Below are 56,777 nucleotides of genomic sequence, written 5' to 3'. Positions count from 1 at the left end.
TGGGAGCATGCCCTCGAAGACGTTTCGCTATGGCGGTTCAACCCGTGCGTTGTCCACGGCGACCTGCACGAGGACAACCTGCTCGTGGAAAGCGGCCGCGTCACGGCCGTTGCGGGTTGGACGGACCTTCGGATCGGGGATCCCGCCGACGACTTTGCCTGGCTGGTTGCCTCGAATGAACAGGATTTCGTGGACGCCGTTCTGGCAAGTTACACCGGCAGCCGCCGCGACGCCCCGGACCCGCATCTGATCCGGCGGGCCGCCTTGTCTGCCGAGTTCGCGTTGGCACAATACCTGGTCAAGGGCATAGCGGCCGGCGACGACGGGATGGTTGCCGAAGCCGAAGGCATGCTGGAAACGCTCGCGGCCGATGTCGAAGAGCACGGCGGCCAGGCCATCAGTGTCGAACCGCTCCGCGCACCGAACGCCGCGGCCGACGACGCCGCCCAGTCCCCTGCTGCCCACACCGCGGCAGCGGGCAGGTCCCAGCAGGTTGGTCTGGCCGCTGCTCCGGCTGTGACCGTCGCCCCTGTACCTATCCTGTCCGCGGCGCCCGTTCCGGTGGCGCCCGCAGTGGAAGTCAGCCGAATCCCCGCCGAGCCCATCCCGTCCGACGAAGCAGCGGCGGACGAAGAGCCAGACGACAAGCCGGCAGCTCGCCCGTCCGCCGAGGACACGTCCACCGCGGCCATCAGCATCGTCGAAGTCAGGAAGCACTGACGCCCCGAAGCGCTTCCTGAATTCAGGGGGCACCGGCGTCAGGGAGCACTCGCGTCGAGGGCGGCGGTCACGATCTGTTCAAGCTCCTCGGCAGTGCCCAGATCGTGCGGCCGAACCACTTGGTTGTCCGCAACGTAGAAGAAGGCGGCCCTGACGTCCTCCACCGCCACGCCCTTGAGCCGGGACCAAGCCAGCCGGTACGCGGCGAGCTGCACCGATTTGGCCCTCAGCTGGGCGGCTGAGGGCCTGCGTCCGGTTTTCCAGTCCACCAGGTCCCACCTCCCGTCCCCGTCCTGGAAGACAGCATCTATGCGTCCACGGACCACAACGTCGCCTACACGGGTTTCCACCGGCACTTCGACAAATGCCGGCGACCTGTCGGCCCATTCCGAGGCTTTGAAGGTGGCCACCATGGTGTCGAGGTCGTACGCGGCGTCAATGTGATCGTCAGAGCCGGGGGCCCCGCCAAGATCCAGCATGCCGGCTGCGCCGAAGTACTCTTCAACCCAGGAGTGGAATGCCGTCCCCTTCCGTGCGGACATGCCGGGCTCACGCGGAACAGGCCTTCGCAGCCTGCCCACTACCCCCGCCGGGTCCTCGCCAAGATCCACCAGCGTGGACGCAGAGATGTGACCGGGCAGGTGAACGTCCTGCCCGGAAGCGCGCCGCGAACGCCGTTCCAGCAGCAAAGCCGCTTCCCTCGCCCAGCCAGCCGCATTTCCCCGGAGCCTTGGCCCGGACTCAGTGGCGGATGCATGTTCAAGAACCGGCGCTGGGTCCCCGGGAATCAAGGCCTCCAAGGCGTCCCGGACACGCGCCGCGGCGTTCTCCATGGCCTGCCGCCTGCCGGGAACAACCCGCAGTCGCTCCCCGGTCCGCGCATCCACCGGGCCTTCGAGGGGGTCATAGGGCCATCCGGCGACCTCAGTTTCGGTAGTCAGCGGGCTCTTCTCCGGAAGGGAGGCCTCGTCCACTGACGCCGGGTGCACCACGGCAGGGTTCGTTTCCGTGTCCCTTCCCGGAGCGCTGTCAGGGCCGGAGCCGACAAGCTGTTCCAGTTCAGCGAGGAACGGTGACATCTCGGCACGCCCTGCCCTGGAGCCCACCCATGCCGCGCTGGAGACCCAGAGGACGTGCTTTGCCCTGGTGTAGGCCACATAGGCAAGGCGGCGTTCCTCACCCTCACCGTGGACCTGGACCGCTGATTTGAAGTCCTTTTCGGCGTCCAGCCAGCCCTTCTGGTCCGGCTGGTCGGTATCCCATTGGGGCAGGTCCGTTCGGTCCCCGCGCAGCGGCCACGGCAGTGCCGCCGCGCCGCTGCTCCAGCGGGAATCCTTGTTGCTGGGGAAGGCACCGGCGTTGAGGCCCGGAACAAAAACGACATCCCATTCCAGGCCCTTTGACGCATGGACAGTCAGCAGCTGCACAGCCTCGCGGTTGATATCCGGCGGCGGAGCCTCAAGGCCGTTTTCCTCGGCCGCGGCGGCTTCAAGCCAGGCCAGGAACGCCAGGATGTCCACGCGGTGCGAGGTTCGCAGGAAGCCGGCTGCCGCATCCTGAAAGGCATCCAGGTTTCGGCGGGCCTGGTGGATGCTGGTTCCCGGGCGCGCTGCCACTTCGATGTCGAGCAACATGGCTCGTTCCACCTCACCGAGCAGCGTGGTGAGGTCGTCCCCGAGATAGCCGCGCAGCTGCCTGAGTTCCGTAGAGAGCCTGCCGAGGCGGTCGCGGGCCTGGTCCGTCAACGACCGTCCGTGGGAAGAGGTCCAGTCTTCTCGTGGCAGCCAGTCCAGCGCTTCGACCAGGCTGGCGCCGTCAGTCAGGTCGCTTTCGATAACGGTTTCCTCGGACGCGTCTGAGGACCCGTCCTCCGGTGTGGCAGCGCCGGCCGGGCGGCCGCGGCGGCGTGCGAGCTGGCTGGACCAGTCTTGGAAGGCCAGCAGGTCTGCCGGCCCGATCCGCCAGCGCGCGCCAGCGAGGAGGCGCATCAGAGAGTCCGAGCGTCCGGGATCGGCCAGCACCCGGAGCGTGGCCACCAGGTCAACGATTTCAGGGGTATCGAGCAGCCCGCCAAGCCCCACGATTTCGTAGGCAATCCCCCGCGCCTCGAACTCCCGACGGATGGTTTCCATCTGGGCACGTCGCCGGCACAAGACAGCGAGTGCCGGTGGTACCGGCGTGCCGTCAGGCTCCCGCTCAAAGTCCGTGATCCGGTACTTCAGGACGTCCTCGGCAAGGACTGCGGCTTCGTCGAGGTCTGTGCCGAAGCGGCCCAGTACCACCCGCCCCTCCACCGCGAAAGGGCTGGGCTGCAGGGGCGGCACATTCGCTGCAGTGTCAGCCGTGCCCCACGGAATGGTGCGGTCCGCAGCGCTGCCGGCCGGGGCCTTCCGGGCCTCGGCGCGCCCTAGGGCCTCGGACATGATGTTAGCGGCGGACAGGATGGCCCGGCCGTTGCGCCACGCCGTTGTGAGATAGGACGTCGGGGCCGGTACGAAGCCTCCCGGCCTCTCGTTCCCGTCCACGCGGACAGGGAATTCACGGACAAAGTGGAAGAGCTGACCTGCCGAAGCACCACGGAAACCGTAAATCGACTGGTTGGGGTCTCCCACAGCGGTGACCGCGTGGCCCTCGCCGAAAAGCCGCGAAAAAAGAACCAGCTGGGCATACGACGTGTCCTGGAACTCGTCGAGGAGCACCACCTTGTAGCGCTGGCGTTCCATGTCCGCTGCAAGGGGGATCTCACGGGCAACACGGGCCGCAAGTGCCACCAGGTCGCCGAAGTCCAAAGCTCCCCGTGACTTCTTGGCGGTGGCGTAGCGGCCCACCATGTCAGCCACGCTGGCCCTCGTCCGCAGCATCGCAGCGAGTTCACCGGCTGCCTGGGGGGCGTTCTTTTTCGCTCCGGCCACATAGGGACGTTCTTCGAACTCGGCGAGCCGCGCCAGAAGCCAGGCCTCGACGTCGGCCGGTTCCTGCAGGTGCTCTGCGCACTCCCCCGCGAGCTGGATGACAGCCTTGACCAGTGTGGACTTGGCGGCCTTAAAGTGGCTGTAATCGCCGTCGAACGCTTCCACCACTTCGCTGGCGAGCTGCCAGGCCTGGGCCCCGCCGAGCAGCACAACGTCGCGTTCCACGCCCAGCCGCAGCCCATAGTCAGAAACGATGCCGCTGGCAAATGAGTGATAGGTGGACACTTTGGGCTCAAGGGCATCGCTGCTGAGCAGCCCGTCGGGGAACACTTCATGCCGTGTGTCTTGGGCAGCGACCCGCTGCAGTGCCGCCAGCTTGGCCCGGATCCGAGTGGCCAGCTCGCCTGCTGCTTTCCTGGTGAAGGTCACGCCCAAGACTTCCTCTGGCCTGACCCAGCCGTTGGCGACGAGCCAGACCACGCGGTCGGCCATGGTGGCGGTCTTGCCGGAGCCCGCTCCCGCGATCACCAGCCGAGGAGCCAGGGGTGAGGAAATGATGGCGGACTGTTCGGGCGTCGGCGTATTCTTTTCGCCCAGCAGCCTGGAGAGCTGCTCCGGGGTAAACAGTGGCGTTGGCACCTGGGGCTGGCTCATTCAGTGACCTGCTTTCCGCGGATACAGAGCGGACAGACCTCAGGTAGCCTGCAGCCGTGCCCCCCGTGGCTGCTCTTTGCCGGGTCGTGCCTGGCTTCGAAGCTGTTGCCGGACATGACGGCGGCCGCATCCGTGACCATGTCCAGCGCCCAGTTATCCTGGGCCTCTAGGGGATCCTGTTGCTGGACGCCGGGGCTCTTGGTGCTTGTTCCGAGCTGCGCCAGCACGGCGCCGCCCGGCACCGGGGAGCCCTGTGATGAGTCCGGCACTAGCGTGCCGGGTTCGGCTGGGCCGGGCCGACCGTGGACATCCGCGAAACCGCCCGCAAGGACCGCTGCCTGGTAGGCCCCCAACTGTGGATGGCGAGACAACTCTGTCTTGCCAGGCTGCCTTTTACCAGTTTTGAGGTCCACTATGACCAGCCTTCCTTCGCCGTCCATCTCCAGCCGGTCAACCTGGCCGCGGAGCACGGCGGCGCGGGGAAGGCCGGCCCCGACGGCCAAATCTTCGACGGACCGGGCATCGTGCTGCCCGGCGTCCGCCGGGGGAACGTCGGGCAGCCGGACCGCAAAGTCCTTCTCGACGCCCAGCAGGCTCCGGCCCTCGCTCCGCATCACCAGAACGTACTGGGCGAGTTTGCGCACCATTGTTTCGGCACGTTGGAAGTCGAGTTTGCCTTCCCAGTTGTCCTTCATGCCCAGGGTTGGCCACCGGCGGATGAGCTCGGCGACGTACTCGCCCCCGGAGGCCTCCGGCAGGTCCTGCGCGATAGCGTGCACCAGCGTGCCCAGACTCCGGGCGAAGTCGGTGGCGGCTTCTCCCCCCGCCGCCTGCACAAACCAGTCGAGCGGTGATTTCTGCACGGATTCCACCTTCGACGGCGAGACGTAAACCGTCCCTCCGGGCGGGACAACCGGCTCCGACGTCGTCAGGGGCGGCAGGCCCCACCAGCTGTCCGGATGCGCTCCGGGGACGGCCGGTTCCACGGCGGCAAGTCCGGCCAGGACCCTTGCGGCTTCGGCGGCCTCGGGCTCATACCTTCCATCCAGCTGAGCGTATTGGCGCAGTTCTGCCACCAGGGCGCGAAGAGTCATGGGCCGTTCCACCGGGGTGAACCCCCGGCCCTCGGCGCCAGGCTCAAGCGGCGCCACATAGTCAAGGAAAGACGACGGCTGGTCATCCTCGGACGAAACTGCGGTGCAGATCAGGATCTCGCACGCCCTGGAAACGGCCGTGGAGAAGCTTCGGAGTTCGTCGTAACGGATTTCCCGCAGCCGGCTCAGCGGGTCCAGCTGCAATGCATAGCTGACCCCGTGCTCGACGGCGTCAGCGTACAGGCTGCTGCCCAGCAGCTCACCGCGGAGCCGGGTATTGGGCCAGACGCCTTCCTGCAGCCCCGCCACGATGACCACGGGCCACTGCCGCCCGGCAGCACTGGCCGGGGTCATCAGCTCGACGGCGTCGTCCACCTGCGCCCGGGCGGCCAGGGTATCCATCGGCAGCTCTTGGTTCAGGAGGTACTCAAGGAACTGCTCCGGCCCGGCGCCGGGCATCTGGTCCACGTAGCGCTCGGCTGTGTGGAAAAGCGCCATCATGGCATCGAGGTCCCGGTCGGCCCGGGCGCCGTGGGAACCGCCAGCGAGGGCGGATTCGGTCCACGCGTTGGCCAGTCCGGTGGAGTGCCACAGGGCCCAGAGAACGGTCTCGGCGTTGGCGCCGGGCTCGGCCGCGGCGCTCCGCCCGGCCTGGATCATGCGGGCGGTCCGGCGCGCGGAACGGCCTTCCAGGCCCAGGGTCCCCAAGGCCCCTGGTTCCGATAATGCTTCAACCAGCAGTGCGTCGCTGGTCCGTCCGCCGCCGCCCAGCAGTTCTTCGCGCCTGAGCGACTGGCGTAGCCGGCGCAATTCAATTGATGTGGCGCCCCCGATCCGCGACGTCAGCAGCGCGACGGCGGCTTCCGGGGTCAGCAGTTCCGGATCCAGCGCAATGGCGTAGGCGTCCAACAGCGGGCGCACGGCCACCTCATCGCGGACCGCGGACTCGGCTACCGGAACGCGTACCGGGATCCCCTGGCCCGTGAGGTATCGCTGCAGCTCACTGAGCTGGCCGCCGTTACGCACGATCACGGCGATCTCGGCCAGGTCGCGGCCATGGTTGACGTGCTGGTCCAGGATGCGCTGGGCAACGTACCGCAGTTCGTGGACCGGGGACGGCACCTGGTGTGCTTCCACCGTGCCGGCGGACTGCGGCTGGGGTTCGACGACGGCGGTGGGCCCGTGCGCGGTTCCGGCCAGGGGTTCGGGCTGCTTGAGCCGCCTTGCCAGCTGGCCGCCCGCACGTTGTGAGATCCGGCCCGCGACGCCGAGCCAGGCCTCGGCGATGGCGGGGGCGTGCCGATGCGTGTGCCACAGCGGCCGCTCGATGACGCCGGCTTCCGCAGAAAGCAGGCGCGGCAGCTCAGCGACCAGGTCGGGCCTGGCCCCACGGAATCCCTGCACGACAGTATCCGGGGAGAAGGCGACATAGCAGTCCTTGCCGGCGGCGATGTCGGCGAGCAGTTCGAAAACGGCAGGGTTCGCCTCCTGCACATCGTCCACCAGCACCAGCTGGAGACGATCGCGTTCCGCGGCAAGGAAGTCAGGCGCATCCTGGAAGATCTGCCGTGCCGTGGTGATGATGCCGGCGGGGTCGAAGGCCTCCGGCATGCGCAGGTCCAGGACGTCCCGGTACTCGGCGTACAGTGCCGCCGCGGCGATCCAGTCCGGCCGGCCGCACTGGTGGCCCAGCTCCTCCAGGTCACCGGCGGTCCGGCCGGATTCGATGATCCGGTCGAAGAGTTGGCGCACCTCGTGGCGGAATCCCCGCGTCTCCAGTGCCGCTTCCAGGTCGGCAGGCCACGGTAGTTCCAGGCCGGGCATCCGGTGGCCCTCCAGGAGCTCGCGGATGATAAGGTCCTGTTCCGGGCCGGACAGGAGGCGCGGCGCGCGCGGTAGCGGAAGGATTCCCTCTGCCTTTGCCCGGCGGATCAGGTCAAACGCATAGGCTGCCCAGGTCCGGGCCGGCGTGGTGCTCAGGCTCCGGTCCAGCCGTGCGGTGAACCGGTCGCGGAGTGAGTCGGCGGCCAGGCGTCCGGGCGCCAGGATGAGGATCCGTTCCGGGTCCACGTCGTCCTGCAGGGCCCGACGGACGGCGGCTTCGATCAGGACGGTTGATTTTCCGGTTCCCGGTGCGCCGGGAACCAGGACCGGCCCGGAGCCGTGAGGAACGTCGACGGCGTCACGCTGGTCTGCGGACAACGCCGGAACGTCGGCGTGCAGCTGCCGCGGAGGCAGCAGACGCAGGCCCGTACCGTTGGCACGCCGGGCCTCGGACGCGGGCCTGGCTGATGTGCGTGTGGACTTGGTGGGGTCAACTACGGGGATTGTTACGCTCACACAGTCATTTCATCATCAGCCACCGACAATCTATGCAGCCGCCGCTCCAGCTGCTCCGCCATGGCGTCGAGCCGGTCGAAGTCATCCTCACCCGGGGCCCAGCGTGCTGCAGCCAGGTCCACCCGCCATTTGCCTTCGCCGGTACGCAGGAAGGCATCGTAGTTGCCGAGCAGCGGCGTCCCCTCCTGCAGGTAGTGGCGGAGCGCTTCGGCCTCGTGGCCTTCCGGACCCTGGCCTCTTGCTTTGAGAATGCGCCACCACGCAACCTGGCTGCCGTAGTGGCTCATGGCGTGGCCCACCTGCCGGGGACCGCCGGATCCCAGCAGCTCGGCCACATCACCATAGGCCAGTGCGGTTCCGGCTGGAACCAGCTCGACCAGCGAGAGCACCGCCTCGATGAACTCTGTCCGCATACACCAAGGGTACCGGCAGTGGCGTTGTCGGATCCTGTCGGTGCTGGCCGGTAGCGTTGAAGCATGACCTCCTGGAACACCCTTCCCCGCGCAGCCTTCGATCTCGAAACCACCGGACGAAATTCGCGTGCCGCGCGCATCGTCACGGCGTCGGTCACCGTGGTGGACCACAGGGGGGACGTCATCGCCGAACACGAATGGCTGGCCGATCCCGGCGTCGAAATCCCTGCCGAGGCCAGCGATATCCACGGCGTCACCACGGAGCAGGCCCGGCGTGAGGGGCGGCCGGCCCACGAGGTCACCGGCGAGTTGGCCACCGTCCTGCAGGACCTGTTCGACGCCGGGATTCCTGTCATTGCCTTCAACGCCAGCTACGACTTTACCGTCCTGGCCGCGGAGTCCGCCCGCTACGGCGTCCGGCAGTTGAGCCGCTTCCCCGTCCTGGACCCGTTCATCATGAACAAACAGGTGGACCGTTACCGCAAGGGTAAGCGCACGTTGACGGCCTTGTGTGAGGAGTACGGCATCACGCTGGACAACGCCCATACGTCGGCCGCGGATGCTTTGGCCACGCTCCGGATGCTGGATGCCATGGCCATCAAGTTCCCTAAGCTCAAGATGCCGGCCAGCCAGCTTCACGAACTGCAAAAGGACTGGGCTGTTAGCCAAGCCGCAGACTTCCAGAACTACCTGCGCAAGACCAAGCCCGCCGCGGTGATTGAAGGCGAATGGCCTGTCCTTCCCCCGGAAGACGCCAGCGGTGACTTTTAGCTGAGAGCTAACTCACAATTAGGCGGGGAACCGCGGACAGCCCCCATGGGAATCCTTGGATTCGGCTACGAGGGCATCATTCATTCATCAGATGTTTAGAAACAAATACATTGGTTCGTATATTCGGCCAACAGCGCCTTCAAGCATGATTTTATTCTCCTGAAAGCGCCGAAAGCCTAAAATGAGAAGATTAAGTTCAGTGGTAATCCCGCCCCGGCCGGCCACCAGATGGGAACAAGGCGCCCGGCGCCACACGCGCAGCCTTAGGCCCGGTTCAATTTATGACTCTGATGAAAGTGACTTTCTCATGAAGACCAATGCCATGAAATGGCTGACCAGCATTCCCGTCGCCATTGCCCTTGCTGTCTCGCTGGCCGCCTGCGGCTCGGGGACAGCGCAGCGAAGCGGCACGCCAACCGACGCCCTCGCCGGCAGCGACCAGCAGACGCTGGACAAGTACACCACCGCCGACGTCACGCCGTTGGACAAGATCGACAAGACCAAGCTGGGCCTTGTCACCGACGGGACCTTGCGCGTAGGCACGCTTTCTGACGCTCCGCCCAACATCTTTATTGACCCGTCGGGCAACTTCACCGGTTACGACAACGAACTCCTGCGTGCAATGGGCGAAAAGCTGGGGCTCAAGGTCGAGTTTGCCTCCACGAAGTTCCAAGCGCTTCTCAGCCAGGTCAAGAACAAACAGTTTGATGTTGGGTCCTCGTCGATTTCCACCACGGACGCCCGCCGCGAAAGCGTTGCTTTCACTAACGGTTACGATTTCGGCTACATGGCTCTGGTGACCAAAGAAGATGCCAAGGCCCAGACGTTTGCCGATCTCAAGAGCGGGCTGCGCATTGGCGTCGTCAGCGGCAGTGTGCAGGAAGACTACGTCAAGAACACCCTGAACCTTGAGCCGGTTGCATTCCCCGACTACAACACTGTCTTTGCCAGTCTGAAGAGTGGCCAGGTGGATGCCTGGGTGGCTCCCTCGCAGCAGGCCACAGGCCAGGTCAAGGAAGGTGACGGCACGAAGATCGCCGAGAAGAAGCTCAACACGCAAAACTTCACTGCCTACGCGGTGGCCAAAGACAACCCGGCCCTCCTCGAAGCACTGAACTCTGCCCTGGACGCGATCGTTGCCGATGGCACCTGGACCAAGCAGACTTCCCAGTGGTACACGGACCGCAAGACCGCTGCCGAGCAGACCCCCGAGGGATGGAAGCCGGGTAGCAAGGCCGTCCAGGTGGCTGCGAACTAGAAACCGGCAACCCAGAGAAGATAGCGACGCCAATGGATTACCTGACACGACTCGGAGAAACCTTCCTCGACTGGGGGCAGATCGCCGAAGTTCTGCCAAGCATGTTCACCGTGGGCCTGCCCAATACGCTGCTGCTGGCGATCACCTCAGGACTGATCGGGGCATTCTTCGGCCTGGTCCTGGCCCTCATGGGGATCTCCCGGAATCCTGTGGCACGGTGGGCCGCCAGGGCCTACACGGACGTGTTCCGTGGGCTGCCCGCGGTCCTCACTATCTTGGTCATTGGGCTTGGATTCGGGCCTATTTACCGCGAAATCACAGGGAGTAACAGCCCGTACCCGATGGGCATTGCTGCGCTTTCCCTGATGGCAGCCGCGTACGCAGGCGAGATCTTCCGCTCCGGTATCCAGAGCGTGGAGAAGGGGCAGTTGGAAGCTTCCAGGGCCCTGGGCTTCGGCTACGGCCCCTCGATGAGGCTCGTGGTGGTACCGCAAGGAATTCGCCGGGTGCTTCCGGCACTCATGAACCAGTTCATTGCCCTGATCAAGGACTCTTCACTGGTCTTCACCTTGGGCTTGTTGGCCACGGAACGCGAGCTGTTCCAGATCGGCCAGGACGCTGCCGCGCGCAGCGGCAACCTGTCCCCCTATGTAGCTGCGGCCATCTTCTATCTGGCCATGACCATTCCGCTCACGCACCTGGTGAACTACATCGATAACAGACTGCGGACCGGCAAACCGGAAAAGCGTGAACCGGACGAGCTGGCGGCACCTATCGGCAAGGGGGCACAGGCATGACGGAATTTACTTCCGGCACCCTGACCGGCAAGAACCTGCACCTTTCGTTCGGGCACAACCATGTGCTCCGCGGCATCGACCTCCACGTGGAGAAGGGCACCACGGCTTCGGTCATCGGTCCGTCCGGCTCCGGAAAGTCGACGCTCCTGCGCGTCATGAACCGGCTGATCGAACCGGACCAAGGCGACATCCTGCTGGATGGCCGGTCGGTCCTGAAGGACAACCCGGACGAGCTGCGCCAGCGGATCGGCATGGTCTTCCAGCAGTTCAACCTGTTCCCGCACAAGACCGTGCTGGACAACGTCTCGCTCGCGCTGCGCAAGCTCCGGAAGCTCTCCAACGAGCAGGCGCGCGCCGAAGCCCTGGAGCAGCTGGACCTGGTGGGCCTCAAGCACAAAGCTGACGCCCGCCCGGCCAACCTCTCCGGCGGCCAGCAGCAGCGTGTCGCGATCGCCCGTGCGTTGGCCATGAAGCCTGAGGTGATGTTCTTTGACGAGGCCACCTCCGCGCTGGACCCCGAGCTCGTGAAGGGCGTCCTGGCGCTGATGGCCGACCTCGCCAAGGGCGGCATGACCATGGTGGTGGTGACCCACGAAATGGGCTTCTCCCGCAACGTCTCAGACACCGTCACGTTCATGGACGCGGGCGTGGTGGTCGAATCGGGTCCGCCCGAGCAGATCTTCACCTCGCCCGCAACGGACCGGCTGAAGGGCTTCCTTTCGGACGTGCTCTAGTCGCACCAACGGCAAATCCCCGCCTCCCAGACATTTCCCCCCACGCATGGTGCGGGGATTTGCCCGGGAGACGGGGATTTCTTGCTTAAGCCGTGGACTGCATATGAGGGCGCCCGACGCCGGGACTAAACTTTGGCGGCAGCGGCGGCCCTTGCGGCGGCCGGGAGAGCGTCAAAGATCCGGTTCATCGCGGCGTCATCATGGGCGGCCGAGAGGAACCAGGCCTCAAAGACCGACGGCGGCAGGTAAACTCCGGATTCCAGCATGGAGTGGAAGAACGGCGCGTACCGGAAGGTTTCCTGCGCCTGGGCGTCGGCGTAGTTGTGGACGCCGTTGGCGGACGTGCCGAACGCCACCGAGAACAGGTTTCCGGCGAACTGGATCGAGTGGTCCACGCCGGCACCATCCAGGGCCTCGGACAGTGCAGAGGCGAGTTCCAACGAGCGGGCGTCCACAAACGAATACACGTCGCGGGTGGCGTGAGTCAGGGTGGCGACGCCCGCTGCCATGGCCACCGGGTTCCCGGAGAGCGTGCCCGCCTGGTACACCGGGCCCAGGGGCGCGAGGTAGTCCATGACGTCGGCACGCCCGCCGAGGGCCGCCGTCGGCATTCCGCCGCCGATGACCTTCCCGAAGGTCAGCAGGTCAGGGGTCCACGGGTCCGCTGCGTCAGCAGCGCCCCCGGTGAGCCCCCAGTAGCCGGAGTAGCCGGTGCGGAAGCCGGTGAGCACCTCGTCCAGAATCAGCAGGGCGCCGTGCTCGCGGGTGATGCGGGAGAGCCCCAGGTTGAAGCCCTCCCCCGGGGTCACCACGCCCATGTTGGCGGGGGCGGCTTCGGTGATGACGGCCGCGATGTTGGGCCCGTGCGCAGCAAAGGCTGCTTCGACGGCGGCGAGGTCGTTATAGGGCAGAACCAGCGTTTCTGCGGCAGTGGCTTCGGTGACGCCGGCCGAGCCCGGCAGCGCCAGGGTGGCAACGCCCGATCCTGCAGCGGCAAGCAGCCCGTCCAGGTGGCCGTGGTAGCAGCCGGCGAACTTGATGATGAGGTTCCGGCCGGTGAAGCCGCGGGCCAGCCGGACTGCCGTCATCGTGGCCTCGGTGCCAGTGGAAACCATACGGACACGTTCGGCAGCCGGCACGCGCTCCTGGACGATGGCTGCCAGGTTGGCCTCGTCCGGGGTGGACGCGCCGAAGGAGAGGCCTCGGTCTACCGCCGCGTGGACCGCTTCCAGGACAGCAGGGTGGGCGTGTCCCAGCAGCGCCGGCCCCCAGGAGCAGACCAGGTCGACATATTCTTTGCCGTCGGCATCGGTCAGGTACGGGCCTTTGGCCGACACCATAAACCGCGGGGTTCCACCCACCGAGCCGAAGGCCCGGACGGGTGAGTTGACGCCACCAGGCATCAGGGTTTGGGCACGGGCGAAGAGGTCTTCGGAGCGAGTCATGCCCCTATTCTTCCATCCCGTGCGGTGGCATGCGGCGCCACCGCCACCTGCTGGCGCTGGATACAGTGGCCGCCCGATGAAGAAACTGCCCGCCTCAGCGATCCGCGAGCATGTCCGCGAGCATGTCCGCAACGAGAGGCGCCACCTTGGAACCGAACAGCTCGATGGAACGCATCATCTGCTCGTGGGGCAGCGTGCCACTGCTGTACTTCATCTCGAAGCGGTCCGCACCGAGGGTGCTCTTGAGCCGGGCCACCTTCGCCGCCACCGTTTCCGGGGAACCAATAAACAGGGCGCCGTCCTCGTCCGCAGCAGCTTCGTACTCGCCGCGCCCCGCCGGTCCCCAGCCGCGCTCCGCGCCGATCTTATTGCGGGTGGCGAGCCAATGCGGGTAGTACTCCTCGAGGGCCTGCTCGTCAGTCTCGGCCACATAGCCGGGCGAGTGCACGGACAGAGCCTGCGGTTCCTTACCGGCTTCGGCCAGGGTGCGGCGGTAGAGGTCGGCGTAGGGGCGGAAGCGCTCAGGCTCGCCGCCGATGATCGCCAGGACCATCGGGTAGCCGTAGGTGGCCGTGCGGACCACAGACTGGGGTGAGCCGCCCACCCCGATCCAGGTGGGAAGCAGGCGGCCCTCCACGTGCGGATAGACCATCTGGCCCCGAAGCGACGCCCGCGTCCGGCCGTCCCAGTTCACCGGGTTCTGGGACCGTACGCGGTCAAAGATGTCCAGCTTCTCCTCGAACAGGGCGTCGTAGTCGCCAAGGTCGTAGCCAAAGAGCGGGAAGGACTCGGTAAACGAACCCCTGCCCAGGATCACTTCGGCGCGGCCGTTGGAGAGGGCGTCGAGTGTGGCGAAGCGCTGGAAGACGCGGATGGGATCGTCCGAGCTCAGGACCGTGACCGCACTGCCAAGCCGGATGTTTTCCGTGGCCGTGGCGATGGCTGCGAGCACCACGTCCGGCGCGCTGACGGCGAAGTCCTTGCGGTGGTGCTCCCCCACGCCGAAGGAGTGTAGCCCGACGGCGTCGGCCACCTTGGCCTGTTCCACCACCTGCCGCAGCACCTCGGCGTGGTGCTTGGGTGCTCCGTCGGCAGCCAGGTCGACGTCGCCGAAAGTGCTGACGCCAAGCAGGATGGAGTTTGCAGGGACGGGGGCCGTGGGGTTGCCCGGCGCTGACGGAGTGATGACGGAAGGCTCGCTATTTTCATGCATACGCATACAAACCACGGAGCATCCGGAAACATTCCCCGCCGGGTCAGGATTCCTTCAGCCAGCCGGCAACTTCGGCGGCCCAGTAGGTCAGCACTGTGTTGGCACCGGCCCGTTTGATGCCCAGGATGGATTCCGTGATGGCACCGCGCCGGTCGATCCAGCCGTTGGCTGCGGCAGCCTCGATCATCGCGTATTCACCCGAGATCTGGTATGCCGAGACAGGCACGGGGCTCATGGCGGCGACGTCAGCCAGGATATCCAGGTAGCTCATGGCCGGCTTCACCATGACCATGTCTGCGCCTTCCTCAAGGTCAAGTTCCACTTCGAGGAGGGCTTCGCGGCGGTTGGCAGCGTCCATCTGGTAGGTGCGGCGGTCGCCCTTAAGCTGCGAATCCACGGCTTCCCGGAAGGGGCCGTAGAAGGCGGAAGCGTACTTGGCCGCGTAGGCCAGGATGACGGTGTTTTTGTGGCCGGATTCCTCGAGTGCCTGGCGGATGACGGCGATCTGGCCATCCATCATGCCGGAGGGTCCCAGCACGTGGGCGCCGGCGTCGGCCTGGGCAACGGCCATCTGGCCGTAGATTTCCAGCGTGGCATCGTTGTCCACGTAGCCGTCGGCGTCCAGGACGCCGCAGTGGCCGTGGTCAGTGAATTCGTCCAGGCAGACGTCGCCCATGATCACCAGGTCGTCGCCCACCTCGGCGCGGACATCCCGGATGGCCTTATTGAGCACGCCGTCCGGGTCAAGGGAAGCGGTGCCGCGGGCATCGCGCACGGCGGGGACGCCAAACAGCATGATGCCGCCCACGCCCAGTTCCACGGCTTCCGCTGCGGCGCGCTTGAGCGAATCGGTGGTGTGCTGCACAACACCGGGCATGGAGGAAATGGGCAACGGCTCGCTGAGGCCTTCGCGGATGAACGCGGGCAGAATCAGGTCCGCCGGAGCCAGCCGGTATTCAGCGGTAAGCCGGCGCATGGCGGGCGTGGTGCGGAGGCGGCGCGGGCGGTGGTTCGGAAAGCTCATCGGGTGTTCCCTTCGTTGGCGAATACGGTGCCCAGCGCGGCCACTATGCCGTCCGGGGTGGGGACTTGGGCGGTGGCGGCCACCGGGATGCCAAGGGCGGCAGCCTCCGCCGCCGTCGGGCGTCCGATGGCGACGAAACGGCAGCGGCCCAGCGGCAGGAGGGTCGCGGCGATGCGCCGGGCGGCGCTTGGCGAGGCGGCCACAACGGCGTCGAGCGTCCCGGCGTCGAGCTCCCCGCGGGTCTGCGACTGGCTGAGCTCACGGGGAGCGACAGAGTGGGAGATTCCGACGGTGGACGGCAGTTCCGCCTCCAGGCGGAGTTCTTGCCGGGCCGGGTAGTCCACGGTGTGGTAGGCCACAACGGCGGTAACGTCGGCGCCCTTGGCTGCCAGGCCATCGCGCAGTGCAGGGGCCGCGATGTCGGCCTGTGGCAACAGCACGCGCGCCGGGGCGGCGGTCCACAGTTCCACGAGCCCCTCGGCGGACTGGACGTCCACCGGGGCGAGCGCCACGGGGATGCCCGTGGCCTCGAGGATCCGCCGGGAGGACGGTCCGATGGTGGCCACCCGCGTTCCCGCCGGCACCAGTGCCGCCGGCGTGGTGCCGCGCTCAATGGCTTTTTCCACGAGCACACGCACCGTGGTGATGCTGCTGACCACCAGCCAGTCGAAGCCACCGGCCGCCAAGGTATCCAGGGCGGCATCGAGGGCCGGCTGGTCCGCGGCCCGTTCAAAGTCGATGAGCGGCAGGAGCAGCGGTTCGGCCCCCAGGCCGCCGAGCAGCGCGGCCAGCGGCCCGGCACGGTCGGCGCTACGGGTGATCAGGACGCGCCGGCCACCCAGAGTGCCCGCCAGGTCATCAAGAGGCGGCAAGGTCCGCGATCTCCGCGGCGCCGGCAGCGAGCAGGAGCTCGGCCACCTCGATGCCGAGCAGCGTGGCACCGACTTCGGTGAGACCGTCCGTTGCCTTCTTTTCGCGTATTGCCTTGGTGCCGTCCACGGCGCACACCGCCGCTTCGAGGTACAGCATGCTGCCCTTGCGGTAGGCGAAGGCACCCACGGGGGCAGCGCAGCCGGCCTCGAGGCGGGCCAGCACGGCACGCTCGGCGGTCACGGCGAGGCGGGTGTCCTCGTCGTTGAGCGCGGCAAGGGCTTGCGCCAGAACACCTTGCGAGCCTTCGGTGGAGCCTGCCTTCCGGGGGGCGTCGGCACTCCGGCATTCGATGGCCAGCGAACCCTGCCCTGGCGCTGGCAGCATCACGTCCAGCTCGAAGAATTCGCTGATGGTGTCCAGGCGGCCGATGCGTTCCAGGCCTGCGGCGGCCAGCACGACGGCGTCGAGGTCCCCTGGTGCGCCTGCCGCGTTGCCGGGCAGCCCGGGCACGCGGCCCAGTCGGGTATCCACATTGCCGCGGATGTCCTGCACGTCCAGGTCAGGGCGGGCGGCCCGCAGCTGGGCAGCACGGCGGGGCGAGCCTGTGCCCACCTTTGCGCCCTGCGGGAGATCTGCCAGCTTGAGGCCATCGCGTGCGCACAGGGCATCCCGCACGTCGGCACGTTTGGGTGTTGCGGCGATGGTTAGGCCCAGCGCAGCGCCCGTAGGGAGGTCCTTGAGTGAGTGCACAGCGACATCGCAGGTGTCCTGCAGCAGTGCATCGCGCAGCGCCGCTACAAACACCCCGGTGCCGCCCATCTGGGACAGTGATCCTGTCTTGACGTCGCCTTCGGTGGTGATGTGCACCAGCTCTACCGGGAAGCCTCCGACGGCGGCCAGCTGGTCCGCCGTCTGCTGCGTCTGGGTCAGTGCCAGCTTGCTGGCCCTGGTTCCGATCCGTACTGTCACTGCGTTCCTACTCCCCCGGCAGCGCCCGCGGACGCGGCCGGATATGCGTCATGTCCGGTCCCGACGGTGGTGTCGGCTCCGGCGATGGTGGGCTTCTCGCCGCGGAAATTGGCGCAGCAGCCCGGCCGGCAGACGTCATACCAGGGGCCCAGGCCGGTCACGGAGGGCCGGTCGCCAATGTTGTTGGCGAGCGTCCGTTCGGAGATGAGGTCAACCAGGCCATTCACAAACTTCCGGTGCGTGCCCGGGGTAGGCACACGCGTGGCAGCCAGGCCGAGGGTGCGGCAGGTCTCCAGGGCTTCGGTGTCGAGATCCCAGACAACTTCCATGTGGTCGCTGACGAAGCCCAGCGGGACGATGACGATGCCTTTGATGCCCTGGCCCGCCAGGTCTGCGATGGCGTCATTGATGTCAGGTTCAAGCCACGGGACGTGGGGCGCGCCCGAGCGGGACTGGTACACGAGGGACCAGGGGGCGGTCAGGCCTGATTCGGCCTGCACCCGGCTGATGACGGCTGCGCCGGTGGCCAGGTGCTGGGCAACGTATGCGGATCCTTCTTCGAACTCGCGAGGCTCGTCCCCGGACCGTCCGGCGGCCTCGGCATCCCGGGTCGGGATGGAGTGGGTGGCAAACAGGATGTGCACAGGGGCGTCCGGCGTTCCCGCAGCCGCGAGCTGCGCCCGCACGTCCGCGAGTCCGGCGGTGGTGCCTTCCACGAAGGGCTCCACAAAGCCCGGGTGGTCGAAGTACTGCCGGACTTTGTCCACCTCAATCCGGCCGTCCAGCCCCGACTCCGCCAGGGCGATGCCGATGTCCTCGCGGTACTGGCGGCAGCTGGAGTAACAGGAGTAGGCACTCGTGGTGACCATCAGCAGTTTGCGGTGGCCGGCGTCGTACGCGTCCTGCAGCGTCTGCGGAATGTAGGGGTCCCAGTTGCGGTTGCCCCACAGCACCGGAAGCTCAATGCCGCGGGCCGAGAGTTCCACTTCGAGGGCAGCCTTGAGTTCGCGGTTTTGCTGGTTGATGGGGCTGATGCCGCCGTTGGCCCGATAGTGGTGGGAAACCTCTTCGAGCCGCTCGTCCGGGATGCCGCGGCCGCGGGTGACGTTGCGCAGGAACGGGATGACGTCGTCCTGGCCCTCGGGCCCACCAAAGGAGGCCAGCAGGACGCCGTCATAGTTTTTGGGCGCCATCCGGCCGGCCTCGGTGACCGGGTTGATTCCGGTGAGTTCGGCGCCCGCAGCGGGCTCGGGCCGGGTCATGCGAGGACCTCAGCGACTTCTGCGGCGGTGATGCGGCGGCCCGTGTAGAACGGGATTTCCTCCCGCACGTGGTTGCGTGCTTCGGTAGCGCGGAGGTGGCGCATCAGGTCCACGAGGTCCACCAGTTCGGGAGCTTCTAGGCCCAGGATCCACTCCCAGTCGCCCAAGGCGAAGGAGGATACCGTGTTGGAGATGACCTGGGGGAATTCCCGGCCCAGCAAGCCGTGGTCGCGGAGCATCTTGCCGCGTTCGTCGTCGGGGAGGATGTACCACTCATAGGAGCGCACGAACGGGTAGACGCAGAGCCATTCGGCCGGGGCCACACCGCGTGAGTAGGCCGGGGTGTGGTTCTTGGCGAATTCGGCTTCCCGGTGGACGCCCATGGCGGACCAGACAATCTCCGTTCCAGCGAAGAGCGTGCTGCGGCGGATGTCGCGGATGGCCTGCTGCAGCGCTTCGGGCTTCGAGCCGTGGAGCCAGACCATCACATCGGCGTCGGCGCGCATTGCGGAGACGTCGTAGCTGCCGCGGTGCGTCACTCCAGCCTCGGCCAGTCGGAACAGCAGGGCATCGAAATCGGCGGCAGCGTCAGCGCTGCGCACGAGTTCCTCGGACCGCTTGAAAACAGTCCAGAGAGTGAAGAACTGCTCGGCTGATTCTTCGGTTTTAGTGACAGATTCGGCAGAAGTGTGGCTCATGGTTACCAGTTTGCCCCTTCCCCACCGCCAAGTCGAAACCGGCGACTTCTACAAGACGTAGAAGTGCTTAATGTCACAGCTTCGGCCAAGTGAGGGTTTTGAGCCGATCCGCCATAGTGGTCAGATCTTGCGGATCCGGGTAAAAAGGAGTCCAGCGGCCCCGGCAGACCCCACCAGCCCCACACCAAGCCAGACCTTCGCAGGTTCGGCCGCCGCAGCTGCCGCCGTGGCCGAGGCCATGTTGTCCCGGCTGGCGGGTGCGTTTCCGTGGCGCCCCGGTCCCGAAACAGGCGTGGCGTCGGCGCCCGTGGGCTGGTCCGCAGCGGGATCGCCGGCCGGCCCGGAATCTTGGGTCCCGTCAGCTGAGGCGCCGGGTTGGCCGTCCGGCTGCGTGCCCGCCGGTAAGCCGGTGGCATCCGGCGACGTGCTCAGCGGCACCGGAACGCTCGACGGCGATCCTGGGCTCCGGGGCGTCGTGACCTGCGGATTCGTGCCCTGCGGAGTCGTGCCGTGGGGCGCTGAGCTGGCAGGCGCCGGTGGAGCGGACGACGTAGGCGCAGGTGAGGTCGGCGTCGTGGGCGTAGGGGCGGGAGACGGTGTAACCGTGGCCGTCGGAGTTGGAGGGCCTGAGGGCGCCGGAGTCGGTTGGGGCGAGGCTTTGGTCTGTCCGCCGGAATCTCCCAGGAGGCCATTCAGCAGGCCAGTGACCCTGGAAAAGTCTCCATCCGCTGCTACCTCGGCGGAGGCGGTGGGATCAGTACTGCCGCCTGGGATGCCGGCACGCCGGCGGACAGGACCAGTACCGCTCCGACAGCAGCCACGGCAGCGCCACGCCGGAGTCCCCCATGGATACTGGTCTGGGAACGGGAAAAGTCGGACCTGTAAATAACCATGGTTATCGACCCTAGCCACGTCAGGGGGTGGACGGAAAACCGAAACCTGCACCCCGGGGCGGCCTTTTCAAGGCCCGTATTCCGCTGAACAGGGGCGATGGTCAGCTGAGCAGGCTGCGAATTTCTTTTCGGGTATCGGCCACCACGGCGGCAAGTCCGTTGCCGGCCACCCATCCGCCCACTATGCCAAGACCAGCCTCTGCGGCGCAGAGTTTCCTGACCTCGGCCACCCGCGCCTTGTGTCCCACGGCCGCGAACGGCAGGGCCCCTTGCCACCTGACAACATCCCAGCCGACGACGTCGGTCTCCTGCACCGGGACGTCCAGCAGTGCCGAAGCGTCATGCAAGGCAGCTGCCAGGAAGTCGGGGGCAGTGGCGGGGGTCCCGGCCGCGTGTTCCGAGGCTTCCAGGCGGCCGTACGAGAGCCGCAGGACGTGCGTCCCGGGACCTGCCGCGGCGGCCAGCCAATCCCACTTCGCGGTTGCATGCGTCAGGGCTTTCGCCCGGATGCCCGGGGTCTGAGGGGCTACCAGGATCCCGGTGCCCCGCGGCCTGCGGTCAAGTTCGGGTAAGTCCACCACCAGGGTCACCAGCCTGACGTCCGGCCCGCTTTCCGGGCTCCTGCCGGCGAGCCCGGGTACGGCCGCCTGAAGCAGCCCCACTGCGGCCGGGCCGGGCAGCGCCACCACCAGCAGGCCGCCGTCGTACGCCGTGTCGCCGGCAGTAACCCGCCACCCGTCCGTCGTCCGTTCGACGGCGTCCGCGGCTGTACCACTCATCAAGGTGACCCCGCGGCTGCGGAGATCGCTGAGCAGGGCCACCACCAGGGTGTGCATCCCGCCTTCCAGTCCGGCGACGGCGGAACCCGCCTTCGCGGCGGATGACTGGGTGGAACCACGCCGCTGGGCGGCCACCGCGGCCGCGAGGGAACCGTGTTCGCGGATTCCGGCCCGAAGGCCGGGTGCCACCATATCCACGTCCAGGAGGCCGGGGTCCGCGGAGTGCACGCCGCCCACCACCGGGGCCACGAGGCGCTCCAATACCCGGCGGCCCATCCGTGCCCGCACCAGCGCTGCGACGCTGGTGATCGAGGCAGACGCGCCGATCGAAGCCGGCAAGTACTTGTCCAGGGATGCCCGGAGCGAACCCACAAATCCCAGCGATCGCCTGACCTCCGGGTCCCAGGGGTTGGCGGGAATGCCCAAGACTCCGGTTTTGGGCAGTTCGCGCGGGCCGTCCGGAAGCTGCACCCAGGCGCCGCCCGGACGCGGCGCCACAACGTTGCCGCCGAGTCCAAGCTCAGCAGAAAGCTCAGCCACGGCGGAGGAGCGCGTGGCGTAGGACTCTGCTCCGCTGTCCAGGGTGAGGCCGGCCACCATATGACTGCCCACGCAGCCGCCCCAGGATGCGGCCGCCTCCAGGACGGTCACCGCATGTCCGGCAGCTGCCAGCTCCCGCGCTGCCAGCAGGCCCGAGATGCCGCCGCCCAGGACGAGGGCAGCCTGGTTCGGCGTCAAGGAGCTGCTCATGGTCCTACTCCGTGGAAATGGAGTGGATGAGTTCTACAACCCGGGTCAGGACCGTAGGGTCGGTTTCAGGCGGCACGCCGTGGCCGAGGTTGAGCACGTGGCCGGGCGCGGAGGCGCCGGCCGCAATGACCGCACGGACGTGGGCTTCGAGTACATCCCAGGGCGCGGAGAGCAGCGCGGGGTCGATGTTGCCCTGCAGCGGCACCGTTCCGCCCAGGCGCCGGTTGGCCTCATCCAGCGGCAGTCGGTAGTCCACGCCAACCACGTCCACGCCGACATCCCGCATGGCGACAAGGAGTTCGGAGGTTCCGGTACCAAAATGGATCAGCGGCGCGCCGAGGTGGCGGACGTGGTCCAGCGCCCGGGCCGAGGCGGGTGCCACAAACTTGGTGTAGTCGGCCAGGCCCAGCGATCCCGCCCAGGAATCAAAGAGCTGTCCCGCGGACGCGCCGGCTTCCAGCTGGGCGCGGAGGAACAACCCCGATGCGTCGGCGGCCCAGTTGGCCAGCGCAGTCCAGGTTTCCGGGTCCGCGTGCATCATGGTGCGCGGGCCCAGGTGGTCACGGGACGGTTTACCCTCAACCATGTAGGCAGCGAGGGTGAACGGGGCACCGGCAAAGCCGATCAGGGGTATTTTGCCCAGCTCGGCGACGGTCAGCCGTATGGCTTCGCGGATCGGTTCCAGCGCTTCCCACGTCAGCTGTGGCAGAGCGGCAACGTCTGCAGCCGTGCGCACCGGCTTGTCCAGCACGGGCCCCACGCCCGGCACGATGTCCACGCCCACGCCGGCGAGCTTGAGCGGAATGACGATGTCGGAGAAAAAGATGGCAGCGTCGACGTCATGGCGCCGGACGGGCTGCAGTGTGATTTCGGCCGCGAGCTCCGGCCGCAGGCAGGAATCCAGCATGGCCACGCCTTCGCGTACCTTCAAGTATTCCGGCAGCGAGCGCCCTGCCTGGCGCATGAACCACACCGGCCGCCGCGACGGCTTGCCGCCACGGTAAGCGGTGATGAGCGGCGAATCTGCGGTCCGGCCGTCCATCAGCGGATGGCCGGCAGAAAGGGCACTGTTGTTAGACAGGACACTAGACGCGGACTTGGACACGGCGGAGCTGGAAGTCATGCCTTTGATTGTGCCCAAAATTGGTCCTAAAAGATAACGACAGCCTGTCACCTGCAGCCGCCCGGCCGCGCCGTGGCGTGAATCACGGTCCTCCCCCGCCCGTGCATTTTGGTTGGGTTGTTCTACCGGGCAACGAAAAAGCTATGATTGGTCTGCTGTGGTTCTTTTTTCATTGGTGGCTACACACGCCGACATCGACCTTGAGACCGTTGCTCAACTGAGCAACGGTGCTTCCGGTATCGCAACATCCGCACTCTCCGGATCGCCGGCAGTGACGGGTGCGATTGTGCTTGCCACCTGCAACCGGTACGAAATCTACGGCGAAGCGCCCCACGCTGACGATGTTGAGGCCGCACGTGCGGCCCTCGTGTCCGAGATCAGTGGACTCAGCGGACTCAACGAACAGCTTGTGTCCCGCTCCTTCAGCACACGCACCGGCCCCGAAGTCAGCCAGCACCTTTTCGCCGTCAGCGCCGGGCTGGACTCCGCCGTGGTGGGTGAACGCGAAATCGCTGGCCAGGTCCGCCGCGCCCTCATCACTGCCCAGCACGAGGGCACGGCCAGCTCCGGCCTGGTCCGCCTCTTCCAGGCGGCCTCCAAGACGGCCAAGGATGTCGGGGCGCAGACCGCCCTCGGTTCCCGGGGCCTGTCCATCGTTTCCGTGGCACTGGATCTGGCCACCGATCTTTCCGAGAGCCCCGACTGGTCCGCGAAAAAGGTGGTGGTGTTCGGCACCGGCGCCTACGCCGGCGCCACCATGGCGCTGCTCCGCGAAAGGGACTGCACCGACATCTCCGTGTTCTCCTCGTCGGGACGCGCCGAAGCGTTCGTCGCCACCCGCGGCGGAACATCGCTGGACAGCAGTTCCCTGCCGGTAGCCGTGGCGGCGGCCGACGTCATGATCGGCTGCAGCGGCTCCGACACCCGGGTCGAGGCCGGCGAACTTGCCGAGATCCGCGCGGGCTCCGTCCAGCCGTTGATCGCGATTGACCTCGCCCTCACCCATGATTTTGACCCTGAGGTTGGCCAGCTCGACGGCGTCGAGCTGCTCACGCTGGAATCCGTGCGTTTGGCGGCACCCCAGGAACAGGCCGAGTCCCTCACCCAGGCCAGCGGCATTGTGGCCGGCGCGGCCCAGGCCTTCGAGCAGGAACGGGAAGCCCGCTCGGTGGATTCCGCCATCGTGGCCCTCCGCCGCCACACCATGAACGTCCTGGACGCGGAAATGGAGCGCGTCCGCGCCCGCCACGGCTGCACCGCCGCCGCCGAGGAAGTGGAATTCGCCCTCCGCCGGATGGTCAAGCAGCTGCTGCACGTGCCCACCGTCCGTGCCCGTGAGCTGGCCGCCAACGGCCAGCAGGACGACTACGTGTCGGCGCTCGAAACGCTCTACGGCATCACCGTGGAGCAGCCCGCTACGGCAGCGCAGGCGGAGTGCCCCGTGGACCACCTAGGCTTCGAAACCGCCTGACCTGCCCGCCCGTTGCTCTATCAGTTTTGGCTCTCAACCGAACGTTTTAGGGTCCAAAAGTGATAGAGCAACCGGCTAGTAGACCGGCTTTTGCGGCTCCACGTCGCGCACCCAGGCCAGGATCCCGCCGTCGAGGTGGCTGACCCGCTGGTAGCCGGCCTTCCGCGCGGCCTCCAGCACGTTGGCTGACCGGGTGCCGGCCTTGCAGTGGAACACAATGTCCTTGTGCTGTGGGAGTTCCGCCCAGGCCTCCCCCGCGAGGATCCTGCCCTGCGGGATCAGCACCGAGCCGTCGATGCTCACGATTTCGTGTTCTCCGGTCTCCCTGACGTCCACCAGCTCGAAGTCCTTCAGGCCCGCCTTACGGGACGCCAGCATGGTGGCAAGCTGGGTTGCTGTTACCGTGTGCTCCGTGTCTGCGGCGACGGCTGGAGTGATGCCGCAGAAGGCTTCGTAGTCCGTCAGTTCCGTAATGGGGGCCGCTGCCGGGTCCTTGGACACGCGGATCTCGCGCCAGCTGCCGCCCAGCGCATCAAACAGTGCCACCCGGCCTAGGAGTGAACGCCCGACGCCGGTGATCAGCTTGACTGCCTCGGTCACCATGAGTGATCCCACGGCAGCGCAGAGCATGCCGAAGACGCCGCCCTCGCCGCAGGAGGGCACAGACCCGGCCGGAGGGGCCTCCGGGTAAAGGTCCCGGTAGGTGGGTCCGTGCTTTTCCCAGAACACGCTGACCTGGCCGTCGAAGCGGAAGATCGATCCCCACACGTAGGGCTTGCCGAGAATGGCGGCGGCATCGTTGACCAGGTAGCGGGTTGCGAAGTTGTCCGCCCCGTCCAGGATCAGGTCGTAGTCTGCGAACAGTTCCAGCGCGTTGGAGGCATCCAGCCTGACGTTGTGCAGCCGGACCTCCACGAGCGGGTTCAGTGCGGCGACGGCGTCCCGTGCGGACTCGATCTTGGGCCGTCCAACGTCGGCCACACCGTGGATCACCTGGCGCTGGAGGTTGCTCAGGTCAACGTGGTCGTCGTCGACGATTCCCAGGATTCCCACACCCGCCGCCGCCAGGTAGAGCAGCGCCGGCGAACCCAGCCCCCCGGCACCAATGACCAGCACCTTGGCGTTCTTCAGCCGCCGCTGCCCCACCGCTCCGATTTCGGGAATGATGAGGTGCCGCGAGTAGCGTTCCACCTCGGCCGGCGTCAGTTCACCGGCGGGCTCCACGAGCGGTTTAAACGAGACAGGGGAATCATTTGCGGTCAAAGTCGAAGCCATACCCCAATGTATGCCCCGAGATGCCGCCAGGTCATATTACCGCGCAGTATTGTGTAGGTAACGGCAAGCGAAAGTAGGGCAACTGTGGTCCATGAAGCACGGGCTGACCGGGCGTCCGGCGGCGAACCGGCCGCACCCGAACCGGCCGCACCTCAACGGACCGCCGGCCAGCGGTCCGCCCGGCTTCCCCGGGATGAGCGCCGGGCACAGCTTCTCGCGGCGGCCCAGGAGGTTTTTGTCGCCAACGGCTACCACGGCGCGGCCATGGATGAGATCGCCGAGACGGCGCATGTCAGCAAACCGGTGCTGTACCAGCACTTCCCGTCCAAACGCGAGCTGTATCTTGCACTGCTGGACAGCCATCTCGCGTCGCTGACGGATCTGATGCTCGGGGCCCTGAGTTCCACCGATGACAACGACGAACGCGTGCAGGCAGTGATGCGCGCTTACTACCGCTTCATCGCCAGCGATGACCAAGCGCACCGCCTGGTCTTCGAATCGGACCTCATCAACGATCCCGATGTCAGTTCACGCCTCGAGACATTCAACAAGACGTTCGCGGATGCCGTGGCCCGCGTGATCGCCGAGGACACCAAACTGCCGCACCTGGAAGCACAGCTCCTGGGGCGCGGCCTGGCCGGAATGGCCCAGGTCAGCGCACGGTATTGGCTTGAAACGGATGGGAACCTGGACCTCGATGTGGCCAGCGACCTCATTTACCGTTTAGCTTGGCGCGGAATCTCTCGCTTCCCCAAAGAGTCCTAGACTACAAATAAGAGAACCCAAAGAAACTTTGATTGGCTGGGAGGCCCCCTGTTGGAAATTAAGATCGGCATTCAGAACATTGGCCGCGAAATCGTCCTGGAATCGGCTCAGGATGCAGACACTGTAGCCACGGTTGTTGAAGAAGCCATCACCAAGGGCACCGAACTCCGCCTCAAGGACGACAAGGGCCGCATCATCATCATTCCCGGCAACGCCCTGGGCTACGTGGAAATCGGCGCCGAAGAGGCCCGCAAGGTCGGTTTCGGCCAGTTCTAGCAGGTCCGCGGCTGGCCGCCTTGGCGGTTGGCCGCTGCTTTCCGAGGAGATTAGATGCTTTCGCTGACCATCGTTGTCCTGGTCGCAGTGACCGCAGGTTTTATTGTCTGGGCCAATGACAAGCGCCACACCCGGTATGGAACGGGGTTGCCCGCAGGGGTTGCCGTTGTGGTGGCTGCAGTCAGCTGGATCATCTTTATCGCGGCAGGATTCGGCTACCAGCAGGGCCTGACGTGGATTCCCTGGGTCCTGCCCATGGCGCTGGGCACCGTCGCTGCCATCGGGACGGTCATCTACCTCGGGCGGACCCGCGAAGGCCACGATACTCAGCGGCTGACGCAGGCGCTCAAACTGTAGGCAATTTCTTATAGGACGGTGACCACCACCCAGCAGGGTGGTGGTCACCGTCCTTTAAGCCACCGGCTGGGCAATAGCACCGAGCCGGGCGGCAGCAGCACTCACGGCCGCCGCAGCAGTGGCATCCCGCTCAGTGGCCTCGCCGCCGGCGTCGTGGGACGTATAGCGGAGATGGACCTTGTTGTAGCGCCAGTCAAGGTCCGGGTGGTGGTTCTGCTCTTCGGCCAGGCGTCCGACGGCGGCAATCAGCTCGAGTGCGGCGGCCGCCGTCGGCGTCTTATAGACAGCAACGAGCCCGCCCTGCCGGTACTGCCAGTCAGGCAGCGCGGCGAGGACGGCCTCGACCTGCTCGCGTGTGAGTGTGTCGTGTTTGCCAGCCATAGCGGCCTCCTTGGCTCGTCCGGTGAGCCCGCCGCGGCGTTTGGTCGACGGAGCCCGGCCTGGAGGAAACGGCCTAGAGAAACTCTGCCCGGCCTTCCATGGCTGATGACGCCAAGGCGTGCTCGCGGCGCGGAATCCTGCCGGCCGCTTTCGCCAGCCTACCGGCGATGACGGCGTGTTTGAAGGCCTCCCCCATGAGCGCCGGGTTCTGCGCACGCGTGACCGCGGTGGCCAGCAGCACGGCGTCACAGCCAAGCTCCATGGCCAGTGCGGCATCGGATGCCGTGCCGATGCCTGCGTCCAGCACCACGGGCACCGAGGCGCGCGAGACGATCAGTTCGATGTTGTGTGGATTCAGGATTCCCAGGCCGGTGCCGATGGGCGCTCCGAGCGGCATGACCGCCGTAGCACCCAGGTTTTCCAGCCGCAGGGCCAGGACCGGGTCATCGTTGGTGTAGGCAAACACTTTGAAGCCGCGGTTTACAAGCTGTTCCGTGGCGTCCACCAGCTCCACGGCGTCCGGCAGCAGGGTCTGTTCATCGGCGATGACTTCCAGCTTGAGCCAGTCGGTTTCCAGCGCTTCGCGGGCGAGTTCCGCCGTCATGACCGCGTCCCGGGCGGTGAAGCAGCCTGCAGTGTTGGGCAGGATCCGAATCCCGTGGTCCACCAGGAGCTGGAAAAGGGATCCCGATTCGGCCGGCGAATAGCGCCTCATGGCCACGGTGGTCAGTTCGGTTCCGGACGCCACCAGGGCAGCGCCCAGCCCGTCGAGGCTCGGGGCTCCCCCGGTGCCCATGATGAGGCGGGAGCCGAGCTCGACGCCGTCGATCACCAGCCTGTCGGCGGCTTCGGGCAGGTTCTGTGAGCTGATGTTGCTGGTTACCGTCATGGTGTCAGCCTCCCTGGACTGCTGTGACCAGTTCGACGTCGTCACCTTCGGCGAGCGCCGTAACGAACCACTGGCTGCGGGGTACTACTTCGGAGTTGTGGGCGACGGCGACGCCGAGTTTCTGCCCGTCTGTCGCCTGGCCGTTGGCTGCGAGGGGGCGGCCTGTGATCTGACTGATAAGGGTGGTAATGGAGGCGTCGTCCGCCACGGAATGGCGCGAGCCGTTGAGGGTGATGTTCATGCTGATTCCTTCTGAGGGTCGAGGTCCTTCATGTTGCTGATGTCCTTGGGTGGGGGCTGTGTGCCGGTTGTACGGTGCTGTCTTGAAAAGCGGGCCGGGTTGAGCGCCCCCCAACGAGGATCCGTCCGGCCGTCGAGCAAGTCCCGGCAGATCCCTGCCGCCGCCGGAGCAAGGAGCACTCCGTGACGGAAGAACCCGGTGGCAACAATCAGCCCGGCAATGTTCTCCATGCTCTCCTGGTTTCCCGTTCCTGGTGCGGAAACCGGTACGCGGCCCAGGAGCGGCGCGTTGTCCGGGGTCGCCGGCCTTGCCCGTGCCGTGCATTCCAGGAGTTCAAGCTCCGAGACGGCCGGCACCAGGACCTGGGCGTCACGCAGCAGCTGGTAGACGCCGCCGGCAGAGACAGCACCATCGCCTGTTGCGGCGAGCGCGTCCTCCCGTTGCGTCGCCCCGATCACCACCGTGCCGTCCCCTCTGGGAACGATGTAGACCGGCACACCATGGACCATTCCGCGGACTGTCGAGGTGAGGAGCGGACGCAGGTGCTCCGGAACACCAAGGCGCAGGATGTCACCGTAGACGGGTCGCAGGGGCAGGTGCAGCCCAGCAGGCAGGCCTTCCAGCGACCCCGCCGCCAATCCGTTGGCCACAATCGTCTCCCCGGCGTGGACAGTTCGGCCGTCGGCGAGCGCCACGCCGCTGATGCGTCCGTCCTCCCAAAGAACGGCAGCGGCCCGCTGGTCAACGGCGAATCCCCCGCGGGCACCGGCCACGGCGGTTTCGGCTCCCGGTTCGTGGAGGGCCAGGACTTCCTGGAGGCACGCCACCAGCTTCCGTGGATCCACCTGGTGGTCTGCGGGGATGTCCAGGGCACAGGAGATGGCCGGGCTGAGCAGGGATTCCCTGGACCTGGCCTCACGGACAGTCAGGGGTTCCACTACCAGGCCGCTGGCCTGCTGTACGGCCCGGAGGTCCATCAGCGCCCTGCGGTCCGCGGCGTCCGCGCCGATGGCGAGGGTCGGCGTCGTCAGGTATCCGGTCTCGCCAGCCCCTGCCAGGGCGAGGTCTGCCGCGAAACCGGGCCACAGGCCGGAGGATGCAAGCATCAGCTCCAGGAGGTCTTCCTCCTGATAGTGGAGTTCGCTTACAGGTGCCAGCATGCCGGCGGCTGCCCAGCTGGCGCCCCTCCCGGGCGCGTCATCGATCAGCGCAACGGAACGGCCGGATCGCCGGGCCTCCCAGGCTATGGCGTGGCCGATGACTCCACCGCCGATGACCGCCACGTCGGCGTGCAGCACGGAGTCCGGTCGGAATGATGCAGTCTCAGGCGGGCTGCTTATTGCGGGGGGCATATGGTTCCTTCCCTACGCCGGTACTAGCCGGATCAGGTCAAGCGGTCGGCTCTGACGCCCTCTCAGCCCGGCCGCTTTGTGACGGCTGCAACGGGCTCCCGCAGTACCCTCCCAGTTTAGGGGAATTAGGCTGGTTTCCATGAACTCGCAATCCGTCGCCGCTGCAGGCACACCCTCAGCCAGCTCTTCCACCCCCGAATCCTTGATCTCAACAGACCCCACCGGCGGCATAGGCCCGGGCCTCCCGCACAGCGCCCGGCTGTACCTCTGCACCGACTCACGCCGTGACCGCGGCGACTTTGGCGAGTTTGTGGACGCGGCTTTTGCCGGCGGCGTCGACATCATCCAGCTCCGCGACAAGGCGATCGAGGCGGCGGAGGAGCTGGAGCTGCTGGCCGTGCTTCAGGCCGCGGCCGAACGCCACGGAAAGTTATGGGCCGTCAATGACCGTGCAGATGTCGCTATGTTGTCCGGCGCCCCCGTCTTCCACATCGGGCAAAAAGACCTGCCGGTCGCTTCCGCCCGGGCCCTGCTTGGGGCCCCCGCAGCGGTCGGGCTGTCCACGCACACCGCCGAACAGATCGAAGGCGCCATCCGGCTGTCCGGCGGGCTGACGTCCGAACGCGGCCTGGACTACTTCTGCGTCGGACCGGTCTGGGCCACTCCCACCAAGCCCGGCCGGGCCGGCGTCGGCCTTGAGCTGGTGCGGTACGCTGCCGAAGCAGTCCGCGCTGCCGGCGGCGCCCAGGCCACCTTGCCCTGGTTTGCCATCGGAGGCATCGATCTTGGCAACGTGGAGCAGGTGGTGGAGGCCGGTGCCGGCAGGATTGTGGTGGTGCGTGCCATCACCGAGGCCCCCGATCCCGCAGCGGCGGCTGCAGCACTCGTGGCGGCCCTGGACGCAGGCGCATCCTGACAATTCCCCGCGTGGCGGACCGTGGGCGTGCACGATCCATGCAAATCGGGCTAACCTGATTTTCGTGTCACATCATCGGTTGGCCCCCAATGTCCACGAGCAGACCAACGAGCTCGCGGCGGCACTGAGCGCCCTGCGGACCGAGCTGGAACTTCCCGGAACCTACCCGGCGGAGGCGGTCCGGGACGCGGAAGCGGCGGTGGCCGCACACGAGTTGCCGGGCGCTGACCTGACAGAGGTGGACTTCCTCACCATCGATCCGGCGTCCTCCACTGACCTGGACCAGGCGCTGTTCATCGAGCGCGCGGACGCTGGCTACCGCGTGCTTTATGCCATCGCTGACGTGCCGTCCTTTGTCCGCCCCGGCGGCGTGCTGGATGCAGAGACCCGGCGCCGCGGCCAAACCTTCTACGCCCCGGACGGCCGGATCCCGCTGCACCCGGAGGTCATCAGCGAAGGAGCCGGCAGCCTCCTGGCCGGGCAGCTTTGTTCCGCCTACGTGTGGGAGTTCGGGCTGGACGACACCGCACAGGTCTCCACGGTGAGTGTCCGCAGGGCCACCATCCGCAGCAGGGCCAAGCTGAGCTACAAGGGAGTCCAGGCCGAACTCGACGCCGGGACGCCCGGTCCCGTGCTGCAGCTCCTGAAGGAAGTGGGGCTCAAAAGGGTTGAACTGGAGCGGCAGCGTGGCGGCGCCAGCCTGAACATGCCCGAGCAGGAAATCGTGCAACTGCCCGACGGCGGCTACCGGATTGCCGCGGCACCGCAGCTTCCGGTGGAGGACTGGAACGCCCAGATTTCCCTGATGACCGGAATGTCGGCGGCGAACCTCATGTTGGCGGGAAAAGTTGGCATCCTGCGCACCATGCCCGCGCCGGACGAGCGCTCCCTGCGCCACTTCCGCCTCCAGACCGAGGCCTTGGGCAAGCCGTGGGACGGCAAAATCAGCTACGGCGAATACCTCCGCAGCCTTGATCCGACAGTGCCCCGGCAACTGTCCATCCTGCACTCCGCCGGCATGCTGTTCCGCGGCGCCAGCTACACGGCGTTTGACGGCACCGTCCCGGACGACGCCGTCCAGTCCGCCATCGGCGCCGCCTATGCCCACACCACAGCACCGCTCCGGCGCCTTATCGACCGCTTTGTCCTGGTAATCTGCGAAGCCTTGAGCAACGGCAAGCCGGTACCGGACTGGGCGCGGGAAGCCCTGCCGTCCCTGCCGGAGATCATGGCCGGATCCGACCAGTTGGCATCGCGGATGGAGCGCATGGCGCTGGACACGGTGGAAGCCGCGCTCCTGGTCAACCATGTGGGCCAGGAATTCGAAGCGATCGTTATTTCCGGCTCCAAGCCACAAAAGGACAACGGAAACGGTAACGGGAAAAACGGCAACGGAGCCAGGAACGGTGCTGCGAAAAACGGCGCCGCGAAAAACGGGAACGGCCCCTCGGGGATCATCCAGATCGCCGAACCCGCCGTGACGGCACGCTGCGCCGGCGACCTGCAATCGGGCACAAAGGTGCGTGTCCGCCTGATCTCCTCCGATATTGCCGCGCGCGAGGTCCACTTTGAGCTGCTGGCCTGAACCATCAGTGCCCGGCGTGATCGGCCCAAAGCCGGGATTCCCGGTCCGTACGGTTAGACTGAAGAAGTAGATATGGATGCCCGGTCGTTGATTTCCTTGATTTTGAATTCAACAAGCCCGCCCCTACGCGATCTTGAGATGCACCCGTTGGTCACCAGTGCCAGCATTTTGATAGCCCGCGATCGGCTTCCACTGGATTTGCTTGCGCGCCAGAGCGTGCTCCGGAACGGCCACGTTGGCCGGCCCGTTGAGCAGGCAGCGCCAATGCCCAAATGAATAAGGAAACTCCCCTGTGAGTGAATTGCATACCCATCAGATCCTGACTGACGACTCCGGCATCGAGACGATCGAACCCGAAGAAACCATCATCTCGGACGAGAAGCCGCACGAGATCGAGGAGAAATCCTTCGCTGACTACAACGTCCGCGCCGACATCGTGGAATCCTTGGCCGACGCCGGGATCACCCACCCCTTCCCCATCCAGGCCATGACCCTGCCGGTGGCGCTTTCGGGCCACGACATCATCGGTCAGGCCAAGACCGGCACCGGCAAGACCCTCGGATTCGGCATCCCCGCCCTGCAGCGCGTTGTGGGTCCGGACGACGCCGGCTATGACAAGCTCGCAGTTCCCGGCGCACCGCAGGCCCTGGTCATCGTGCCCACCCGAGAACTGGCCGTCCAGGTGGCCAACGATCTCCAGAACGCCTCCCGCAAGCGCAACGCCCGCATTACCACCATCTACGGCGGCCGTGCCTACGAGCCCCAGGTGGAGGCCCTGCAGAGCGGCGTCGAAGTGGTCGTCGGTACTCCCGGCCGCCTCATTGACCTTTACAAGCAGAAGCACCTAGTCCTGAAAAACGTCAAGATGGTCATCCTTGACGAGGCCGACGAAATGCTGGACCTCGGCTTCCTCCCGGACGTGGAAACGCTGATCGCCGGTACCCCCGCGGTTCGGCAAACGCTGCTGTTCTCCGCCACCATGCCCGGCCCGGTCATCGCCATGGCCCGCCGGTACATGACGCAGCCCACGCACATCCGGGCCGCTGATCCGGACGACGAAGGCCTGACCAAGCGCGACATCCGCCAGCTCATCTACCGTGCCCACAGCATGGACAAGATCGAAGTTGTGGCCCGCATCCTGCAGGCCCGCGGCCGCGGCCGCACCATCATCTTCACCAAAACCAAACGCACCGCCGCGAAGGTTGCCGAGGAGCTGGTGGACCGCGGCTTCGCCGCCGCCGCCATCCACGGCGACCTGGGCCAGGGCGCCCGCGAGCAGGCCCTCCGCGCCTTCCGCAACAACAAGGTGGACGTCCTGGTGGCCACCGACGTCGCCGCCCGCGGCATCGACGTCGACGACGTTACGCACGTCATCAACTACCAGTGCGTTGAAGACGAAAAGATCTACCTGCACCGTGTGGGCCGCACCGGCCGCGCCGGAAACAAGGGCACTGCCGTGACCTTCGTTGACTGGGACGACATGCCGCGGTGGGGCCTGATCAACAAGGCCCTGGGACTCAGCGTCCCGGAGCCGGTGGAAACGTACTCGTCCTCACCGCACCTCTTCGAAGAGCTGGACATTCCGCAGGGCACCAAGGGCCGCCTGCCCCGCAACAAGCGCGTGCTGGCCGGCGTCGACGCCGAGGTCCTCGAGGACCTGGGAGAGACCGGCAAGAAGAACACCCGCCCCAGCGGTGGCCGCGATGGCGGACGCGACAGCAACCGCGATGCCGGCCGCACCGGTGGTCGCGACAGCAGCCGCCGCACCGGCGAGCCCGGCGGACGCTCCGGTGACCGCCGTCGTCGTACCTCTGATGCGGCGACGGCCGGCACCAGCCCCGCCCCGGAACCGGCCGCTGCGGCTCCAGCCGACGCCGAAGTGGACCCTCGTGCCCGCCGCAGCCGGACCCGCACCCGGCGCCGCAACGGCGAAGTAGTGGCTGGCGCCAACAACGGCCCGCAGCAGCGCAGCACCGAGGCATAACAGCGTCGATGACTGACACCGTCTGGGCGCCGGACGGCAGCAACCTGGTGGTTCACGCGGACAACGCGGAGTTCCTCCCCTCGCTGCCGGACGGCTCCTTCACCTTGATATACGTTGACCCGCCGTTTAACACCGGCAGGGTCCAGAAGCGCCAGGAAACGCGGATGGTGCTGAACACCGACGGGGATGGCGACCGCGTGGGCTTCAAGGGGCGTTCCTACGACACCATCAAGGGCGCCCTGCACCGTTACGATGACGCCTTCAGTGACTACTGGTCGTTCCTGGAACCCCGGCTCGTGGAAGCCTGGCGGCTGCTGGCAGACGACGGCACGCTCTACCTCCACCTGGACTACCGGGAAGTCCACTACGCGAAGGTAATGCTGGACGCCATCTTCGGCCGCGAGTGCTTCCTCAACGAGATCATTTGGGCCTACGACTACGGTGCCCGCGCCAAGTACCGCTGGCCCACCAAGCACGACAACATCCTCGTGTACGTTAAGAACCCGGCGAAATACCACTTCGACAACGCAGAGGTGGACCGCGAGCCCTACATGGCCCCAGGCCTGGTGACCCCGGCGAAGCGGGAGCTCGGGAAACTGCCCACCGACGTCTGGTGGCACACCATCGTCTCCCCCACGGGCAAGGAAAAGACCGGCTACCCCACGCAGAAGCCCGAGGGCCTCATCCGCCGTGTGGTGTCGGCGTCAAGCCGGCCCGGGGACTGGTGCCTGGACTTCTTCGCCGGTTCCGGGACCCTTGGCGCCGTGGCGGCCAAACTTGACCGGAGGTTCGTGTGCGTGGACCAGAACCAGCCGGCCATCGATGTGATGGCCAAGCGGCTGGGTACCAAGGCAACGTTTACCTCGTTCCCGGCCAACTAGGCTCTAGCCCGTTTACTTAGGTTTTCTTGGTAGTGGTTTCAGCGGCCAGTTGGGCATCTTCCGTTTGATGACGCGTGGGTTGGTGCGTTGCCGGCGCGGGGGTAGTAGTTCGTTCAGGATTTCCTGGCAGAAGGCGGTGAAGGCTTCGGCCAGGCGTTTAGGGGAAAAGGCCGATCCCGGACCCGGATGGGGTCTGTGTTGTTCCGCCGGGCCTTCGGGGTCGGGTAGACCGCGGAAAGGTAGGAACCGTTTTCGACTTCCTCGAGTAGGGGCAGCACGGCATTGGCCCTGACCCGCCACAACAGGGCCGCCCCGATTCCGGCTCCGTCCTTCCAGACCGTGTACGAGAAGAACCCGCGGTCGGCCATCGCCAGCATGTCCTCCTCCAGCCTGTGGAACAGGCCCGGATACAGGTCATGCCCGCTGGCGGAGGAACCGGAGACCACGGCGCCGGTCACCGCGTGTGTGCCGCATTCGACCAGACCGAGGACCCTCGCCTGCGGGTAGGAGCTCTTGAGGTCCGGGGCCGTTCCGGGCCGGCCGAACCGAGCCTGGTCCGGGCCTTGAAAATCGCGGCCTTCGTCGGGAGCTGCCAGTGGCGGAAACCGGCCCGTGATCCATTCCACCCCGGAGAGCAGGGACCTCTCACTTCCTCGTACGAGCCTGCGGACAACAACGCCAACGCCATCACGTAATAGACCATCAAGCGCGAGGGAAGCACCGGCTGCGCTGCTCACCGGAAAACCCGTTCGAGATCACCCGATCCACCACATCCGCCGGGAAAACCCGCGTCAACACACCCAGAGCTAAGTAAACGGCATTGGGGCTAGAGCAGGTTGGGTTCTCCCGGCTCCGCGGCGTCGGGCTTGAATCCGAAGGACACGAGGATCTCCTCCAGCTTTCCGCTCTTCCTCAACTCCGCGACGTCGTCATTGAAGGCGGCGACCAAGCCTGGGTTGTCAAGGTTGACGGGGAAGTTGATTTGACCCGGCTTCACGGTTGAGAGGATTGCGGGATCAGCGGGCGGCACCTCAAACTTCAAACCGTCGATCGGGGTCTTCTCCAAGGTCGACTTCGCGGACGGGTAGGTGTCGATCACGACATCGATCCGGCCGGCTGCAAGGTCGGCGTACATAGCCTGCGCGGTTTCATACAGCTTTACACTGTCACCGAGGTACGTTTGGAGGTCGTCATTCCACAGGAACCCGAGAATGGAGCCCACCTTTTGACCTTTAAGGTCGGGAACCGTGGCCACGCCCTTCTGGGAAACGATGATCAGCCGGTCGGCGAAAACGGGGTCGCTAAGCAGCACAACCTTTGCTCGTTCGGCGGTACGGTACCAGCTTCCCGCCGTGGTGTCGGCGCGATTGGACGTGATTGACGGGATCATTGCTGCGCCCGCACCGGGGATGGCTTTGACCTTCAGGCACTCCATCGCTGCGATCTCGGTGAGAATCGCGCCTTCTGCTCCGCCGACACCAGCTCCCTCTGGGTATGCGAACGGAGGATACTGATAGGCCGCAACCGTCAGGTAGCCGGTCTCGACTGTGGTCACATTGTGCTTCGGCGTGCAATCGGAGGGTGCCGCATTGTCGTTCGCGCAGCTCGTGAGGACAAGAGATAGTCCGACAGCTGCGGTGAGGATGGCAAGTTTCTTCTTCATTGAAGTTTCATCGCTTTCTGAATTGTGGCTGGGCAAGAAATTTGATTTCTGGAGTTGACGGGTTCGCGTGCTACAGATGTTTGGCTAGGTGACGCTCCAATCGCGAGACGAGCATTGTCGCGGGGATCGTGATCACTGCGTAGAGGAACGCGGCGGCGAGGAACACGGAGAAGTAGTCGAAAGTGACGGTTGCCTGAAAATAGGCTGCCTGCATAATTTCGGGAACCGTGATGACATAGGCCAGTGACGTGAACTGGAAGAACTGGATTGCGATATTCATCAGTGGCGGAATTCCCACGCGGATTGCCTGCGGCGCGATGATGAATCGGAACGAATCGAGACGGTTCATGCCGACCGCGATCGCGGCTTCGCTCTGACCATTGGGCACCGCATCAATGCTGGTTCGGATGACCTCTGCAGAGTAGGCGCCCGCCGACCAGGTGAACGCGATCACCGCCGACGCGAATGCTGTCGGAGTCAGCTGCAATTGAGGCAGGCCCTGGTAAACGATGTAGAGCAGCACGAGCAGAGGAACTCCGCGTCCGACCTCGACGATGACGAGTGCGACGATCTTAATCACCTGGAGCTTGCTCACGCTCGCATAGGCGAGTATGAGTCCCAAAAGGTATCCGAGAACGATCACGATCCCGGTCATGGAGAGAGCGACACCGACACCCTTGGAGAGGGCCGGCAAGTACTGTGTCCATGACAGCAAGTTCTCGATCATGCGACTGAGAACCTTGCGCGCAGCCGGCTATCGACCTGCCGGGACACAATGGCGAGGGGAAGGCTTAAGAGCAAGTAGATGATCCCGACGATGGCGAAAATAGTTAGCCCCTGACCTGTCTGTTGCGCCTGGGAGGCGGCACGGAACGTGAGTTCCACGACGCCGATGGTGGATGCCAGAGCTGAATCTTTCAGAAGACCAATTCCGTAGCTGGCCATCATCGGGCCGACAACCCGAAACACCTGGGGAACCACAATGAAGCGGTAGCTGTCGACGGTGCTCAGCCCGAGTGCCGCGCTGGCCTCTTCTTGGCCCCGACTGAGGGCGGCCAGCCCGGCCCGATAGATCTCCGCGAAGTAACTCATGGCGATGAAACTAAAAGTGGCGATCGCCGCCATCAGCGGAGACATCCGCAACCCCAGTTCGGCGAAGCCGAAGAACACGAGAAAGAGCCACACGAGCGGTGGCACCGCGCGCACCAGGTTGACCACTCCTCGCACAAGAAGCCGGAGAATAGCGAATCGCGATCGCTGCGCGAGAGCAAGCGGTATGGCGAGAATCCCGCCGATGGTGAAAGCTGATGCCGTGATCAACAGCGTGGCACCGATTCCGAGCGCGATGTACCCGACGACTCCTAACATCAACGCCCCACAACTGCGCTGAGGAACTGGCGGGTGCGTTCATGGGACGGCGCACTCATAATAGCGTGCGGATCCCCTTCCTCAACCACCGAGCCGTCGACCATGACCACCATGCGGTCGGAGACGTCCCGCGCAAAGGACATTTCGTGGGTGACCACGATCGCGGTCATTCCTTCATCGGCGAGTTCACGCATTACCGCCAGAACTTCTGCACCCACCTCAGGGTCAAGGGCGGAAGTTGGTTCGTCGAACAACATGACCAGAGGGTCGAGTGCGAGGGCTCGCGCAATGGCGATGCGTTGCTGCTGCCCGCCGGAGCATTGACCGGGATAGGCCGTCGCTTTTTTATCGAGCCCGACACGCTTCAGAAGCTGATAGGACTTCTCGTCGGCCTCTTCGCCGGAGCGTCCCAGCACGCGCTCCTGTGCAAGTGAGATGTTCCGCAGCGCAGTGAGGTGAGGAAACAAATTAAACGACTGGAACACCATGCCTACGCTTCGACGAATCGCGGCGAGCTCTGCCCTCGAAGGCAGTCGAGAGTCGGTCCGGACCGCAACAGATTCCTTGCCGATCGACACCGTGCCCTCGGTCGGCATTTCAAGGAAGTTGATGCATCTCAGAAAGGTGCTCTTCCCCGCTCCACTCGGGCCGATGATCGAAACTACTTCACCTTGATCGATTTCGAGCGTGACATTGTCCACTGCTCGGTGTTCCTTGTATTTCTTGGTGATTCCGCTGGCTCGCAGAAACATTGGCGCAGACTCTTCAGTATTGTTCACAGGATGATTCATGACTGTTTTCCTTCATTGGAAGAACTCGCGGCACCGTGCGCCGCAATCGCGCTGATTTCAATTCGTTTGTCTCCACGAAATCCCGCCACTTGCACGGTCGTTCGGGGCGCTAGCGGGTATCCGGAGAAACGTTTGAGATACGCCAGGTTGTAGGCGTCGAAATCCGTGAAATCAGCCAGGTACACCGTGAGTTACAGAACGCTGCAAGGTTCGAACCGGCTGCAAGAAGTGTCCGCTCAAGATGGTCGATCACGACCGTTACTTGGTCAGTAATCTCGCTCGGCGCGGAGCCGTCGGCACGGGTCGGAATCTGCCCGCAGGGAAAGACGAGGCCACCATAGAGTCTCGCGGCCCCATACGGGCGCTCGACACAAATCGTGGTTGCCTCGGAGGTTCGGCGGGAGGACTGGCTCGAATCACTTGTACTCCTTGATTAACATCGTTGTTAGTGGGCTTAATCATAGGAATCAATTTGTGAAAGAAAAAGTATCAAAACGCTATCAATTCATCTTCAGTTACTATGAATAAATGGTTGATCTTTCGGCTTGATGCGTAGTATGTGGGTGACACACGAGGGTCGTGAGCGGTTGAGTCATCATGTCTCGATCAGCGTTTTGACGCGGGTGTCTCCGCAGGATGTGGTGGATCGGGTGATGGCGTTGGCGTTGTTGTCCGCAGGCTCGTACGAGGAAGTCAAAGGTCCCTGCTCTCCGGGATGGAATGGATCACGGGCCGGTGGCTTGAGTGAAGGTGGGCATGCCGAGTTGGGTCGTGTTTCGGCGCGCGGTTATTTGGTCCATGTCGGCAAGTTTGGCGGGGGCCCCTGCGAGGCTGACTTTGAGGCCTTCGGCTTCTCCGAGCCAGCGGTGGGACTCGGCTTCGGCGATGCGCTCGATGAGGTCATCGCGGATCTGTGCCAGGCGGGGTCTGGCTGTGGGATCGGGCCGCAGCGGCGGGCAGCGCAGGCAGCTGTGCCCGTGGATGCAGCGCGTGTCGTAGGAGCGGCCGCAATCACCGATGGAAACCTTCCGTCACTCGTTGGGCACTGCTTACGACGAGACACGCAATGGGCCTTCGCCGCTCCCCAGTAAGCGCTAGAGTACTCAGCGTTGACTAATAGTCAATGCGCACTCCTTAGCTACAGATCCGCGCGCACAACGGCGGTTCCCGTACCCAATTCCTCTATCCTTGCGAGTACCTCCGGCGCAGTGAGATTCTCCCCGAAAAGATTGGGTTTTCCGGTCCCGTGGTAATCCGAGGAACCCGTGATCAGCAGTCCGTGCTTGGCTGCAAGGCTCCTGAGGAATTGCCGCCCCTCCTCCGGGTTGTCCCGGTGGTCGATCTCCAGGCCCGCCAGGCCGGCGTCGATCATGTCGCGATACGTTCCCTCCCCCACGACCCTGCCCCGGCCGGACGCCACCGGGTGCGCGAACACGGGAACGCCGCCAGCGGCACGGACAAGTTCGACGGCGGTGGCGGGGTCCGGTGCGTAGTGCTGGACAAAGTAGCGCGAATGGGACGTCAGGATGGACGTGAACGCCTCCGAGCGGTCCGAAACCACACCGGCCGCCACCAAGGCATCAGCGATGTGCGGCCGCCCCAGGGTGGCCCCGGGAGCCACATGGTGGATAACGTCGTCCCACGTCAGCGGGTAGTCTTCGGCCAGCAAGGTCACCATACGTTCCGCCCTGGTGAGGCGCGCGTCCTTGGCCTTGGTGATCTCTTCAAGCAGCCCCGGATGGGCAGGATCGTGCAGATAACTCAACAGATGCACACTGATGCCCTGCCCGGTCCGGCAGGAAACCTCCATGCCGGGAACCATTGCCATCCCGTTTTCCCGTGCGGCGATGGACGCTTCAGCCCAGCCATCGGTGGAGTCGTGATCGGTCAGTGCCACCACGTCCAGGCCCGCCCGGGCAGCCGAAGCCATCACTTGGGCGGGGGGTTCGGTGCCGTCCGAAACATTCGAGTGGGCATGCAGGTCAATCCTCACCTGCCCAGCCTAGTTGACCGCGCCGGCGCGGGTATTGGCCCTGGTCTCGGTGCTGGTGAGACGATGGTGCCGTGAACGATGCCGAAAATACCCTGAACTCTGCTTCCCAGCCCCTCGATGAGCGCGTCAACAACCGCTCTCAGCGGCCCAGTTCCGCTGCATTCAAGGCCTTTATGGCCAGCAATTGGGCGCCTTCCGAGCAACAACTTCCGGCGCTCGACGCCGTGGCCCACTACGCCGCGGCCCGGCGTAAGGCCATTTCGGAGAAGTTCAAAGGCGAACGCCTGGTCATCCCGGCCGGTCCGCTGAAGGTCCGCTCCAACGACTGCGACTACAGGTTCCGTCCTCATTCCGGCTTTGCGCATCTCACCGGTCTGGGTCTGGACCACGAGCCGGACGCTGTCCTCATTCTGGAGCCTGCCGGAGAAGGAAAGGGCGACGGCGGCAGTCACCACCGTGCCACACTGTACTTCCGTCCGCTGGCCGGCCGGGATACAGAACAGTTCTACGCTGACTCCCGTTCCGGCGAGTTCTGGATCGGTGCACGGCCCACCCTCGCCGAGTTCGAAGCGCGCCTGGGCCTGGCCACGGCCCACATCGATGGACTTGAATCCGCGATCACCAAGAACGTGGGCGCGCCGGAAATCGGCGGCATCTCCATCCGGTTGGTCCGCAAGGTGGACGAGAACATCGACGCCCTGGTGGATACTGTCCGGTACAACACCGCCAAGGACCCCGACAACCTGGACCTCGCTGTCCTGGATGCACTCGATGAAAAGCTTTCCGAAGCGCTGTCCGAACTCCGCCTCATCAAGGACGAGTGGGAAATCGAACAGATGATGACTGCGGTAGCTGCGACTGTTGAGGGTTTCGTGGAAGTGGTCAAGGCCCTGCCCCGCGCCCTGACCCATGCCCGCGGCGAGCGCGTTGTCGAAGGCGCGTTCTTTGCCCGTGCCCGCGAGGTAGGCAACGAACTCGGCTACGACACCATCGCAGCCGCCGGCAACAATGCCACCGTCCTGCACTGGACGCGGAACACCGGCCGGATCAACGCCGGCGAACTGCTGCTGCTGGACGCCGGCGTTGAAGCGGACTCGCTCTACACCGCCGACGTCACCCGGACGCTGCCGGCTAACGGCACGTTCACCGCAGTCCAGCGCAAGGTCTACGAGGCAGTCCTGGATGCTGCCGACGCCGGATTCGCCGGTGCCCGGCCGGGTGCGAGGTTCCGCGACATCCACACCGCCGCCACCACAGTATTGGCGGAACGCCTCGCCGAGTGGGGGCTGCTCCCAGTGAGCGTCGAGGAAGCCGTCAGCCCCGAAGGCCAGCAGCACAGACGTTGGATGCCCCATGGCACCAGTCACCACCTAGGCTTGGATGTCCACGACTGTGCCCAGGCAAAGCGGGAGCTGTACCTGGACGGCATCCTTACGCCGGGCATGGTCTTCACTATCGAACCGGGCCTGTATTTCAAGAACGAGGACCTGGCCATCCCCGCTGAGTACCGCGGCATCGGAGTGCGGATCGAGGACGACATCCTGATGACCGCCGATGGTCCGGTGAACCTCAGCGCCGCGCTGCCCCGCAAGGCCGATGACATCCAGTCCTGGATGGCAGGCATCTACCAGGAGCTGGACGGCGGGTTGCCAACCGGCGATAACGGCTAGAGAACGTACGTCCAGCGCATCTCCGCACGGATGCGCTGGACAGTCATATCCCTCGGTGAAACTCTCATAACAGTTTTTGGCAATCGCTTGCCAAAAGTTGGCGTTGATGATTACTCGTCTCGATGACCCCATCGCCAAGAAGCCTACGAGACGTACTTCGGCCGGGTGACCAAGGACAAGGTGATTGGACCCGTCCTCTGTTTGGTGGGCAAATCCGAAGGCCCTGGCCGCCTTCGCGGCCGGCAAGGCAGCCTACTTCCCCATGGCGTCGCCGCTGTCCATCCCCGCACTGGACGCCTCAGCCGTCAAAGGCAAGTACAAGTACGCCCTAATGCCCACTCGTCCCCCGGGCGAGACCTCCAACCCTTCACCGCTGCAGGTCTTCGCGTCCGCGGTCGAGGGTGGCGCAATCCCCGTGTACTCGCAGCTGATGGCGGCCTCGCTGGTTTGTGCCGTCCCTGTCGTGGTGCTGTACTTCATGTTCCAGAAGTACCTCATTGGTGGACTGACAGCTGGCAGCGTCAAGTAGGACAGCTAAACAAACAACTCCGGCGGGTGCAGCAGTGGCTGCACCCGCCGGAGTTGTTTGCTTACTGCCGGCAGCGCTCCTGGGGCCATGTATATAACCGGGCCTCCGGGGCGCTCCTAGTGCGTGGATTCGCCGGAGTCCTTGGTGGTGTCGGGCCGGGACTGCGTCTGGGCCTGTTCTGTGGTCCGCTGGCCTGTGCCGTGCTGTTCTGAGCCAGGCTGGCCGGTAGTGGCCTGGTCTGTGACACGGACTCCGTACTGGGGCCGGCCGTCAGGGAGGTCCGGGTAGCGGACGGCGGCCGCGGGAGCCTTCGCCGGCTGGGCCGCTGCCTCCGGCTGCGCGCCCTGCTCTGGGCCGGCGGCGTGGCCTACATCTTGGATTGTCCCCTGGCCTGGGGTACCAGCACCCTGCTGTCCGTAGGGGTCATTCCAGCTGGCAGGGCGCGCGGGTGCCGGGCCTGGCTGACTGCCCGGCTGGTCCTGCTCACCGGGCTGCTGGCCCGTTTGGCCGTACTGCTGGCCCGTTTCGCCGGACTGCTGGCTCTGGTAGCCCTGCGGATTGTAGGGGGCCGCTGCAGCGTCCGAACGGTTCATGGGCAGTTGCTGGAGCAGCCGGCGCGCATCATGGGCGGCTTCCGCCGACACCACAACGTCGTAGTTAGTGGCCACCACCTGGCTGGTGGAGGTGAAGTCCCGCTTTCCGCGCTGCATGGCATACGTGACAATCCCGAACAGCATAAAGAAGGCAGCGCCCATCAGCACAGACGCCAGGATCGAGAAGTAGCCGGGCGATGGTGCGAAGAAAGAAAGCATGACGCCAACGAAAAGGCCGAACCACATACCGCTGAGCGCCCCGGAGAGAGCCACCCGCGGGTAGCTGAGGCGGCCGGTCACCCGCTCAACCATCTTCAGTTCGTTGCCCACGATCGAAACCATGTGGACCGGGAACTGCTGGTCGGCGAGGTAGTCCACCGCCTTCTGGGCATCCAAGTAGGAAGTGTACGAGCCCACGGTGTCGCCGGTAGGCACCGTCCGGGCGTCGTCGGGCCCACTGGGGCCACCGGCCTTGGGAGCACCAAAAATGTTTGACATACACCCATTCTTGCCCATCAGCATGTAAGCCGCCTGTAAATTCAGCTAAAAGAGAGCAGACTCGGTAGCCTGTAGACGTGAGCACAAATCTTTCGCGCGTCTTCGTGGCCCGCCTGCTGGGTCTTGACGTCTTCGACCCTTTGGGCGACCGCCTGGGCAGGTTGCGCGATGTGGTGGTGCTCTCACGTGGCAGCCGCGGTGCCCCGCACGTGGTGGGTATCGTCGTCGAAGTTCCCGGCAAAAAGCGGGTCTTCGTGCCGATGACACGCATTACCTCCATCGACCAGACGCAGATCATCTGCACGGGACTGGTTAACCTCCGGCGCTTTGAACAGCGCGGCGCGGAGACGCTGGTGGTCGCGGAAATGTTCGACCGGCGCGTCACTCTCCGGGACGGCAGCGGCGACGCCACCATCGAGGACATCGCCATGGACCAGCACCGGTCCCGCGACTGGTTCGTGAGCAAGCTGTTCGTCCGCCGGGGCCACTCGCTGTCCCCGCTCAGCCGGCTGCGCCGGAACGAGACCATGATCATCGACTGGGCCGATGCCCTCCAGGGTGCCCGCACTGAACCGCAGGCAGCCACGCAGTTCGTCGCCAACCACGAGGACCTCAAACCCGCAGACTTCGCCGAGGCACTGCAGGAAATGAGCGACAAACGCCGGTTCGAAGTGGCCAGCGAGCTCCAGGATGAGAGATTGGCTGACGTCCTGCAGGAGCTGCCCGAAGACGACCAGGTGGAAATCCTGTCCGCCCTAGACGTCCAGCGCGCAGCCGACGTCCTGGAGGAAATGGATCCCGACGACGCCGCCGATCTCCTCGGCGAACTGCCGACAGCACAGGCAGAAGAACTGCTCCAGCTCATGGAACCCGAAGGCGCCGACGACGTCAGGCGGCTCCTCGAATACGACGAGGACACCGCCGGTGGCCTGATGACGCCGGTTCCGGTGATCCTTCCCCCGGAGGCGACTGTCGCCGAAGCACTGGCCCACGTCCGCCGCGAGGAACTCTCCCCCGCCCTGGCCTCGTCCATCTTCATCACCCGGCCTCCGCTGGAAACACCCACTGGACGCTTCCTGGGTGTGGTCCACATCCAGCAGCTCCTGCGGTTCCCGCCCTTCGAGCCCTTGGGCAACCTGGTGGACAAGAATCTTGAGCCGTTGTCCGATCAAGCCCACATCAGCGAAGTGGCCCGCACCCTGGCAACGTACAACCTGAACTCCCTTCCAGTGGTCAACGACGCCGGCCGGCTTGTGGGGGCGGTGACTGTTGATGACGTCTTGGATCATCTGTTACCCGATGACTGGCGCGCCTATGATGGCGAAGCCCCGATAAGAAAACTGGGAGGCCGCATTGGCTGACACCGGCGCCCCCAAGAATCCCAACAAGAAGGCGGCAGCCAAGGGCGGGCTCGACACACCCTTAAGCGGCCGCCAGCGCATCCTGCCAAAATTCTCGCCGGATCCGGACGCGTTCGGCCACGCCACGGAAGGCTTCGCCCGGTTCATGGGCACGCCACAGTTCCTGGTCTACATGACCGTCTTCGTTGTCATCTGGCTGGTCTGGAACACGTGGGCACCGGAGGCTTGGCAGTTCGATTCGCGCATCCTGGGCTACACGCTCCTGACGCTGATGCTTTCGCTGCAGGCCTCGTACGCGGCACCGCTGCTGCTGCTTGCCCAGAACCGGCAGGATGACCGCGACCGCGTTTCGCTCCAGCAGGACAGGCAGCGCGCCGAACGCAACCTGTCCGACACCGAGTACCTCACCCGGGAACTGGCGTCCCTGAGGATCGCGCTGCGCGAGGTTGCCACCCGCGACTACGTCCGGGCCGAGCTGCGCACGCTCCTCGAGGACATGCTGGAAGCGCAGGAGGAACTGCGGACCCACGATCACGCCGCAGCCGGCAGCCACGAGTCACCGCGCGAGAAGATCAAGGACAGGCTCAAGGAAAAACGCGACAAGCAGCGGAATCCCCGCACGCAGCAGATTCCCAAGGTCAAAGCCAGCCACGCCGCCAAAGAGCAGGCAGCTAAGGACCAGGCCGAGAAGGAGCCATCCGTTCAGGAACAGGCCGTCCCGGAGCACAACCCCACCACCGAAAGCTGAGCCATCCCCGCATGAGCCGCCCCCTGGAGCAGGCAGTCAACGCTGCACTGGCCACCGTGATCGATCCTGAGCTTCGCCGTCCCATAACGGAACTGGGCATGGTGGAGTCCGTGGATATCTCTGCGGATGGCCATGTCAGACTGGCCGTCCTGCTGACCATAGCGGGCTGCCCCCTGCGGGGGACCATTACTGCCGACTCCGAAAAGGCGCTGTCCGCAGTTCCGGGCGTGACCGACGTCGACGTTGAACTGAAGGTGATGAACCAGGCCCAGCGGGACGCCCTGAAGGAGCAGCTCCGCGGCGCCTCCGGCCAGCGCGGGATTCCGTTCAACGAGCCGGGGTCGCTGACCAAGGTGTATGCGGTGGCCAGTGGAAAGGGCGGCGTGGGCAAATCATCGCTGACGGTCAACCTGGCCTGCGCCCTGGCCGCCCAAGGGCTCCGGGTGGGCATCGTGGACGCCGATGTCCACGGCTTCTCCGTACCGGCCCTGATGGGCATCACGCAGGCACCCACCCGGGTTGACGACATGATCCTGCCGCCGGTGGCCTACGGCGTGAAAGTGATTTCCATCGGCATGTTCGTGGCCGGAAACCAGCCGGTTGCCTGGCGTGGGCCGATGCTCCACCGGGCCCTGGAACAGTTCCTGACCGACGTCTACTTCGGCGACCTCGACGCCCTCTTCCTCGACCTGCCGCCCGGCACCGGTGACATCGCGATTTCGGTGGCCCAGCTGCTGCCGAAGGCGGAGATCCTGGTGGTCACCACGCCGCAGGCCGCTGCTGCCGACGTCGCCGAGCGCGCCGGTGCCATCGCCACCCAGACAGGTCAGACGGTGGCCGGCGTCATCGAGAACATGTCATACCTGGAAATGCCCGACGGCGGAAGGATGGAGCTGTTTGGCAGCGGCGGCGGGGCGGTCCTCGCCGAAAGACTCACGACGACGGTGGGCACCGATGTTCCGCTTTTGGGACAGATTCCGTTGGACATCCTGCTGCGGGAAGGCGGCGATGCGGGCGCGCCGATCGTGCTGGGCCGGCCGGAGACCCCGGCGGCCACTGCCCTGATCGAGATTGCGGGAAAGCTTGCTGCCAGGCCCCGAGGCCTCACTGGGATGAGCCTGGGCCTGCAGCCGCGCTAGCGCAGCCCATCAGGGGCGACGGCTTCTAAGTTGCTTCGGTATCGAACGGGGCTGGTTCGCCCGGGGGCAGTGACTGGACCACGCGTTCCGGACGGGACGAAGCCGTCCCGCCTGTGGCAACGGCCCCTGCTCCGGCGACGGCAGCTACCGCGGCCGGCGCGCCGGCACTGACGGGTTTGGCGTCGTCGTCCAGGAGGGCTTCCTTGATGATGCGCCGCGGATCATACTGGCGGGGATCATATTTCTTCCAGTCGACATCATCAATGTCGATGCCGACTTCTTCCTTGATCTGCTCCCGCGCACCGGAGGCCATCCGGCGGACTTCCTTCACCAGATTCGCAAGCTTCTGGGTGTATTCGGGCAGGCGCTGGGGACCGATCACCAGGATGCCGATGAGCAGCAGGATGAAGAACTCCGGGCCGTTGATTCCAAACACTTTAGGAAGATTACCCTCTCCGGAGCCCGGCTGACGATTTTTGCCCGCCAGCGTCGCAAAGTGCCTGTATCACGGAGCCAGTATCTCCCCGAGTTTGCGGATTCCCCGTTCCAACCGCGCCACGGGGGAGTCGTCCGCTGCAACCGTCGGGTAGGCGCCGGCCTCCGAGCTGGCACCCGTGTTAATGCCTCTAACGGCGAGGACGCTGAGCCGCTCCAGCAGCGGAACTGCGTCGTCGGCCTGTTCCGCCGGGAGGTCGGACTCAACCGTAAAAGTGCCGGCCGTGGTCTCAATAACGGCCGTCCAGGGGGCCATGTTGCTGACAATCAGCTTCTCATGCGACTGGTATGTGCTCAGGCCTGCATCCTGACCGGACTCCTGCCGGACGTCCGCAGGATGCTGTTCGACGATCGTGGCGTAGTGGCTTCCATCGGACAGGCGCAGCTCCACCGCCGGCCGCCCGTTAAGTGTTATGGCATTTGCGCTCCGGACGTGGAACCCAAGTTGCTCCAGTTCCGGACAGACCCAGCCTTCCGAGCGAAGGGCGAGCAGTTGCGGGGCACCGAGTTCCGTGCCGTCGGCCGGCAGTTGGGCCGTATGCTGCGCCAGGCTCCCCTTGATGGCCGTTTGGGGGACGGACGTGCTGTACCCCGCCAGCGTAAACGCACCGACGGCAAGAATGCCAGCGGCTGCGGCTGTACCGCCGGCAGTGAGTGCAAGGACTTTCACGGCCTGGTAGGGGCGCTGGGCTGGCTCGGCCGCAGCCGCAAGCAACTGCGTCCTGGCCAGCAGCCGGGCGGTCAGGTCATCGCTGGCAGGTGGCACGGCCGCGTCACGGAGACGCTCGATGTACTGGCGTTCACGCTTCTGCGCGGCTGCACATTCTGAGCAGTCCTGCACATGCTCGGCGCCGCGGTGATGCCGGCGGCCGAAGGGGTTCTGGGGCGTCATGGTGCCGATCAGAGGATGCTGGCGATGCGCGGCAGCGAAAGCTTCGGCTTGCGTCCCTGCTGAGGCCGGGGATCACGGTGGGCCAGCTTTTCGCGCAGCATGGTGCGGCCCCGGTGGATACGGGAACGGACGGTACCCAGTTTGACGCCGAGCGCAGCGGCCACTTCGTCGTAGGACAGGCCTTCGAGGTCGCAAAGAACGACGGCGGCGCGGAAGTCCGGGGGCAGTTCCTCCAAGGCGGCCTGGACGTCGAGGTCCAGGTTGTTCAGTTCGAAGCTTAGCTCCGGCCCGGGCTCCCGCCCCGGAATCCTGGATTCGGCGTCATCGGCCAGCGCGTCAAAGCGGATGCGGGTCTTCCGTCGTGCCTGGTCCAGGAACAGGTTTGTGGTGATGCGGTGCAGCCAGCCATCGAGTGTCCCTGGCTTGAAATTCTCCAGTGACCGGAAGACGCGGACGAACACTTCCTGGGTGAGATCCTCGGCGTCGAACTTGTTCCCGGTCAGGCGGTACGCCAGCCGGTAGACCTTGGCGGAGTGGTTGGCCACCACTTCCTCCCAGGTGGGCCTGACCCACACAGCGGCGGAAACTTGCGTTGCAGGGACAGGTGCCATACCTGATGCTGACATCGTCCACTCCCATCGTGGATTGCTATCGCCTGGATTCTTTTGACATCTCTGGTTCGGCGCCGTTCACCTCACGGATGACCGGATATCCATTATTTCAAATTTGGCTGGGAATTTCCTGACCAAGGCGGTTCTTCAGCCAGAGGCACAACGACTCCCTTCTCCGGCCGGCACCCCCGCACACAGTAGGCTGTACTAAACACTCCCCTGCCGCCCAGAAAGCGAATCACATGAGCGCCGACAAATCCACGAGCTGGTCCTATGCAGAAGATCTGCCCGCAGAGGATGAGGTTATGCTTCGTGCCAGGGAGCGCTCCTTCGAACTGGGCGTGACCCCCGTCGGCGCAGGTGTTGGTGCGGTGCTGACGGTGTTGGCTGCGGGCTCGAAGGCCCAGACCGCCGTCGAAATCGGCACAGGCGCAGGTGTCTCGGGGGTTTGCATCCTGCGGGGGCTCGGACCGCAGGCCGTGCTGACCACCATCGACGTGGACGTCGAACATCTCAAGGCTGCACGTGAGGCTTTTTCGGAGGCCGGAAGCCCGGCCAACCGCACTCGTACCATTTCCGGCCGCGCCGGTGATGTCCTGCCGCGCCTGACCGACTCCGCTTATGACCTGGTGTTTGTTGACGCGGACAAGCCCGGCCTGCCCGGCTACGTGGAACAGGCCGTCCGGCTCCTGAAGGCCGGCGGACTGCTCATCATCAATGACGCCCTGGACAAGGACCGCGTGGCCAACCCTGCTGTCCGGGAGTCCAACACTGTGGTGCTCCGCCAGGTGGGGAAGGCAATCCGCGATGACGACCGCCTGGCGTCCGCTATGCTTCCCACCGGCGACGGCCTGCTGGTCGCGGTCAAGAAGTAGCTCCACGGAAAATAAGCCAGGGTCCGCAGCCGGTTGGCTGCGGACCCTGGCCCTGCGGGATTATTCGGCAACGCCGAACAGGATTTATTCAGTCACGCCGACGAGGCATTCCTTAAGGTTGGCCGCCTCCGCAGCGTTCAGTTCCACCACAAGCCGTCCGCCGCCTTCGAGCGGTACGCGCATGATCAGGCTGCGGCCCTCTTTGGTGACTTCCATAGGGCCGTCGCCGGTGCGTGGTTTCATAGCCGCCATGAGGAATTTCCCCTCCATTTAGTCCCAGGACATATCAGCCCGGATGGGCTGTGTCCGCATGGTCAAATCAAGCCGCTATGGCGGCCCGTACTGATGCCGCCACGGCTGAACATTTCTGAATGCTTTTTGTCCCTGCTTACTTACTATTATCCCGTAATGACCCGCACGTAGCTAATCGATGGACATTTACGGCCGCGTCGGATTCCCCAATCTGCCGGCCAGGCGCCGCCCGCGATCACGGCGGATAATCTCCGCCGCCCGGAAGCTGCGCCCATGCCCACAGCCAGACGATCCAAACGATCTGGAGCAGGATAAACATTGTCAGGACCGTGCCGCGGTACGCCTTGGACCGGGACAACAGCGCGGCTGCCAGGGCCAACGGGAACAGCGGGAGCAACATCCGGAAGGTACTGGTCTGGGGGTGGAGGAACACCAGGAGGTAGCCCATGTAGCAGGCGCACCACAGGCGCATCTCCACACCAAGCCGGACCACCGGCGGGGAGAACAGCAGGAGCACAAAAAGGCCCGCAAAGACGAATGGCGCCACGATCCCCAGGACGGGGCCAAAGAGATCGACGCCGGCGTCGAACCAGGGCTTGAAGGGCACCAGGTCACGGCCGCGCCACGCTGTCTCGGTTTTGGTATACGCCTCAATATCGCCGGTGGCGGCCCAGGCCGCCGCCGGCCACAGCAGTGCCGAGGCCCCGCACACCACGGTCAGGCCCGCCAGGGAGACCAGCTCCCCGAGGCTGTGGGTGCCCGGCCGCTCCTCGCGCCCCCGTTCGACCAGTCGCCAGAGGAAGAGAAGCCCCACCATTGCGGCAAAGGGAACGCCCACAGGTCGGGAGAGGCACAGCAGCAGGACCACCGGCATGGCAACGAAATAATGACGCCTGATGACGAGCAGCAGGGCGGTGGCCAGCAGGAAAACGGTCAGCGGCTCCGCATACGGGACCTGGAGAATGGCGGACACCGGAAATGTCGCGAAAAATGCCACCCCCCAAAGCGCCGCAGTGTGCGAAGCCTTGTGCCTGAACAACCAGTACAAAATCAGCGCCGCACCCAACCCCGCCAGCATAGCAACGACCGTCAGCGCCGCGGCAGGGCTGATTCCGGTCAGGCCCGCGAGCGCACGGCCCAGGCCCGGGAAGAGCGGATAGAAGGCCCACGCATTTTCCTGCACGTTGCCGGCGGCATCCGTTGGAAGCGGTGAGGGATACCCGTCGGTGATGATCCGGCCGTACCACCGCGCGTCCCAGATATTGATGAAGTTCCAGTAGTCAGGGACGGCCGGAAACCACGGGTTGGGCCCCTGGTGCAGGGCTGCTGCCATAAAGATACAGGCGCTGACCAGGCGGGCAGCGACGTAGAGCGCGCCAACTTGCAGCCACCAGGGCCAGCGTTGGACCACCCCCATGGCGCGGGCGCCGAATGCGGTGATCAACGCCGGCGGGCCCGTCCGGTGCCCCGCGTCAGTTCTCAAGCGCCGGCCTCCGGGCGCGCCGCAGCTTCCACTTCCAGCAGCCGTGCCCGGAGCCTGCCCACTTCCTCGTCTTTGGCCTCTATCTGATCCCGCAGTTCATCGAGGACCTGGTCCACCTGGTCCATCCGGTAGCCACGCAGGCCGAGGGAGAAACGGACACGGTCGACGTCGGCAGGTACAGCCTCCGCCGGCAGCAGCACCGGCGGAAGGTTGGCGGGCGGCTGCCCGAACCCCGGGTAGAGAATCGGATTCTCCGGGACCTCGGAGCTATTGCCCACTTCACTGCCCCGGCGGAAGAGACGCAAGATGCTGCGCCTGCCACCGGCGCCTGCCCACAGGGTGGCGGCGATCAGCGCGAAGGCGAGGTAGACCAGGAAAAAACTCACAGCACCCATCGTGCCAGATCCGGGCAGGCGGCCTATTCGGGCCGTTGCTCGCCATTGGCGGGAACGGGGGGCGTCGCGTGCAGCACCAACTGCACCGCTTCGGCGGGATCGTCCACCAGCTGGATGAGGTCCAGGTCCTTTGCGGAGACCATTCCCTCGGCCACGAGGGTGCCCTTGATCCATTCGATCATCGGCCCCCAGAAGTCGACGCCCAGGAGCACGATCGGGAAGGAGGTCACCTTCCGGGTCTGGACCAGGACCATGGCTTCGAAGAGTTCATCCAGCGTCCCCAGTCCGCCCGGAAGAACGATGAAGCCCTGGGCATATTTGACGAACATGGTTTTCCGGGCGAAGAAGTACCGGAAGTTAATGCCGAGGTCCACCCACTGGTTCAGGCCCTGCTCGAACGGCAATTCAATGCCCAGCCCGACGGAGACGCCGTTGCCTTCCACGGTGCCGCGGTTGGCGGCCTCCATGGAGCCCGGACCGCCGCCGGTGATGACGGCCACGCCTGCGGCTGCCAGCTTCCGGCCTACTTCCATGCCCATTTCGTAGTACGGGCTGCCAGGCTTGGTACGGGCCGAGCCGAAGACACTGACGGCGGGCCCCAGATCGGCAAGCGCGCCGAACCCTTCGACGAACTCGCTCTGGATCCGGAGGACACGCCACGGGTCTGTATGGACGAACTGTCCCGCGCCCTTGGTATCAAGCAGATGCTGGTCGGACATATCCACAGCTGCCTGCTTGCGGCGGAGTTCAAGGGGCCCTTTACGGCGCGGCTGGGAAGTTTTGGCCGGATCTGCGTTGATGCTCATCCTCCAAGGCTAATGCCAAGGCCGGCGTGCCCGTGGCAGGTATCTCTTGAATCACGATCCGCGCGAACTTGGCGTGATTCGCCTCATATCCAGCCAATGTTCGCTAGATTCTTCTTATGACTACTCATGTGCCCGGCGATGCGCTCGTCTCCCTGAATGGTGTGAATAAGCATTACGGTCAGTTGCACGTTTTGAAGGACATCGATCTCCACGTCCGCAAGGGCGAAGTGGTGGTGGTCATTGGCCCGTCAGGCTCAGGAAAGTCCACGTTGTGCCGTGCCATCAACCGTCTCGAAACCATCGAAGGCGGCACCATCAGCATTGATGGAAAGGTGTTGCCGGAGGAGGGGAAGGAACTGGCCCAGCTCCGCGCCGACGTCGGCATGGTCTTTCAGTCCTTCAACCTTTTCGCGCACAAGACCATCCTTGAGAACGTGACGCTTGGTCCCATCAAGGTCAAAGGCATTGCCAAGACCCAGGCCGACAAGGAAGCCATGGCATTGTTGGAGCGCGTGGGTGTGGGTCACCAGGCCCCCAAACTCCCGGCGCAGCTCTCCGGTGGCCAGCAGCAGCGCGTGGCCATCGCCCGCGCCCTGGCCATGAAGCCCAAGGTCATGCTCTTTGATGAGCCCACCTCGGCGCTGGACCCCGAGATGATCAACGAGGTCCTCGACGTCATGATCCAGCTGGCCAAGGAAGGCATGACCATGGTTGTGGTCACGCATGAAATGGGCTTTGCTCGCAAGGCCGCCGACCGCGTGGTTTTTATGGCTGACGGTCAGATCATCGAAGACGCAACACCGGAAGAATTCTTTACCAATCCGCAGACTGACCGCGCGAAGGACTTCCTGTCCAAGCTGCTCACACACTGATTTCCCACCAACGAACACACACTGCAGTTCGCACCCAGGCCGTGACCCACGGCCGATCAATGAAAGGAATGTCATGAAGGCATTTATGACCCGCCGGAAGTCGTTCTTCGTGGCGGCCACCGCTGCCCTGGCTTTGTCCCTTAGCGCTTGTGGCGGCAGCACCCCCGGCACCAGTAATCCCACCGTTGCCGACAAGCCGACGTTTGCCGCCGGCACAACCATGGCCAAGCTGACCGCCGCAGGCACCATCAAGATCGGCACCAAGTACGATCAGCCGCTCTTCGGCCAGGTGGGCCTGGACGGCAAGCCTGTGGGCTTCGACGTCGAGATGGGCAAGCTGATCGCAGCCAAGCTGGGCATCGCCGCGGACAAGATCGAATGGTCAGAGACTGTCTCAGCCAACCGCGAACCCTTCATCGAGCAGGGCAAGGTGGACATTGTTATTGCCACGTACACCATCAATGACAAGCGCAAGCAGGTTGTCAGCTTCGCGGGCCCGTACTACGAGGCCGGTCAGGCGCTGATGGTGAACAAGGACAACACGTCCATCACCAAGCCTGAGGACGTCGCAGGCAAGAAGGTCTGCTCCGTGACCGGTTCCACCCCTGCCGCGACGATCGTGGACAAGTACAAGGCCGAGCTCGTGCCGGCAGCCACTTACTCCGCTTGCCTTGAGCCGCTGCGCAACAAGCAGGTCGAAGCGATCACCACGGACAACGTGATCCTGGCCGGCTTTGTGGACAAGGAACCGGATGCCTTCAAGCTGGCGTCGGATCAAACCTTCACCAAAGAGCCGTACGGCATTGGCCTGAAGAAGGACGACACCGAGTTCCGCAACTGGATCAATGACCAGCTCGAGGCGTTTGGCAAGGACGGGTCCTACAAGAAGGCCTGGGAAGCAACTGCAGGTTCGGTCATCAAGACCGCCCCTGAGCTTCCTGCCATCAACCGCTACTAGGTAGCCACGGCGGCTTCCGGGGATTTGCTGCACGCGGTCCCCGGAAGCCGCCAGCCTGCTTTTGACCCCCTACGCCAGAGCCGAAGGATCCTATGGAAGTCATCCTTGAAAACCTCCCCCTTTATTGGGAAGGCCTTCTCCGCACCCTTTTCCTGTCCGTCGTCTCCGGGATCATCGCCCTCGTTCTGGGAACACTCTTGGCAGCAGCACGCGTTTCGCCCGTTGCGGCCCTCCGGGGATTCAGCACCGTCTACGTCGAGATTCTCCGGAACACTCCGCTGACCATTGCCTTCTTTTTCGCGGCGATCGTCCTGCCCCGCCTCGGCGTAACATTCCAGCAGTTCGAGGTCGCAGCGATCATCGCACTCAGCGCCTACACAGCGGCCTTCATCGCCGAAGCAGTCCGCTCAGGCGTTAATAGCGTCCCTCTTGGCCAGGCGGAGGCCGCCCGCAGCATCGGCATGAACTTCGGCCAGGTCCTGAATCTCATCATCCTGCCGCAGGCGCTTCGGACCGTGATCCCGCCGCTGATCAACATCCTGATTGCCCTCGTCAAGAACTCCTCCGTCGCCGGCGCGTTCTTTGTCCTGGAACTGTTCGGCTACGGCCGCCAACTGGCCAACGCCAACGGTGACCAGGTCATGGCAGTACTGCTCGGCGTAGCGTTCTTCTATCTGCTCCTCACCATTCCGCTGGGCATCCTTGCCAGCACGGTGGAACGAAAGGTGGCGATTGCCCGATGACTTCAGTCCTCTACGACGTTCCCGGCCCCAAAGCGCGCCGGGTCTCGCTGATCGGTTCCGTGGTTGGAACCGTGCTGATCCTGGGGCTTCTGGCATGGATTGGCATGACCCTCGCCCAGCAGGGCATTTTTGAAGGTCGCCGCTGGGCGATCTTCACCAGGGGCGACGTCTGGACGCTGCTCGCCTATGGCCTCGGCGCAACGCTCACCGCCGCCGCCCTCGCGGCAGTGATCGCGTTCCCCCTCGGCCTGATGTTCTGCCTGCTGCGCATCTCGCTGGTCGCCTGGATCCGGATTCCGGCCCGCGTGGTCCTGGAGTTCCTGCGCGGCATGCCGGTTGTCCTGATGATGCTCTTCGTCCTGCTGGTATTCGGGACGAGTTCCTTCGTCGCGGTGGTGACGGGGCTCGTCCTCTACAACACCGCTATCTTCGCGGAGATCATCCGGGCCGGCATCCAGTCACTGCCGAAGGGACAGCGGGAGGCGGGCCTGACCATTGGCCTGACCAGTTTCCAGTCCCGGTTGCTCATCGAGCTGCCGCAGGCTGTCCGCCGCATGATGCCGTCGCTGGTTGCCCAACTGGTGGTGCTCCTGAAGGACACCTCGCTGGGCTACATCGTGGCGTACGGCGAACTTCTGCGCGCGGTGCAGGTCATGGCAGACTTCCTGGGTAACGCGTTTCTGTTCCCCATCTTCTTCGTAGCTGCCGCGATCTACATTGTGATCAACATCTGCGTTTCCCGGCTCGCAATCTGGATCGAGCGCCGGGGTTCGACGAAGACGGCAGGCGGAGTTGCGCCGGCGCCAACCGCAGTAGTCGCACCGGAACTACCGGAGGTAACGGAACGCAAATAGCAGCACGCGCGCACACGCAAAAGGTCCGGAACCCTTCAGGGGTTTCCGGACCTTTTGTGTGGGGCCTGTTGTTGGTGCTTTTGCCTTTCGGGA

The 56,777-nt window shown here is 65.1% G+C and carries 54 protein-coding genes, 1 pseudogene and 1 riboswitch (1 of these 56 only partly in view); of the genes and pseudogenes, 23 read left to right on the top strand and 32 right to left on the bottom strand.

Annotated elements, in window-relative coordinates:
• Positions 1-720, top strand: partial view of a macrolide 2'-phosphotransferase gene (locus QK290_RS00550; protein WP_282328825.1) — the 3' portion only. The gene continues 528 nt to the left of window position 1, outside the view; the window shows 720 of its 1,248 coding nt (coding positions 529-1,248); its start codon lies beyond the left edge, outside the window; it ends in the stop codon at positions 718-720.
• Between the two features lie 38 nt (positions 721-758).
• Here the strand turns inward: QK290_RS00550 and QK290_RS00545 are convergent, their stop codons facing one another.
• The 3 genes from QK290_RS00545 to QK290_RS00535 all read right to left on the bottom strand — a co-directional run bounded on the left by QK290_RS00545 (position 759) and on the right by QK290_RS00535 (position 8,133).
• Complete coding sequence (locus QK290_RS00545) at positions 759-4,286, bottom strand: ATP-dependent DNA helicase (RefSeq protein WP_282328824.1); 3,528 nt, start codon at positions 4,284-4,286, stop codon at positions 759-761.
• On the bottom strand, positions 4,283-7,627 hold the full coding sequence (locus QK290_RS00540) for an ATP-dependent DNA helicase (protein ID WP_282329064.1): 3,345 nt from the start codon (positions 7,625-7,627) through the stop codon (positions 4,283-4,285). Before QK290_RS00540 ends, QK290_RS00545 begins: the two co-directional genes overlap by 4 nt.
• Before the next feature lie 89 nt (positions 7,628-7,716).
• Positions 7,717-8,133, bottom strand: a complete 417-nt coding sequence (locus QK290_RS00535; protein WP_282328823.1) for an MGMT family protein — start codon at positions 8,131-8,133, stop codon at positions 7,717-7,719.
• 63 nt (positions 8,134-8,196) lie between these two features.
• On the opposite strand from QK290_RS00535, the gene QK290_RS00530 reads away from it, so the two are divergent.
• The 4 genes from QK290_RS00530 (at position 8,197) to QK290_RS00515 (ending at position 11,693) form a co-directional block, all read left to right on the top strand.
• Positions 8,197-8,904, top strand: coding sequence for a 3'-5' exonuclease (locus QK290_RS00530; RefSeq protein ID WP_282328822.1), 708 nt, complete (start codon positions 8,197-8,199; stop codon positions 8,902-8,904).
• A gap of 307 nt (positions 8,905-9,211) precedes the next feature.
• Positions 9,212-10,162 (top strand): ABC transporter substrate-binding protein, encoded by a 951-nt coding sequence (locus QK290_RS00525; RefSeq protein ID WP_282328821.1) that lies wholly within the window; start codon positions 9,212-9,214, stop codon positions 10,160-10,162.
• 32 nt (positions 10,163-10,194) lie between these two features.
• Entirely contained in the window at positions 10,195-10,959 is a 765-nt protein-coding gene (locus tag QK290_RS00520) for an amino acid ABC transporter permease (protein ID WP_282328820.1), read from the top strand.
• Positions 10,956-11,693: an amino acid ABC transporter ATP-binding protein gene (locus tag QK290_RS00515; protein ID WP_282328819.1), complete on the top strand. Its 738-nt coding sequence runs from the start codon at positions 10,956-10,958 to the stop codon at positions 11,691-11,693. Before QK290_RS00520 ends, QK290_RS00515 begins: the two co-directional genes overlap by 4 nt.
• Before the next feature lie 125 nt (positions 11,694-11,818).
• On the opposite strand, the gene hemL is transcribed toward QK290_RS00515, so the two are convergent.
• From hemL to hemE, 10 genes are all read right to left on the bottom strand, one after another.
• Positions 11,819-13,138: a glutamate-1-semialdehyde 2,1-aminomutase gene (gene hemL / locus QK290_RS00510; RefSeq protein ID WP_282328818.1), complete on the bottom strand. Its 1,320-nt coding sequence runs from the start codon at positions 13,136-13,138 to the stop codon at positions 11,819-11,821.
• 94 nt (positions 13,139-13,232) lie between these two features.
• A complete protein-coding gene (locus tag QK290_RS00505) occupies positions 13,233-14,351 on the bottom strand; it encodes an LLM class flavin-dependent oxidoreductase (RefSeq protein WP_282328817.1) in 1,119 nt (372 codons plus the stop codon).
• A gap of 43 nt (positions 14,352-14,394) precedes the next feature.
• Positions 14,395-15,375, bottom strand: coding sequence for a porphobilinogen synthase (gene hemB / locus QK290_RS00500; protein WP_282328816.1), 981 nt, complete (start codon positions 15,373-15,375; stop codon positions 14,395-14,397).
• A complete protein-coding gene (locus QK290_RS00495) occupies positions 15,372-16,247 on the bottom strand; it encodes a uroporphyrinogen-III synthase (protein ID WP_282328815.1) in 876 nt (291 codons plus the stop codon). Before QK290_RS00495 ends, hemB begins: the two co-directional genes overlap by 4 nt.
• Positions 16,234-17,217 (bottom strand): hydroxymethylbilane synthase, encoded by a 984-nt coding sequence (gene hemC, locus QK290_RS00490; protein ID WP_282328814.1) that lies wholly within the window; start codon positions 17,215-17,217, stop codon positions 16,234-16,236. The genes QK290_RS00495 and hemC overlap by 14 nt, the downstream gene beginning before the upstream one ends.
• On the bottom strand, positions 17,214-18,479 hold the full coding sequence (locus QK290_RS00485; RefSeq protein ID WP_282328813.1) for a ferrochelatase: 1,266 nt from the start codon (positions 18,477-18,479) through the stop codon (positions 17,214-17,216). Before QK290_RS00485 ends, hemC begins: the two co-directional genes overlap by 4 nt.
• Complete coding sequence (gene hemQ / locus QK290_RS00480) at positions 18,476-19,177, bottom strand: hydrogen peroxide-dependent heme synthase (protein ID WP_282328812.1); 702 nt, start codon at positions 19,175-19,177, stop codon at positions 18,476-18,478. Before hemQ ends, QK290_RS00485 begins: the two co-directional genes overlap by 4 nt.
• A 120-nt stretch (positions 19,178-19,297) precedes the next feature.
• Positions 19,298-19,615 (bottom strand): hypothetical protein, encoded by a 318-nt coding sequence (locus QK290_RS00475; protein ID WP_282328811.1) that lies wholly within the window; start codon positions 19,613-19,615, stop codon positions 19,298-19,300.
• 556 nt (positions 19,616-20,171) lie between these two features.
• Complete coding sequence (locus QK290_RS00470; RefSeq protein WP_282328810.1) at positions 20,172-21,599, bottom strand: FAD-dependent oxidoreductase; 1,428 nt, start codon at positions 21,597-21,599, stop codon at positions 20,172-20,174.
• A 4-nt stretch (positions 21,600-21,603) separates the two neighbouring features.
• Positions 21,604-22,722 carry a uroporphyrinogen decarboxylase gene (gene hemE / locus QK290_RS00465; RefSeq protein WP_282328809.1) on the bottom strand — a complete coding sequence of 373 codons (1,119 nt, stop codon included), beginning with the start codon at positions 22,720-22,722 and terminating at the stop codon, positions 21,604-21,606.
• Between the two features lie 157 nt (positions 22,723-22,879).
• Here hemE and QK290_RS00460 point away from each other — a divergent pair, with 157 nt between their 5' ends.
• On the top strand, positions 22,880-24,193 hold the full coding sequence (locus tag QK290_RS00460; RefSeq protein WP_282328808.1) for a glutamyl-tRNA reductase: 1,314 nt from the start codon (positions 22,880-22,882) through the stop codon (positions 24,191-24,193).
• A gap of 75 nt (positions 24,194-24,268) precedes the next feature.
• Here the strand turns inward: QK290_RS00460 and moeB are convergent, their stop codons facing one another.
• Positions 24,269-25,468, bottom strand: a complete 1,200-nt coding sequence (gene moeB, locus QK290_RS00455; protein WP_282328807.1) for a molybdopterin-synthase adenylyltransferase MoeB — start codon at positions 25,466-25,468, stop codon at positions 24,269-24,271.
• Positions 25,469-25,552: 84 nt separating this feature from the next.
• On the opposite strand from moeB, the gene QK290_RS00450 reads away from it, so the two are divergent.
• From QK290_RS00450 to QK290_RS00440, 3 genes are read left to right on the top strand one after another with little or no spacing between them, the layout of a single operon-like run.
• Positions 25,553-26,233 carry a TetR/AcrR family transcriptional regulator gene (locus QK290_RS00450; RefSeq protein WP_282328806.1) on the top strand — a complete coding sequence of 227 codons (681 nt, stop codon included), beginning with the start codon at positions 25,553-25,555 and terminating at the stop codon, positions 26,231-26,233.
• A 51-nt stretch (positions 26,234-26,284) separates the two neighbouring features.
• Complete coding sequence (locus tag QK290_RS00445) at positions 26,285-26,509, top strand: DUF3107 domain-containing protein (protein ID WP_160672408.1); 225 nt, start codon at positions 26,285-26,287, stop codon at positions 26,507-26,509.
• A gap of 54 nt (positions 26,510-26,563) precedes the next feature.
• A complete protein-coding gene (locus tag QK290_RS00440) occupies positions 26,564-26,866 on the top strand; it encodes a hypothetical protein (RefSeq protein WP_282328805.1) in 303 nt (100 codons plus the stop codon).
• A 54-nt stretch (positions 26,867-26,920) separates the two neighbouring features.
• Here the strand turns inward: QK290_RS00440 and QK290_RS00435 are convergent, their stop codons facing one another.
• The 4 genes from QK290_RS00435 to thiO form a co-directional block, all read right to left on the bottom strand.
• Positions 26,921-27,247 (bottom strand): 4a-hydroxytetrahydrobiopterin dehydratase, encoded by a 327-nt coding sequence (locus QK290_RS00435; protein ID WP_282328804.1) that lies wholly within the window; start codon positions 27,245-27,247, stop codon positions 26,921-26,923.
• Positions 27,248-27,320: 73 nt separating this feature from the next.
• Positions 27,321-28,136 (bottom strand): thiazole synthase, encoded by an 816-nt coding sequence (locus tag QK290_RS00430; protein WP_282328803.1) that lies wholly within the window; start codon positions 28,134-28,136, stop codon positions 27,321-27,323.
• Between the two features lie 4 nt (positions 28,137-28,140).
• Complete coding sequence (gene thiS / locus QK290_RS00425) at positions 28,141-28,377, bottom strand: sulfur carrier protein ThiS (RefSeq protein WP_058931870.1); 237 nt, start codon at positions 28,375-28,377, stop codon at positions 28,141-28,143.
• Positions 28,374-29,729, bottom strand: coding sequence for a glycine oxidase ThiO (gene thiO / locus QK290_RS00420; protein WP_282328802.1), 1,356 nt, complete (start codon positions 29,727-29,729; stop codon positions 28,374-28,376). Before thiO ends, thiS begins: the two co-directional genes overlap by 4 nt.
• Positions 29,722-29,841, bottom strand: a riboswitch (TPP riboswitch). (Overlaps the previous gene by 8 nt.)
• Before the next feature lie 27 nt (positions 29,842-29,868).
• Between thiO and thiE the strand changes: the two genes are divergently transcribed.
• From thiE to QK290_RS00400, 4 genes are all read left to right on the top strand, one after another.
• Positions 29,869-30,645 (top strand): thiamine phosphate synthase, encoded by a 777-nt coding sequence (gene thiE, locus QK290_RS00415; protein ID WP_282328801.1) that lies wholly within the window; start codon positions 29,869-29,871, stop codon positions 30,643-30,645.
• A gap of 64 nt (positions 30,646-30,709) precedes the next feature.
• Entirely contained in the window at positions 30,710-32,230 is a 1,521-nt protein-coding gene (locus QK290_RS00410; protein ID WP_282328800.1) for an RNB domain-containing ribonuclease, read from the top strand.
• Between the two features lie 292 nt (positions 32,231-32,522).
• Positions 32,523-34,214 (top strand): DEAD/DEAH box helicase, encoded by a 1,692-nt coding sequence (locus QK290_RS00405; RefSeq protein ID WP_282328799.1) that lies wholly within the window; start codon positions 32,523-32,525, stop codon positions 34,212-34,214.
• 8 nt (positions 34,215-34,222) lie between these two features.
• Complete coding sequence (locus tag QK290_RS00400) at positions 34,223-35,095, top strand: DNA methyltransferase (protein WP_282328798.1); 873 nt, start codon at positions 34,223-34,225, stop codon at positions 35,093-35,095.
• A 176-nt stretch (positions 35,096-35,271) separates the two neighbouring features.
• Here the strand turns inward: QK290_RS00400 and QK290_RS00395 are convergent.
• From QK290_RS00395 to QK290_RS00370, 6 genes and pseudogenes are all read right to left on the bottom strand, one after another.
• Positions 35,272-35,899 (bottom strand): annotated as a pseudogene (locus QK290_RS00395) (transposase domain-containing protein); the annotation flags it as partial.
• Between the two features lie 22 nt (positions 35,900-35,921).
• Entirely contained in the window at positions 35,922-36,758 is an 837-nt protein-coding gene (locus QK290_RS00390; protein ID WP_282328797.1) for an ABC transporter substrate-binding protein, read from the bottom strand.
• A 70-nt stretch (positions 36,759-36,828) separates the two neighbouring features.
• Positions 36,829-37,485, bottom strand: coding sequence for an amino acid ABC transporter permease (locus QK290_RS00385; RefSeq protein WP_282328796.1), 657 nt, complete (start codon positions 37,483-37,485; stop codon positions 36,829-36,831).
• Positions 37,482-38,126: an amino acid ABC transporter permease gene (locus QK290_RS00380; RefSeq protein ID WP_282329063.1), complete on the bottom strand. Its 645-nt coding sequence runs from the start codon at positions 38,124-38,126 to the stop codon at positions 37,482-37,484. The genes QK290_RS00385 and QK290_RS00380 overlap by 4 nt, the downstream gene beginning before the upstream one ends.
• Positions 38,126-38,917, bottom strand: a complete 792-nt coding sequence (locus QK290_RS00375; protein ID WP_282328795.1) for an amino acid ABC transporter ATP-binding protein — start codon at positions 38,915-38,917, stop codon at positions 38,126-38,128. Before QK290_RS00375 ends, QK290_RS00380 begins: the two co-directional genes overlap by 1 nt.
• Before the next feature lie 1,138 nt (positions 38,918-40,055).
• Entirely contained in the window at positions 40,056-40,910 is an 855-nt protein-coding gene (locus QK290_RS00370; RefSeq protein WP_282328794.1) for a PHP domain-containing protein, read from the bottom strand.
• A 71-nt stretch (positions 40,911-40,981) separates the two neighbouring features.
• Here QK290_RS00370 and QK290_RS00365 point away from each other — a divergent pair, with 71 nt between their 5' ends.
• Complete coding sequence (locus tag QK290_RS00365; RefSeq protein WP_282328793.1) at positions 40,982-42,580, top strand: aminopeptidase P family protein; 1,599 nt, start codon at positions 40,982-40,984, stop codon at positions 42,578-42,580.
• 184 nt (positions 42,581-42,764) lie between these two features.
• A complete protein-coding gene (locus tag QK290_RS00360; RefSeq protein WP_282328792.1) occupies positions 42,765-43,109 on the top strand; it encodes a hypothetical protein in 345 nt (114 codons plus the stop codon).
• Between the two features lie 116 nt (positions 43,110-43,225).
• Here QK290_RS00360 and QK290_RS00355 read toward each other — a convergent pair whose 3' ends face one another.
• Positions 43,226-44,200 carry a general stress protein gene (locus QK290_RS00355; protein ID WP_282328791.1) on the bottom strand — a complete coding sequence of 325 codons (975 nt, stop codon included), beginning with the start codon at positions 44,198-44,200 and terminating at the stop codon, positions 43,226-43,228.
• A gap of 77 nt (positions 44,201-44,277) precedes the next feature.
• On the opposite strand from QK290_RS00355, the gene QK290_RS00350 reads away from it, so the two are divergent.
• From QK290_RS00350 to QK290_RS00340, 3 genes are read left to right on the top strand one after another with little or no spacing between them, the layout of a single operon-like run.
• Positions 44,278-45,561, top strand: a complete 1,284-nt coding sequence (locus tag QK290_RS00350; protein ID WP_185261097.1) for a CBS domain-containing protein — start codon at positions 44,278-44,280, stop codon at positions 45,559-45,561.
• Complete coding sequence (locus QK290_RS00345; RefSeq protein WP_282328790.1) at positions 45,554-46,309, top strand: DUF1003 domain-containing protein; 756 nt, start codon at positions 45,554-45,556, stop codon at positions 46,307-46,309. Before QK290_RS00350 ends, QK290_RS00345 begins: the two co-directional genes overlap by 8 nt.
• Before the next feature lie 11 nt (positions 46,310-46,320).
• A complete protein-coding gene (locus QK290_RS00340; RefSeq protein WP_282328789.1) occupies positions 46,321-47,448 on the top strand; it encodes an Mrp/NBP35 family ATP-binding protein in 1,128 nt (375 codons plus the stop codon).
• A 25-nt stretch (positions 47,449-47,473) separates the two neighbouring features.
• On the opposite strand, the gene QK290_RS00335 is transcribed toward QK290_RS00340, so the two are convergent.
• The 3 genes from QK290_RS00335 to sigE all read right to left on the bottom strand — a co-directional run bounded on the left by QK290_RS00335 (position 47,474) and on the right by sigE (position 49,461).
• Positions 47,474-47,884 (bottom strand): Sec-independent protein translocase TatB, encoded by a 411-nt coding sequence (locus QK290_RS00335; RefSeq protein WP_282328788.1) that lies wholly within the window; start codon positions 47,882-47,884, stop codon positions 47,474-47,476.
• Positions 47,885-47,953: 69 nt separating this feature from the next.
• Positions 47,954-48,835: an anti-sigma factor gene (locus tag QK290_RS00330; RefSeq protein WP_282328787.1), complete on the bottom strand. Its 882-nt coding sequence runs from the start codon at positions 48,833-48,835 to the stop codon at positions 47,954-47,956.
• 8 nt (positions 48,836-48,843) lie between these two features.
• Positions 48,844-49,461, bottom strand: coding sequence for an RNA polymerase sigma factor SigE (gene sigE / locus QK290_RS00325; RefSeq protein ID WP_282328786.1), 618 nt, complete (start codon positions 49,459-49,461; stop codon positions 48,844-48,846).
• A 227-nt stretch (positions 49,462-49,688) separates the two neighbouring features.
• On the opposite strand from sigE, the gene QK290_RS00320 reads away from it, so the two are divergent.
• A complete protein-coding gene (locus tag QK290_RS00320) occupies positions 49,689-50,321 on the top strand; it encodes an O-methyltransferase (protein WP_282328785.1) in 633 nt (210 codons plus the stop codon).
• Positions 50,322-50,405: 84 nt separating this feature from the next.
• Here the strand turns inward: QK290_RS00320 and QK290_RS00315 are convergent, their stop codons facing one another.
• The 4 genes from QK290_RS00315 to QK290_RS00300 all read right to left on the bottom strand — a co-directional run bounded on the left by QK290_RS00315 (position 50,406) and on the right by QK290_RS00300 (position 53,257).
• Positions 50,406-50,573 (bottom strand): DUF3117 domain-containing protein, encoded by a 168-nt coding sequence (locus QK290_RS00315; protein ID WP_009357720.1) that lies wholly within the window; start codon positions 50,571-50,573, stop codon positions 50,406-50,408.
• A 235-nt stretch (positions 50,574-50,808) separates the two neighbouring features.
• The gene (locus QK290_RS00310; protein ID WP_282329062.1) at positions 50,809-51,990 is read right to left on the bottom strand and encodes a hypothetical protein; all 1,182 of its coding nucleotides are present in this window, start codon (positions 51,988-51,990) and stop codon (positions 50,809-50,811) included.
• Positions 51,991-52,052: 62 nt separating this feature from the next.
• Positions 52,053-52,451, bottom strand: coding sequence for a DivIVA domain-containing protein (locus QK290_RS00305; protein WP_282328784.1), 399 nt, complete (start codon positions 52,449-52,451; stop codon positions 52,053-52,055).
• Between the two features lie 23 nt (positions 52,452-52,474).
• Positions 52,475-53,257: a TIGR00730 family Rossman fold protein gene (locus tag QK290_RS00300; RefSeq protein ID WP_282328783.1), complete on the bottom strand. Its 783-nt coding sequence runs from the start codon at positions 53,255-53,257 to the stop codon at positions 52,475-52,477.
• A 116-nt stretch (positions 53,258-53,373) separates the two neighbouring features.
• Between QK290_RS00300 and QK290_RS00295 the strand changes: the two genes are divergently transcribed.
• The 4 genes from QK290_RS00295 (at position 53,374) to QK290_RS00280 (ending at position 56,684) form a co-directional block, all read left to right on the top strand.
• Complete coding sequence (locus QK290_RS00295; RefSeq protein WP_282328782.1) at positions 53,374-54,129, top strand: amino acid ABC transporter ATP-binding protein; 756 nt, start codon at positions 53,374-53,376, stop codon at positions 54,127-54,129.
• Positions 54,130-54,202: 73 nt separating this feature from the next.
• Complete coding sequence (locus tag QK290_RS00290) at positions 54,203-55,087, top strand: glutamate ABC transporter substrate-binding protein (protein WP_282328781.1); 885 nt, start codon at positions 54,203-54,205, stop codon at positions 55,085-55,087.
• 92 nt (positions 55,088-55,179) lie between these two features.
• A complete protein-coding gene (locus tag QK290_RS00285; protein WP_282328780.1) occupies positions 55,180-55,830 on the top strand; it encodes an amino acid ABC transporter permease in 651 nt (216 codons plus the stop codon).
• Entirely contained in the window at positions 55,827-56,684 is an 858-nt protein-coding gene (locus tag QK290_RS00280; RefSeq protein WP_282328779.1) for an amino acid ABC transporter permease, read from the top strand. Before QK290_RS00285 ends, QK290_RS00280 begins: the two co-directional genes overlap by 4 nt.
• Positions 56,685-56,777 lie beyond the last annotated feature (93 nt).

It is taken from the genome of Pseudarthrobacter sp. AL07, from assembly GCF_029960665.1.
Lineage (GTDB): Bacteria > Actinomycetota > Actinomycetes > Actinomycetales > Micrococcaceae > Arthrobacter.
The sequence above is the reverse complement of the archived record's forward strand: the minus strand, read 5'-3'. Positions and strand labels throughout refer to the sequence as shown.

What these genes read in the sequence shown, in the direction of transcription:
- QK290_RS00545 (WP_282328824.1), bottom strand. Translation starts at nt 4,286, where the DNA reads ATGAGCCAGCCCCAGGTGCCAACGCCACTGTTTACCCCGGAGCAGCTC.
- QK290_RS00535 (WP_282328823.1), bottom strand. Translation starts at nt 8,133, where the DNA reads ATGCGGACAGAGTTCATCGAGGCGGTGCTCTCGCTGGTCGAGCTGGTT.
- QK290_RS00530 (WP_282328822.1), top strand. Translation starts at nt 8,197, where the DNA reads ATGACCTCCTGGAACACCCTTCCCCGCGCAGCCTTCGATCTCGAAACC.
- QK290_RS00525 (WP_282328821.1), top strand. Translation starts at nt 9,212, where the DNA reads ATGAAGACCAATGCCATGAAATGGCTGACCAGCATTCCCGTCGCCATT.
- QK290_RS00520 (WP_282328820.1), top strand. Translation starts at nt 10,195, where the DNA reads ATGGATTACCTGACACGACTCGGAGAAACCTTCCTCGACTGGGGGCAG.
- QK290_RS00515 (WP_282328819.1), top strand. Translation starts at nt 10,956, where the DNA reads ATGACGGAATTTACTTCCGGCACCCTGACCGGCAAGAACCTGCACCTT.
- hemL (WP_282328818.1), bottom strand. Translation starts at nt 13,138, where the DNA reads ATGACTCGCTCCGAAGACCTCTTCGCCCGTGCCCAAACCCTGATGCCT.
- QK290_RS00505 (WP_282328817.1), bottom strand. Translation starts at nt 14,351, where the DNA reads ATGCATGAAAATAGCGAGCCTTCCGTCATCACTCCGTCAGCGCCGGGC.
- hemB (WP_282328816.1), bottom strand. Translation starts at nt 15,375, where the DNA reads ATGAGCTTTCCGAACCACCGCCCGCGCCGCCTCCGCACCACGCCCGCC.
- QK290_RS00485 (WP_282328813.1), bottom strand. Translation starts at nt 18,479, where the DNA reads ATGACCCGGCCCGAGCCCGCTGCGGGCGCCGAACTCACCGGAATCAAC.
- hemQ (WP_282328812.1), bottom strand. Translation starts at nt 19,177, where the DNA reads ATGAGCCACACTTCTGCCGAATCTGTCACTAAAACCGAAGAATCAGCC.
- QK290_RS00470 (WP_282328810.1), bottom strand. Translation starts at nt 21,599, where the DNA reads ATGAGCAGCTCCTTGACGCCGAACCAGGCTGCCCTCGTCCTGGGCGGC.
- hemE (WP_282328809.1), bottom strand. Translation starts at nt 22,722, where the DNA reads ATGACTTCCAGCTCCGCCGTGTCCAAGTCCGCGTCTAGTGTCCTGTCT.
- moeB (WP_282328807.1), bottom strand. Translation starts at nt 25,468, where the DNA reads ATGGCTTCGACTTTGACCGCAAATGATTCCCCTGTCTCGTTTAAACCG.
- QK290_RS00440 (WP_282328805.1), top strand. Translation starts at nt 26,564, where the DNA reads ATGCTTTCGCTGACCATCGTTGTCCTGGTCGCAGTGACCGCAGGTTTT.
- QK290_RS00435 (WP_282328804.1), bottom strand. Translation starts at nt 27,247, where the DNA reads ATGGCTGGCAAACACGACACACTCACACGCGAGCAGGTCGAGGCCGTC.
- QK290_RS00430 (WP_282328803.1), bottom strand. Translation starts at nt 28,136, where the DNA reads ATGACGGTAACCAGCAACATCAGCTCACAGAACCTGCCCGAAGCCGCC.
- thiS (WP_058931870.1), bottom strand. Translation starts at nt 28,377, where the DNA reads ATGAACATCACCCTCAACGGCTCGCGCCATTCCGTGGCGGACGACGCC.
- thiO (WP_282328802.1), bottom strand. Translation starts at nt 29,729, where the DNA reads ATGCCCCCCGCAATAAGCAGCCCGCCTGAGACTGCATCATTCCGACCG.
- thiE (WP_282328801.1), top strand. Translation starts at nt 29,869, where the DNA reads ATGAACTCGCAATCCGTCGCCGCTGCAGGCACACCCTCAGCCAGCTCT.
- QK290_RS00400 (WP_282328798.1), top strand. Translation starts at nt 34,223, where the DNA reads ATGACTGACACCGTCTGGGCGCCGGACGGCAGCAACCTGGTGGTTCAC.
- QK290_RS00390 (WP_282328797.1), bottom strand. Translation starts at nt 36,758, where the DNA reads ATGAAGAAGAAACTTGCCATCCTCACCGCAGCTGTCGGACTATCTCTT.
- QK290_RS00385 (WP_282328796.1), bottom strand. Translation starts at nt 37,485, where the DNA reads ATGATCGAGAACTTGCTGTCATGGACACAGTACTTGCCGGCCCTCTCC.
- QK290_RS00380 (WP_282329063.1), bottom strand. Translation starts at nt 38,126, where the DNA reads ATGTTAGGAGTCGTCGGGTACATCGCGCTCGGAATCGGTGCCACGCTG.
- QK290_RS00375 (WP_282328795.1), bottom strand. Translation starts at nt 38,917, where the DNA reads ATGAATCATCCTGTGAACAATACTGAAGAGTCTGCGCCAATGTTTCTG.
- QK290_RS00355 (WP_282328791.1), bottom strand. Translation starts at nt 44,200, where the DNA reads ATGTCAAACATTTTTGGTGCTCCCAAGGCCGGTGGCCCCAGTGGGCCC.
- QK290_RS00340 (WP_282328789.1), top strand. Translation starts at nt 46,321, where the DNA reads ATGAGCCGCCCCCTGGAGCAGGCAGTCAACGCTGCACTGGCCACCGTG.
- QK290_RS00330 (WP_282328787.1), bottom strand. Translation starts at nt 48,835, where the DNA reads ATGACGCCCCAGAACCCCTTCGGCCGCCGGCATCACCGCGGCGCCGAG.
- sigE (WP_282328786.1), bottom strand. Translation starts at nt 49,461, where the DNA reads ATGTCAGCATCAGGTATGGCACCTGTCCCTGCAACGCAAGTTTCCGCC.
- QK290_RS00320 (WP_282328785.1), top strand. Translation starts at nt 49,689, where the DNA reads ATGAGCGCCGACAAATCCACGAGCTGGTCCTATGCAGAAGATCTGCCC.
- QK290_RS00315 (WP_009357720.1), bottom strand. Translation starts at nt 50,573, where the DNA reads ATGGCGGCTATGAAACCACGCACCGGCGACGGCCCTATGGAAGTCACC.
- QK290_RS00310 (WP_282329062.1), bottom strand. Translation starts at nt 51,990, where the DNA reads ATGGGGGTGGTCCAACGCTGGCCCTGGTGGCTGCAAGTTGGCGCGCTC.
- QK290_RS00305 (WP_282328784.1), bottom strand. Translation starts at nt 52,451, where the DNA reads ATGGGTGCTGTGAGTTTTTTCCTGGTCTACCTCGCCTTCGCGCTGATC.
- QK290_RS00300 (WP_282328783.1), bottom strand. Translation starts at nt 53,257, where the DNA reads ATGAGCATCAACGCAGATCCGGCCAAAACTTCCCAGCCGCGCCGTAAA.
- QK290_RS00295 (WP_282328782.1), top strand. Translation starts at nt 53,374, where the DNA reads ATGACTACTCATGTGCCCGGCGATGCGCTCGTCTCCCTGAATGGTGTG.
- QK290_RS00290 (WP_282328781.1), top strand. Translation starts at nt 54,203, where the DNA reads ATGAAGGCATTTATGACCCGCCGGAAGTCGTTCTTCGTGGCGGCCACC.
- QK290_RS00285 (WP_282328780.1), top strand. Translation starts at nt 55,180, where the DNA reads ATGGAAGTCATCCTTGAAAACCTCCCCCTTTATTGGGAAGGCCTTCTC.
- QK290_RS00280 (WP_282328779.1), top strand. Translation starts at nt 55,827, where the DNA reads ATGACTTCAGTCCTCTACGACGTTCCCGGCCCCAAAGCGCGCCGGGTC.